This is a genomic window from Roseburia faecis, assembly GCF_001406815.1.
Classification (GTDB): Bacteria; Bacillota; Clostridia; order Lachnospirales; family Lachnospiraceae; genus Roseburia; species Roseburia faecis.
Map to the genome: position 1 here is coordinate 1 of NZ_CVRR01000007.1, position 57,671 is coordinate 57,671.

58 protein-coding genes and 3 pseudogenes (1 of these 61 running past the window's edge) are annotated in these 57,671 nt (G+C 42.5%); 50 read left to right on the forward strand and 11 right to left on the reverse strand.

Going from position 1 to position 57,671, the window contains the following annotated elements:
• Positions 1 to 137: 137 nt before the first annotated feature.
• Positions 138 to 1,172, reverse strand: a complete 1,035-nt coding sequence (locus M72_RS03585; RefSeq protein ID WP_055067220.1) for a polysaccharide deacetylase family protein — start codon at positions 1,170 to 1,172, stop codon at positions 138 to 140.
• Between the two features lie 211 nt (positions 1,173 to 1,383).
• Between M72_RS03585 and M72_RS03590 the strand changes: the two are divergent.
• The 3 genes and pseudogenes from M72_RS03590 to M72_RS03600 all read left to right on the forward strand — a co-directional run.
• Positions 1,384 to 1,650: pseudogene (locus M72_RS03590) on the forward strand (DEAD/DEAH box helicase family protein); the annotation flags it as partial.
• A gap of 254 nt (positions 1,651 to 1,904) precedes the next feature.
• A complete protein-coding gene (locus M72_RS03595) occupies positions 1,905 to 2,174 on the forward strand; it encodes a hypothetical protein (protein WP_055067221.1) in 270 nt (89 codons plus the stop codon).
• The gene (locus M72_RS03600) at positions 2,158 to 2,568 is read left to right on the forward strand and encodes a type II toxin-antitoxin system VapC family toxin (protein ID WP_055067222.1); all 411 of its coding nucleotides are present in this window, start codon (positions 2,158 to 2,160) and stop codon (positions 2,566 to 2,568) included. Before M72_RS03595 ends, M72_RS03600 begins: the two co-directional genes overlap by 17 nt.
• 50 nt (positions 2,569 to 2,618) lie before the next feature.
• Here the strand turns inward: M72_RS03600 and M72_RS03605 are convergent, their stop codons facing one another.
• From M72_RS03605 to M72_RS03620, 3 genes are all read right to left on the reverse strand, one after another.
• Entirely contained in the window at positions 2,619 to 3,326 is a 708-nt protein-coding gene (locus M72_RS03605) for a hypothetical protein (protein WP_055067223.1), read from the reverse strand.
• 204 nt (positions 3,327 to 3,530) lie between these two features.
• Entirely contained in the window at positions 3,531 to 4,052 is a 522-nt protein-coding gene (locus M72_RS03615) for a relaxase/mobilization nuclease domain-containing protein (protein WP_055067224.1), read from the reverse strand.
• Complete coding sequence (locus M72_RS03620) at positions 4,031 to 4,339, reverse strand: plasmid mobilization protein (protein WP_055067225.1); 309 nt, start codon at positions 4,337 to 4,339, stop codon at positions 4,031 to 4,033. Before M72_RS03620 ends, M72_RS03615 begins: the two co-directional genes overlap by 22 nt.
• A 221-nt stretch (positions 4,340 to 4,560) precedes the next feature.
• Between M72_RS03620 and M72_RS17525 the strand changes: the two genes are divergently transcribed.
• From M72_RS17525 to carB, 20 genes are all read left to right on the forward strand, one after another.
• Positions 4,561 to 5,259 carry a helix-turn-helix domain-containing protein gene (locus tag M72_RS17525; protein WP_243248789.1) on the forward strand — a complete coding sequence of 233 codons (699 nt, stop codon included), beginning with the start codon at positions 4,561 to 4,563 and terminating at the stop codon, positions 5,257 to 5,259.
• 217 nt (positions 5,260 to 5,476) lie between these two features.
• On the forward strand, positions 5,477 to 5,857 hold the full coding sequence (locus tag M72_RS03630; RefSeq protein WP_055067226.1) for a TnpV protein: 381 nt from the start codon (positions 5,477 to 5,479) through the stop codon (positions 5,855 to 5,857).
• Positions 5,854 to 6,048, forward strand: a complete 195-nt coding sequence (locus M72_RS03635) for a DUF6809 family protein (protein ID WP_243248791.1) — start codon at positions 5,854 to 5,856, stop codon at positions 6,046 to 6,048. Before M72_RS03630 ends, M72_RS03635 begins: the two co-directional genes overlap by 4 nt.
• A 418-nt stretch (positions 6,049 to 6,466) precedes the next feature.
• A complete protein-coding gene (locus tag M72_RS03640; protein WP_055067227.1) occupies positions 6,467 to 7,774 on the forward strand; it encodes an RNA-binding domain-containing protein in 1,308 nt (435 codons plus the stop codon).
• Positions 7,775 to 7,791: 17 nt separating this feature from the next.
• Entirely contained in the window at positions 7,792 to 8,304 is a 513-nt protein-coding gene (locus M72_RS03645; protein WP_261291784.1) for a DUF6680 family protein, read from the forward strand.
• Positions 8,301 to 9,938 carry a site-specific DNA-methyltransferase gene (locus M72_RS03650; RefSeq protein WP_055067228.1) on the forward strand — a complete coding sequence of 546 codons (1,638 nt, stop codon included), beginning with the start codon at positions 8,301 to 8,303 and terminating at the stop codon, positions 9,936 to 9,938. Before M72_RS03645 ends, M72_RS03650 begins: the two co-directional genes overlap by 4 nt.
• 2 nt (positions 9,939 to 9,940) lie before the next feature.
• The gene (locus M72_RS03655; RefSeq protein WP_055067229.1) at positions 9,941 to 12,136 is read left to right on the forward strand and encodes a DEAD/DEAH box helicase; all 2,196 of its coding nucleotides are present in this window, start codon (positions 9,941 to 9,943) and stop codon (positions 12,134 to 12,136) included.
• Positions 12,137 to 12,147: 11 nt separating this feature from the next.
• Positions 12,148 to 13,065, forward strand: a complete 918-nt coding sequence (locus M72_RS03660) for a hypothetical protein (protein ID WP_055067230.1) — start codon at positions 12,148 to 12,150, stop codon at positions 13,063 to 13,065.
• Between the two features lie 2 nt (positions 13,066 to 13,067).
• Positions 13,068 to 13,604 carry a hypothetical protein gene (locus M72_RS03665; protein ID WP_055067231.1) on the forward strand — a complete coding sequence of 179 codons (537 nt, stop codon included), beginning with the start codon at positions 13,068 to 13,070 and terminating at the stop codon, positions 13,602 to 13,604.
• A gap of 152 nt (positions 13,605 to 13,756) precedes the next feature.
• Positions 13,757 to 14,464, forward strand: coding sequence for a site-specific integrase (locus tag M72_RS03670; protein ID WP_261291785.1), 708 nt, complete (start codon positions 13,757 to 13,759; stop codon positions 14,462 to 14,464).
• Between the two features lie 231 nt (positions 14,465 to 14,695).
• Positions 14,696 to 16,696, forward strand: coding sequence for an excinuclease ABC subunit UvrB (gene uvrB, locus M72_RS03675; protein WP_055067233.1), 2,001 nt, complete (start codon positions 14,696 to 14,698; stop codon positions 16,694 to 16,696).
• 32 nt (positions 16,697 to 16,728) lie between these two features.
• Positions 16,729 to 19,575, forward strand: coding sequence for an excinuclease ABC subunit UvrA (uvrA, locus tag M72_RS03680; protein ID WP_055067234.1), 2,847 nt, complete (start codon positions 16,729 to 16,731; stop codon positions 19,573 to 19,575).
• Between the two features lie 218 nt (positions 19,576 to 19,793).
• Positions 19,794 to 20,789 carry a rod shape-determining protein gene (gene mreB / locus M72_RS03685; RefSeq protein WP_022045901.1) on the forward strand — a complete coding sequence of 332 codons (996 nt, stop codon included), beginning with the start codon at positions 19,794 to 19,796 and terminating at the stop codon, positions 20,787 to 20,789.
• A gap of 103 nt (positions 20,790 to 20,892) precedes the next feature.
• The gene (locus M72_RS03690) at positions 20,893 to 21,693 is read left to right on the forward strand and encodes a flagellar hook-basal body protein (protein WP_055067235.1); all 801 of its coding nucleotides are present in this window, start codon (positions 20,893 to 20,895) and stop codon (positions 21,691 to 21,693) included.
• A 37-nt stretch (positions 21,694 to 21,730) separates the two neighbouring features.
• A complete protein-coding gene (locus tag M72_RS03695; RefSeq protein WP_055067236.1) occupies positions 21,731 to 22,549 on the forward strand; it encodes a flagellar hook-basal body protein in 819 nt (272 codons plus the stop codon).
• 38 nt (positions 22,550 to 22,587) lie between these two features.
• On the forward strand, positions 22,588 to 22,935 hold the full coding sequence (locus M72_RS03700) for a hypothetical protein (protein ID WP_055067237.1): 348 nt from the start codon (positions 22,588 to 22,590) through the stop codon (positions 22,933 to 22,935).
• A gap of 71 nt (positions 22,936 to 23,006) precedes the next feature.
• Positions 23,007 to 25,232 (forward strand): SF1B family DNA helicase RecD2, encoded by a 2,226-nt coding sequence (recD2, locus tag M72_RS03705; RefSeq protein ID WP_055067238.1) that lies wholly within the window; start codon positions 23,007 to 23,009, stop codon positions 25,230 to 25,232.
• On the forward strand, positions 25,233 to 25,817 hold the full coding sequence (locus tag M72_RS03710; RefSeq protein WP_055067239.1) for a GNAT family N-acetyltransferase: 585 nt from the start codon (positions 25,233 to 25,235) through the stop codon (positions 25,815 to 25,817).
• A 167-nt stretch (positions 25,818 to 25,984) separates the two neighbouring features.
• Entirely contained in the window at positions 25,985 to 27,055 is a 1,071-nt protein-coding gene (locus M72_RS03715; protein WP_055067240.1) for a carbamoyl phosphate synthase small subunit, read from the forward strand.
• Positions 27,055 to 30,261, forward strand: a complete 3,207-nt coding sequence (carB, locus tag M72_RS03720) for a carbamoyl-phosphate synthase large subunit (protein ID WP_055067241.1) — start codon at positions 27,055 to 27,057, stop codon at positions 30,259 to 30,261. Before M72_RS03715 ends, carB begins: the two co-directional genes overlap by 1 nt.
• A gap of 95 nt (positions 30,262 to 30,356) precedes the next feature.
• On the opposite strand, the gene M72_RS03725 is transcribed toward carB, so the two are convergent.
• Positions 30,357 to 31,016, reverse strand: coding sequence for a helix-turn-helix domain-containing protein (locus M72_RS03725; RefSeq protein ID WP_055067242.1), 660 nt, complete (start codon positions 31,014 to 31,016; stop codon positions 30,357 to 30,359).
• A 238-nt stretch (positions 31,017 to 31,254) separates the two neighbouring features.
• Between M72_RS03725 and M72_RS03730 the strand changes: the two genes are divergently transcribed.
• Together M72_RS03730 and M72_RS17310 are read left to right on the forward strand one after the other, a co-directional pair.
• Entirely contained in the window at positions 31,255 to 31,677 is a 423-nt protein-coding gene (locus M72_RS03730) for an SseB family protein (RefSeq protein ID WP_055067243.1), read from the forward strand.
• A 25-nt stretch (positions 31,678 to 31,702) separates the two neighbouring features.
• The gene (locus M72_RS17310) at positions 31,703 to 31,897 is read left to right on the forward strand and encodes a hypothetical protein (protein ID WP_206541799.1); all 195 of its coding nucleotides are present in this window, start codon (positions 31,703 to 31,705) and stop codon (positions 31,895 to 31,897) included.
• Between the two features lie 301 nt (positions 31,898 to 32,198).
• Here M72_RS17310 and M72_RS03735 read toward each other — a convergent pair whose 3' ends face one another.
• Positions 32,199 to 32,741, reverse strand: coding sequence for a sensor histidine kinase (locus M72_RS03735; protein WP_055067244.1), 543 nt, complete (start codon positions 32,739 to 32,741; stop codon positions 32,199 to 32,201).
• A 12-nt stretch (positions 32,742 to 32,753) separates the two neighbouring features.
• Between M72_RS03735 and M72_RS03740 the strand changes: the two are divergent.
• From M72_RS03740 to M72_RS03820, 17 genes and pseudogenes are all read left to right on the forward strand, one after another.
• Positions 32,754 to 33,326: pseudogene (locus M72_RS03740) on the forward strand (4Fe-4S binding protein); the annotation flags it as partial.
• A gap of 1 nt (position 33,327) precedes the next feature.
• Positions 33,328 to 34,221: a TlpA disulfide reductase family protein gene (locus tag M72_RS03745; RefSeq protein WP_055067245.1), complete on the forward strand. Its 894-nt coding sequence runs from the start codon at positions 33,328 to 33,330 to the stop codon at positions 34,219 to 34,221.
• 41 nt (positions 34,222 to 34,262) lie between these two features.
• Positions 34,263 to 34,757 (forward strand): DNA-deoxyinosine glycosylase, encoded by a 495-nt coding sequence (locus tag M72_RS03750; RefSeq protein WP_055067246.1) that lies wholly within the window; start codon positions 34,263 to 34,265, stop codon positions 34,755 to 34,757.
• A gap of 230 nt (positions 34,758 to 34,987) precedes the next feature.
• Positions 34,988 to 36,283, forward strand: coding sequence for a substrate-binding domain-containing protein (locus M72_RS03755; RefSeq protein ID WP_022045917.1), 1,296 nt, complete (start codon positions 34,988 to 34,990; stop codon positions 36,281 to 36,283).
• 67 nt (positions 36,284 to 36,350) lie between these two features.
• Entirely contained in the window at positions 36,351 to 37,859 is a 1,509-nt protein-coding gene (locus M72_RS03760) for a sugar ABC transporter ATP-binding protein (RefSeq protein WP_022045918.1), read from the forward strand.
• Between the two features lie 15 nt (positions 37,860 to 37,874).
• Complete coding sequence (locus M72_RS03765; RefSeq protein ID WP_055067247.1) at positions 37,875 to 39,521, forward strand: ABC transporter permease subunit; 1,647 nt, start codon at positions 37,875 to 37,877, stop codon at positions 39,519 to 39,521.
• Between the two features lie 142 nt (positions 39,522 to 39,663).
• Positions 39,664 to 41,268: a response regulator gene (locus M72_RS03770; RefSeq protein ID WP_055067248.1), complete on the forward strand. Its 1,605-nt coding sequence runs from the start codon at positions 39,664 to 39,666 to the stop codon at positions 41,266 to 41,268.
• Positions 41,249 to 43,054, forward strand: coding sequence for a cache domain-containing sensor histidine kinase (locus M72_RS03775; RefSeq protein WP_082413759.1), 1,806 nt, complete (start codon positions 41,249 to 41,251; stop codon positions 43,052 to 43,054). The genes M72_RS03770 and M72_RS03775 overlap by 20 nt, the downstream gene beginning before the upstream one ends.
• Before the next feature lies 1 nt (position 43,055).
• The gene (locus M72_RS03780) at positions 43,056 to 44,024 is read left to right on the forward strand and encodes a sugar ABC transporter substrate-binding protein (protein WP_055067250.1); all 969 of its coding nucleotides are present in this window, start codon (positions 43,056 to 43,058) and stop codon (positions 44,022 to 44,024) included.
• 14 nt (positions 44,025 to 44,038) lie between these two features.
• Positions 44,039 to 45,082 (forward strand): galactose ABC transporter substrate-binding protein, encoded by a 1,044-nt coding sequence (locus tag M72_RS03785; RefSeq protein ID WP_055067251.1) that lies wholly within the window; start codon positions 44,039 to 44,041, stop codon positions 45,080 to 45,082.
• 31 nt (positions 45,083 to 45,113) lie between these two features.
• The gene (locus tag M72_RS17045) at positions 45,114 to 45,293 is read left to right on the forward strand and encodes a maltose acetyltransferase domain-containing protein (RefSeq protein WP_055067252.1); all 180 of its coding nucleotides are present in this window, start codon (positions 45,114 to 45,116) and stop codon (positions 45,291 to 45,293) included.
• A gap of 61 nt (positions 45,294 to 45,354) precedes the next feature.
• Complete coding sequence (locus M72_RS03795; RefSeq protein ID WP_330378121.1) at positions 45,355 to 45,600, forward strand: acyltransferase; 246 nt, start codon at positions 45,355 to 45,357, stop codon at positions 45,598 to 45,600.
• 51 nt (positions 45,601 to 45,651) lie between these two features.
• Positions 45,652 to 45,786, forward strand: a pseudogene (locus tag M72_RS17530) (DUF6061 family protein); the annotation flags it as partial.
• Positions 45,787 to 45,907: 121 nt separating this feature from the next.
• On the forward strand, positions 45,908 to 47,056 hold the full coding sequence (locus M72_RS03805) for a hypothetical protein (RefSeq protein ID WP_055067255.1): 1,149 nt from the start codon (positions 45,908 to 45,910) through the stop codon (positions 47,054 to 47,056).
• An 84-nt stretch (positions 47,057 to 47,140) separates the two neighbouring features.
• On the forward strand, positions 47,141 to 47,389 hold the full coding sequence (locus M72_RS03810) for a DUF3847 domain-containing protein (protein WP_206541800.1): 249 nt from the start codon (positions 47,141 to 47,143) through the stop codon (positions 47,387 to 47,389).
• 14 nt (positions 47,390 to 47,403) lie between these two features.
• Entirely contained in the window at positions 47,404 to 47,769 is a 366-nt protein-coding gene (locus tag M72_RS03815; RefSeq protein WP_261291786.1) for a macro domain-containing protein, read from the forward strand.
• Between the two features lie 48 nt (positions 47,770 to 47,817).
• Positions 47,818 to 48,492, forward strand: coding sequence for an HAD family hydrolase (locus tag M72_RS03820; protein ID WP_022045928.1), 675 nt, complete (start codon positions 47,818 to 47,820; stop codon positions 48,490 to 48,492).
• Positions 48,493 to 48,518: 26 nt separating this feature from the next.
• Here the strand turns inward: M72_RS03820 and M72_RS16255 are convergent, their stop codons facing one another.
• Complete coding sequence (locus M72_RS16255; RefSeq protein ID WP_082413763.1) at positions 48,519 to 48,683, reverse strand: hypothetical protein; 165 nt, start codon at positions 48,681 to 48,683, stop codon at positions 48,519 to 48,521.
• A gap of 47 nt (positions 48,684 to 48,730) precedes the next feature.
• On the opposite strand from M72_RS16255, the gene M72_RS03825 reads away from it, so the two are divergent.
• The 5 genes from M72_RS03825 (at position 48,731) to M72_RS03845 (ending at position 52,250) form a co-directional block, all read left to right on the forward strand.
• Positions 48,731 to 49,390, forward strand: coding sequence for a sugar O-acetyltransferase (locus M72_RS03825; protein WP_055067257.1), 660 nt, complete (start codon positions 48,731 to 48,733; stop codon positions 49,388 to 49,390).
• A gap of 52 nt (positions 49,391 to 49,442) precedes the next feature.
• Positions 49,443 to 49,754, forward strand: coding sequence for an LSm family protein (locus M72_RS03830; protein ID WP_022045930.1), 312 nt, complete (start codon positions 49,443 to 49,445; stop codon positions 49,752 to 49,754).
• Between the two features lie 64 nt (positions 49,755 to 49,818).
• Positions 49,819 to 50,475: a DUF6199 family natural product biosynthesis protein gene (locus M72_RS03835; RefSeq protein WP_022045931.1), complete on the forward strand. Its 657-nt coding sequence runs from the start codon at positions 49,819 to 49,821 to the stop codon at positions 50,473 to 50,475.
• A 44-nt stretch (positions 50,476 to 50,519) separates the two neighbouring features.
• Positions 50,520 to 51,422 carry a hypothetical protein gene (locus M72_RS03840; protein WP_055067258.1) on the forward strand — a complete coding sequence of 301 codons (903 nt, stop codon included), beginning with the start codon at positions 50,520 to 50,522 and terminating at the stop codon, positions 51,420 to 51,422.
• A gap of 51 nt (positions 51,423 to 51,473) precedes the next feature.
• Positions 51,474 to 52,250, forward strand: a complete 777-nt coding sequence (locus tag M72_RS03845; protein ID WP_055067259.1) for a sulfite exporter TauE/SafE family protein — start codon at positions 51,474 to 51,476, stop codon at positions 52,248 to 52,250.
• Between the two features lie 41 nt (positions 52,251 to 52,291).
• Here the strand turns inward: M72_RS03845 and M72_RS03850 are convergent, their stop codons facing one another.
• Genes M72_RS03850 through M72_RS03865 form a run of 4 tightly spaced genes read right to left on the reverse strand, consistent with a single transcriptional unit; the run spans position 52,292 to position 55,213 of the window.
• Positions 52,292 to 52,597, reverse strand: coding sequence for an AzlD domain-containing protein (locus M72_RS03850; protein WP_022045622.1), 306 nt, complete (start codon positions 52,595 to 52,597; stop codon positions 52,292 to 52,294).
• On the reverse strand, positions 52,594 to 53,340 hold the full coding sequence (locus M72_RS03855; protein ID WP_055067260.1) for an AzlC family ABC transporter permease: 747 nt from the start codon (positions 53,338 to 53,340) through the stop codon (positions 52,594 to 52,596). Before M72_RS03855 ends, M72_RS03850 begins: the two co-directional genes overlap by 4 nt.
• Before the next feature lie 20 nt (positions 53,341 to 53,360).
• The gene (locus M72_RS03860) at positions 53,361 to 54,311 is read right to left on the reverse strand and encodes a serine O-acetyltransferase (protein WP_055067261.1); all 951 of its coding nucleotides are present in this window, start codon (positions 54,309 to 54,311) and stop codon (positions 53,361 to 53,363) included.
• Positions 54,308 to 55,213 carry a DMT family transporter gene (locus M72_RS03865; protein ID WP_055067262.1) on the reverse strand — a complete coding sequence of 302 codons (906 nt, stop codon included), beginning with the start codon at positions 55,211 to 55,213 and terminating at the stop codon, positions 54,308 to 54,310. The genes M72_RS03860 and M72_RS03865 overlap by 4 nt, the downstream gene beginning before the upstream one ends.
• 331 nt (positions 55,214 to 55,544) lie before the next feature.
• On the opposite strand from M72_RS03865, the gene M72_RS03870 reads away from it, so the two are divergent.
• The 3 genes in view from M72_RS03870 to M72_RS03880 are tightly spaced (at most 49 nt apart) and all read left to right on the forward strand, a layout consistent with a single transcriptional unit that may run on beyond the window.
• A complete protein-coding gene (locus M72_RS03870) occupies positions 55,545 to 56,552 on the forward strand; it encodes a sulfate ABC transporter substrate-binding protein (protein ID WP_055067288.1) in 1,008 nt (335 codons plus the stop codon).
• Positions 56,530 to 57,381 carry a sulfate ABC transporter permease subunit CysT gene (cysT, locus tag M72_RS03875; RefSeq protein ID WP_055067263.1) on the forward strand — a complete coding sequence of 284 codons (852 nt, stop codon included), beginning with the start codon at positions 56,530 to 56,532 and terminating at the stop codon, positions 57,379 to 57,381. Before M72_RS03870 ends, cysT begins: the two co-directional genes overlap by 23 nt.
• 49 nt (positions 57,382 to 57,430) lie before the next feature.
• On the forward strand, positions 57,431 to 57,671 hold the 5' end (the start) of the coding sequence (locus tag M72_RS03880; RefSeq protein ID WP_022046730.1) for a sulfate ABC transporter permease. The gene runs 602 nt beyond the window's last position; only the first 241 of its 843 coding nucleotides appear in the window; the start codon lies at positions 57,431 to 57,433; its stop codon lies off the right edge, out of view.

The window sequence follows — 57,671 nt, forward strand, 5'->3', positions numbered from 1 at the left end:
AAGTCTTGAAAATACTGACTTTTAGCCTCTTTAATACAGAAAAATCCCCGGCAAAAAGCCGAGGACTTTGTCTACAGTCTGACGTGGAAACCATCATGGTTTCCACGTTTTTTAATGAAATCGTTCACTGCCTGACACTATTTTTGTTTCTTTGGAAATTTAGAATAAGATTTGTTCTGTTTCATGCCGCCCCTGCACTCTGCAAGTTCGCTGATAGTGACGAGCTGATATCCGCGTCTGGTAAGTTCCGGAATGATGGTCCGGGAGGCAGTGGCGGTCGCTTGATACAGATCGTGCATCAGTATGATATCTCCATCCTTTACATGGTTCAATACGGCTTTCTGGGTACTTGCGGAATCCCGCGTTTTCCAGTCTAAGGTATCGATGGACCAGAGGATGGAAGGCATTCCCACCCATGATTTGATGTTGGAACTGGTGGCACCTCCCGGTGGGCGCATTACAATCGGATTTATACCGGTTATTTTTTTGACGGCACGATTGGTTTTGGAAACCTGTTTTTGAACTTCCTTTTTCCCAACCCGGGTCAGAATTTTGTGATCATAAGTGTGATTGCCAATCTGACACCCGTTGTCATAAGCCTTCTGTACGGTTTTGGAGTAAGTCGATACGCGGCTGCCCACCACAAAAAATGTGGCAACGGAATCATTTTTCTTCAGGGTTTTTAAAATAGTTGGGGTATAAACCGATGGTCCGTCGTCGTAAGTGAGGGCAACCATCTTTTTGTTTTTATCGATTTTCCGTGTCAGAACCCCTTTTTTATTAAAGTAACATAAGTAATGGGAAATATTCTTTTTCCCGGTACAGGCTTTTGCGTCTTTTCCAAAATAATAGGTCTTTTTTTTGATTGTTTTCCAGCGGTTTTTCAGTTTTTTCCCATTCTGGTAAAAATACATGTGCCCGTTTTTGCCACGGATAAGCCCCTGCGGAATGGGTTTTGGTTTTTGGGGAAAAACTGTTTCCTGAGGGTTGTCAGGAAGCCCGGAAGGAACTTCTGTCGGGGCTTCGGAAGAAATTTCTGTGGGGACACTGGTGGAAGGTTCGGTATCCAGTACCGATGCCCCAATGGAAAAATGTCCGGAACAGGTTGTCAGTATCAGTGTAAACAGCAGTATTCCTGAAAATAAATACGGCAGGCATTTTCTTTTTTTCATACAAAATCTCCTTATCTTTTGTGGCATGTATTTACTGTTATCATACACACTTTACAGGTAAAAAGAAAGCAGAGAACAAATGTTCTAATCAAGATAGACAAAGTCAGATCTTTGTAGTAAAATTAGCATATATGTGCAGACTATAAAGATATGGATTTTTTTCATGGAATAAAGCAGATTTTACGATAAAACTGAGAAGGGAGAGGGCATTATGGAGTTCAAATTACATGCCCCATATGAGCCAACCGGTGACCAGCCGCAGGCAATTGAAAAATTAGTCAAAGGATTCAAAGAAGGCAACCAGTTTGAAACGCTGCTGGGTGTGACCGGTTCGGGAAAGACCTTTACGATGGCAAATGTTATTCAGGCACTGAATAAGCCGACGCTGATTATTTCCCACAACAAGACACTGGTGGGGCAGCTGTACGGAGAAATGAAAGAATTTTTCCCGGAGAATGCCGTCGAGTATTTTGTCTCCTAGTATCTTGATATTGATTTATGCACTATATATTGATTGGATAATGCGGAATAACACTATATAAAGTAAAATAAACGATAGGTTAAAGGCAAATGGACATGATGGATTGGTTATAACGGTGAACAAAATTCGTCGAAGAAAGTAGTAGAATTGATACATGAAAAATATTGATTGAGAAACAGGTGTAAAGCAGTTATAATTAAAGTAGGAAAATAATGATTTGCATAAAATGATAAGGAAAGGCGGTGTATCATATGACTATGTTACAGGAGCAGGCTGTTCAGATGATTCAGGATATGTCCGATGATAATGTAGGCTTTCTGATTGAAGTGATTCAGCGATTAATACCAAAGAAAACATATACCAGTGTTATTTATCCGTCTCAGAAACCAGATGAAAAAATGCAGGCGTTTAAAGAACTGGTAGCTACCAGAAGTGAAGCAAAAAAATATTTGCCGGATGACTTTGATCCGGATGCAGAGCTGGAAGCAGCAAGAAGGGAAAAATATGGTAGTATTGATTGATACGAATGTAATTATTGATTTTCTTGTTGCAAGAGAACCGTTTTACGATTCTGCGTTGCATGTGATGGAGAAATGTGCATCTGGAGAAGCAGAGGGATATATAGCATTTCACTCTTTGCCTAATCTGTGGTACATTCTCAGAAAAGTCCCAGCAGAGACAAGAAGATCATGGTTAGAAAAGGTCTGCAAGATTCTAAAAGTAGCGTCTGCATCTCAGGAAGCAGTCATGAAAGCTATTAAGATGGATAACTTCAAAGATTTTGAAGATTGTTTGCAGGACAGATGTGCCGAGGAGGTTTCGGCAAATTATATAATTACTCGAAATACCGCAGATTTTGAGGCTTCTGTAGTGTCAGCTATAGAACCTGATGAATGGCTAAAGAAATTAAATTGAAAGAAAAATCCCTCGGAACATTTCTGAGGGATTTTATAAATGTAAGATGTTTAATAAGCACCATTACCATAATTCTTTTCTTTATAATTTTGATATTTTGAAGAAGATAGTATTTGATGTTTTTTCGTTTCTAATGACCAAGATTTTGTTGAATCAACATAATCTTGTAGTTCTGTTATTATTTGATAATAGTCTCTATAATGTGTTCGGTGTGATATAAGTAAATCTAAAATACATTGATGGAATTTATCATATATACAAAAGTATTTTTCGATTTTAACAAAATCTAAGTTAGCCATTAGGGCAGTTGTATCGTGATTTACTTTTGTACATTCATTATTTAAGCAATAGACCCATTGCCCATGTGCAACTTTGTTTCTTATTTGGCTGGGGTCAATAATATATTCTTGTAGAAGTCTGTGTAATGTTTGTTTTTTATTTGCAACTTCTCCCAAATTAGTTGTATTAAGTTTATTAAATGCAAGATCGACACATTTTAACCATTTTTGTTCTAAATTACGTTCAGCCATTATTTGAATGATTTCTGACTCTGTAAATGCCTTGGGCGTATGAATAAGTTTTAAGAAAGAAGTTTCGACATAAGCAGAATAAAGAAGAGCATACATTTTTGTCAGAGAAATTAAATCAGGATCTTGTTTTTCACGAATGGCTCTATTAACTAAAGCACAAATTCTTTTTCGCTGTTTTTTTAAATCTCTTAAATTTTCAGTACTTGCTGTGAATATTTCTTCTGCCATAGTGATATATCAGGAATTTCGAGATGCTAAAAATCACTAAAGATTTAATGAGCTTTAGCATCCCGGAATTGAACCGGGACCTCCCTCCATAAAAGGTGTTCTACCATAATAAACTAATGCTCCGCATTTATAATACTATAAAGAAAATATTTATTCAAGTTAATTGTTTATATAATGATAATCTGGGTATTGCTAGGAATACTTCTATAGGAAAGGCTGCTTATGTAAAAGTAGTGGATGATTTCCATACCATAATCGGTATGATTGCAGAACAAATTTAACATGGTCTCTGACGGCATAGAAATTATGCATATCACAGTTATAGAGCATACCATTAGTCAAATCTATCGTGTTTACAAGGATATGAACGTGAAGATGATTGGTATTTTCATGGACGGAGAAGATAACCTGATACTGTGCGTCCGCAAAGATTTTACATACCTTTTTAGCAATCTGATATGCCTGAAAAGGCGTAATATCGTATTCATAATATGGATCAAAAGACAAGACAAAATGTCTGAGAGGAATATAATTGCTTTTATGGTATAAGTTTCTGACAATGTAGAACTGTTCAGTTACTTCCTGAAGTGTTCCTTTTACGAATCCATAGCCACCCCAGTAGTTGGACAGGATGGCTTCAGGACGAAGAATGTATGCAATTTTTGTAGCCATATAGTCTTCTGCATACGGATTGATTCCTGATTCTACTTGCTTAAAGATTGCCATAATTCAAGAACTCCTTTCTGAATAAGGTTAACAATATCTCTTTGATCTGGAGGCAGGGTGTCACAGTCGAGCAAATCATTAGTAAGACTTGAAATATCTGCAAGTTGAGGGATTATGATATTTGCCTTATCAATAACAGCTACTGGGTTATCATGGAGAACAGACTGACGGATATATTCACTGGCTGTTAATCCACTCTTATTAATTCGTTGGGTAAGCAAGATTTCCTCAGCCTTGTTTATTTTAAATTTTTTTTGAATGTTTCTAACATCTTTACTTTGATTCATAAGAATTCCTCCTGATTTTTAAAATATTAGCGTAATCATATCGTTGGCAAGAATAGAAAAAGGGTACACATTCGTTAAATAACGAAGTGCACCGAACTATTCTTTACCAATATGTTAGTAATGTTATTTAAGATTAACATTGATTATGTATGCACAATGGAGGTCATGTTTGATTAAGAAAGCAACATGATAATAAGAAATAAAGGATTGGAGGATTTAAGATGTTTGAGACATATGAAGACATGGTAACGATAGATGATGTATGTCAAATGTTGAACATTGGAAAAAACAATGCATACCGTTTGTTAAAGGAAGGAAAGCTTCATGCCTTTAAAATCGGGAGGATTTGGAAAATATCCAGGCAATCAGTTATCGAATATGTGAAGCCTGCAATTCTTAAGGCTACAATGACGGAGATATGGATCTGCGATGAGTATAACCGGCTGATCTGCCGTCATCCAAGATCTTACCGTGATTTTCCTCTTTACATTACAGATGACAGTCATATGCCTCCGGAACATCTGTATTACAAAGAGGTAAATGCACATGACGGAGCTTATTACAGACGGTGGGCATCTGTCTATGGAGAATCCATGGTAACTCTTATTGACAGGATACTCCGAAGTTCAAAACATGAGGAACAGGCATACAACAGCTGTGCCGGTGTACTCCATTCCTGTATGTTTGCTGATAATACCTATGCCGATGCGTGCCTTACACGTATCACCGATAAGCACCATACGTATCGTCTGGAGATGAGCGTATTTTTTTCGCAGAATACATCATATAATCGGGAAATACAAATATCTCCAGTTCCGATTTCTGGCTCTGCTATTCCGGTAATGATTCCTTTTGAATATCCACAAATTGGATACTTGAATTTAACAATATCTCCGAATTTATACCGTTCATGGATGTGATCGTAATCTGAAAGCTCATACCGATATTCCCAGCTGTTTTCCCAGGTCATATCTCCATAGATTTCAAATCTTCTTTTGATATCACGGCATTATTTGCAGAAATCTCTAAAATCCCCTGTAATATCAATGTTTTTCAGGCCTGAAGGTAGTGCTACTACACCACTACTACACCAGTGAGTCTCGATGTGACAAAAATTTTGAAATCGAGGTCAAGCTTATGGAAAACAAAAAGAGTATCAACAATATGGAATATGTATTGGTTGGAGATTACTACATCCCGGATCTGAAGCTTCCCAATGAGGAACGCCCTATCGGAAAATATGGGCGGATGCACCGAGAGTATCTGAAAGAGCACAATCCAATGATGTTCAACGATCTGGTTCTGGAGGGGCAGCTCTGGACTTATCTTGCCGATCTGAACGAGCAGGCACAAAGTCACCTGAAATGTATTATCGAGCAGATGAAGGTCGCAGAGGGCGTGACAGAGGATCTGAAAGCCAGTGATCAGATGGCTTGGGTCAGAGCCATGAACAGCATCCATAATCGTGCAGAGGAGATCATTCTCCGGGAGCTGATTTACGGGGAGGGTGCAGTATGAGAATCCTGGAAGAATTCTGGTATTGCAATATCGAGCTAACAGAGTATGCTTCAGCCACCTGGAAGGAGTTGAAAGAAGCCCTCCACTTGATTACCAGAAACGAGGGAAAACTTCTGGCAACCATGACGGAAGAGCAGAAGGAACTTTTTTCCGTTATACGGATGCTGTCCATGAGCATCAGACCATGGTAGAGTGCCTGCTGTTCCAGAGCAGCTTTAAGCTGGGAGCCAAGATGATGGTTGAGGTTATGGAATAACAAAGCATAGAACAAGGCCGGATGCTGCTTCGCAAGAAGTGGTATCCGGCTTTTCTTGATTTTTTGGATGTATCACACAATAATTCATAATTTTGCGATTGCAATCACACTTTTATATATTTTTTGGTAAATATCGAGTGTCGAAATCCAGAATAAAAAATTTCACAAACAGAAATTATAAAATTGTGCGTGAAATTATTCCCTTTCGAGAGATTGTTTAACTTTTTGATGATTCTTAATCCACTGGGCAGATTTTTGCATAATTGAAACAAATCAAATTAGCTCATCTAATCACTTGATAATTACATGATAATTAGATATAATTAAAGTAATAGTGACGGCTAAAGGAGGTAATCTTCTTGATAGAGGGAAAGAATGTGGAGTTCAAGTGTGAATATATGGACGACATTAAGTACGCTGTTATTGCATTTGCAAATACAAATGGTGGGAAGCTTTATATCGGCATCAATGATGACGGAACAATATACGGTGTTGATAATGTAGATGATACTATGCTTCGCCTAACTAATATGATTCGAGATATTGTGCGTCCAGACGTGACTATGTTCACTGATTACTCTGTTGAGAAAATGGAACATAAAGATGTTATTGTTTTAACTGTGCAACGTGGCACAGCTCGTCCTTACTATTTGTATTCGAAAGGTATTCGCCCGGAGGGCGTATATGTACGTCAAGGTGCTTCTTCAGTTCCAGCTTCTAAAACAGCCATTTTGAATATGATTCGAGAAACCAGCGGAGATTGCTATGAAGATGCACGTTCCATTAATCAGCAGCTGACATTTGAAAAAGCGAAAGAATATTTTGCAAAGAAAAAGGTGGAGTTTGGCGATGCTCAGAAGCGCACACTGAATATAATCGGTGAAGATGGCACTTACACAAATCTTGGAATGTTGCTGTCTGATCAGTGCACGCATACCATCAAAATGGCCGTCTTTGAGGGAAGTAAGAAAAGTGTTTTTAAGGATCGCAAGGAACTGACAGGTTCTTTGCTGGAACAGCTTGAGGAGGCGTACACCTATATCGACCAATTCAATCACACTCGTGCAGAATTTAAAGGATTAGATCGAATTGACAAACGAGATTATCCTGCCGAAGCACTACGTGAAGCTCTTTTAAATGCACTTGTGCATCGAGACTATTCCGTGAGCGGTTCCACCCTTATTAGTATTTTTGATGGACGCATAGAATTCGTAACCATTGGTGGATTGGTCCGTGGGATTTCTTATGATGATATAATGCTGGGTGTATCTGCTTTGCGTAACAAAAAATTAGCAAATGTTTTTTATCGTCTTAAGTTAATTGAAGCTTATGGCACCGGCATTATGAAAATTAATGAATGCTATGCGGATCAAGCGGTAAAGCCTATTATTGAAGTGAGCAACAATGCATTTAAGATCACCTTGCCTAACTTAAATTATAATCAAGAAATGCACGAAGTAGGGATTAAAAATGAGCGCATGAAAATGGTTCTCTCATTGTTTGGGAAAAAGGATAGCATTGTAAGAAAAGATGTAGATGATCTGCTGGGCGTATCTCAGTCTACATCCAGTATTCTTCTACGTGAAATGTTGGATAACGGACTGATTGTAAAAGTTGGTAGCGGCAGAAATCTCAAATATAGATTAAAGATAAGGTCTTGATTGTGAGGGAAATTAATATGACTCGTTTTGAAACGATAATGGCAGTTTTAAATTTAGTTGCAATTGTAGGAATTCCAATCTTAGCAGTTGTTATAGGTCAATACCTGCAAAACCGTGCAGAAAAACGGAAAGATAAAATGCAAATTTTTCGCACCCTTATGACATCACGAATTTACGGTTGGACTGTAGACAGTGTTCATGCACTCAATCTTATTGATGTGGTTTTTGTAAAAGATACTGCTGTCAGAGGCGCTTGGAAAAACCTTTTAGATGCATATTCATCTTCGGAAGAATCTGAATTAATGAAGCAAAAACGACAAAATTTAAACTATAAGTTGCTGGAAGAAATGGCGAAGAACCTCGGCTATAAAGACAGAATCACTTGGGAAACTATTCAGAATCCCTATGTACCCAAAGGAATGATCGACCAGTGGGAAGCTCAGGCAAGATCTCAACAAGCATACAATGATTTGCTTCATAGTATGACCAGTATCATGCCGAAAAAAGAAAGCAAAGAGGTAACGAAATGAGTACTAATGTTTCTAAGAAAAAACGTGAGGATTTACTAAGTAAAATTGGACAAATACGAACATTCATTGCCTCTGCGCCACAAGACACGAATACAGGAAATCTTCTTTCTTATTTATCTGAGTTAGAAAAAGATATTAATGGAAAAAAATACGGCCTCATTTTTGAGGAGCACAAAGAGCATATTGATGAGGTTCTTGAATCAAATACACCAGTATTGAATGAAGATAAAGATCTTTTCATCAACAATGGTGAAATAATTAACTTTTTAATCGAGGGAGATAATTTAGCATCGCTTCAAATGTTAGAGAAAACTCATAGAGGAAAAGTTGATTTGATTTACATCGATCCCCCATATAATACATTAAAAGACGGATTCACATATTCGGATACTCTGGTTGATAAGAACGATACCTTTCGGCATTCAAAGTGGTTATCGTTTATGAGACGTCGACTTGTGATAGCCCAAAAACTTTTATCATCCAATGGGACAATATTCATATCTATTGATGACAATGAAGTTGCAGCATTAAGGGTGCTTTGTGATGAACTATTTGGATATCAGAATTTTGTGGCTAACATCATATGGGAAAAGAAATTTTCTCCACAAAATGATGCAAAATGGCTCTCTGATAGCCATGATCATATCCTCCTGTATGCAAAGAACAAAGAAATCTGGCACCCGAAATTGTTGAAACGTACAGTTGAAATGGATAAACGATATACAAACCCAGATAATGATCCTCGGGGGCCATGGACATCAAGTGATTTTACAGTCAAAACAGCATCTGAAGCATATATGTACGATATTGTTACACCTTCAGGAAGAGTTGTACGTCCCACATCAAGCAGGAGCTGGGCTACATCAGAAGAGAACTATTTAGCGTTAAGAGCTGATAATCGGATTTGGTTCGGCGCAAAAGGAAATAATGTGCCAAGGATTAAAACTTTTTTGTCAGAGGTGCAAAAAGGGACTGTATGTAAAACAATATGGTATAGAACAGAAGTTGGAGATACGCAGGAGGGCACTCGTGATTTAAAATCAGTCTTTGGAAAAGCGGGTATGTTTACTAACCCTAAGCCGATTAGGCTCATCAATAGAATTTTAGATATTGCGTCCCAAAATAACAGCATCGTACTCGACTTTTTTGCAGGAAGCGGCACTACAGGTCATGCACTACTCAAGTATAATGCAGAGCATGCTGATAGCAAGCGACAATTTATTCTGTGTACCAATAATGAAAACGATATTTGTAGAAACGTTACGTATGAAAGAATCAAACGAGTTATTGCTAACGAAGGGTACAATGCCAGTTTGAAATATTTCCGTGTTGGATATATTTCAATCACTGACAGAATGTATTATGAGTATGCAGATGAACTTCTGCTTCATGTTCGTGAACTTGTGGAGCTTGAAAATGGAATTAACTTCACAGGAAATGCCGAAATTGCCATTATATTGAGCGAAGAAGAGCTGGAAGGATTTATGGAAAATGCGGTTAATCTCTCTCAGTGTTGTAAGCTGTATATGGCCCATGACATTTTACTTGATGCAGAGCAAGAGCAAAAGCTAAGAGATCAAAAGATTTCCGTGAATATCATTCCTGACTATTATTATAAAGAACTGGAGGGCTAAACATGGAAATTACTCTTGCAAATTTTCAGTTGAAGGCTATCTTTGATTTGATGGAAGCTATGGAAGGGTTACACAATGAGATTGTTTTAAAGAGCTGCACAGGTAGCGGAAAAACAATTATTCTGACTCATTTTATAGACGAATATATTAAAAGCAATAGTAGAACTGTTTTCATCTGGCTGACCCCTGGGAAGGGCGGTTTAGAAGAACAGAGTAAAAACAAGATGGATAAATATATCCACGGCAGCCACACTAAATTATTGCATGATATTATGGCAAGCGGATTTGAAGAAAACGATGTCTGCTTTATCAATTGGGAAAAACTTACTAAGAAAGGCAATACTGCCTTGAGGGATAGTGAACGAACCAATTTTGTTGAGTATATTAAAAACGCATTGGATGCTGGCCTTTCATTCAAAGTCATTGTGGATGAGTCCCATCAAAACGATACCATCAAGGCCGATGATATTATTGAGTTGTTTCATCCAGACAAAATAATCAGATGCTCTGCTACACCTAAAGGATATAAAAACGCAACTGTTATTGACATTCCAGAAGAAGATGTTATTTCCGAAGGCTTGATTAAGAAACTTCTTGTCATCAACGAAAACTTCGAGCAGAATATCAGCGTTGACGATCAGATTTCTTACTTAATCCAAAAAGCAATTGCTAAGCAACAGGAGATTCATGCAGAATTTTTAAGACGTAATGTCAATGTAAACCCTCTGATTGTGGTCCAGATTCCCAATAAGTCTGATGCATTGCTGGATCGAATTGAAGAATACTTTGAATCTCAGGGAATCACTTATGAGAATAGTCAACTGGCAGTTTGGCTTTCTGATAAAAAGCAGAATTTAGAAGGAATTTCCGACCCAGATGCCACACCAATAGCGGTAATTATAAAGCAAGCTGTTGCAACGGGATGGGATTGTCCGAGAGCTCATATCTTAGTCAAACTCCGTGACAACATGAGTGAAACCTTTGAAATTCAGACCATTGGACGTATTCGCCGTATGCCAGAGGCAAAGCATTACGATTGTGATTTGTTGGATTGTTGCTATCTTTTTACGCTGGATGAAAAATTTACGGAAAGCGTCAAGCTGAGTCTTGGTAAAGACGCTTTGGAGGCATACCGGGTATTCCTGAAACCGGAGCACCGTTCCTTTACCTTAATTAGCGAGTACAAAACGAATGTCCCGTTCCCTCGTGATGCCAAACTGGCCCTAAAAGTAATCAGCAAGTTCTTTGAAAAGAAATATCATGCCACGAGTGATATGGATAAAAACAAGACATTGCTTGAAGTCCATGGATATTCGTTTGCTGAAGATATTATTGACTACACCAAATCTGGTGAGGTTTCCATTTTATCTAAAGAGAATATTTCTGGGTTGAATGATGTTGCAATTCATGAACCTTTGAATACTCACAAGCATGGTAAGGCATATCATCATTGCGTAGCAGAAATTGGATTTAAAATAAACCTTGATTACAGCAGTATCAATGCAATTATACGAAAGTTATTTCTGCAGGGTCTGCACTGTGATTGTAAAATCTTAAAAATTGACACTCGTGCACTGTATGCTTTTGTTATCAATAATAAGCATCGTTTGATTGAAGATGTAAGAAGTGCAATGTCCGATGAAGCACTTCAACTTAGTTTGGATATACCGAAAGTCACGGAAAAGCCGATTGGTTTCCCGCAGGAAACACTATTTACATATGATATAACCGGAAAATCTCAGAGTGAAATGACAAAGAACGTATATAAGCGTTACTTGGCTTCTGCAGAAAGGCGTTCTCTTCCAGAGAAACTTTTCGAACGCCATTGCCAAAATAGTTCTAAAGTTTCGTGGTTTTATAAAAACGGAGATAAGGGCATCGAATATTTCTCCATTGTGTATGTGGACAACTTCGGAAAGCAAAAGTCTTTTTATCCAGACTATGTTGTTGGAGCGACCGATGGTTCAGTTTGGATTATTGAGACAAAGGGTGGCTTTACAAAGTCTGGAGATAGTGAAGACATTGATAAATACACGGCTAAAAAATTTGGCGTATTAAAAAAATATGTAGATCGCTACAATCTTAAAGGTGGAATTGTACGCCAAGATAAGCAAAGTGGGGAGCTTTGTATTTGTAGTGACCAGTATTCTGATGACATTGGAAGCGACTGCTGGTCACTGCTTTCTGACGTGCTTTAAGGAGGATAGAAATGGGCACAGAGACCAAAAAGAAAAATGTTCCTATTTATTTTTACTATTTAACCATTGCAAAGCAAAAAAATGCCGAAGATGGTTCCAAGTACAGCATGGATCAAATTGTTGCATCTTTTTCGGCAATGCTGCAGCATGTCCTTTCCCAAAGCTTGAGTGATAGAAAACGGAATCTGACAACTTCAGAGAAAATTGTATGGCTGGATTCTGTTAAAGAATTGACACCGGGCAATTATGATATTATTTTCAAATCTGCCAAATATAATCATGTACGGAAAGAAATTGATACTGAAACGATGGAGGAACTTGGACTTCGGAAACGCCAGCAGGATGGTGACGAAGAAAAAACTCATCTTTGTATTCGGTTAGCGAAAGGACAACATCGGTTTTTAGCTGTACATGAAAGCAATCACTATGGCATTTCGATAAAGTGTATTATTGATTATCTTAATGCAAAATTCAAGCAATACAGTGAGGAATGTAACGACAATTATTTATATACACTTATACATGAGATAATGCCAGGAGATGATTTTTTGACATCTCTCAAGAAAGCTAAAACTACATCTTTTATTACGTTGACCGTTAGCAAAGATGATCTGAATGATGACTTTATGAGATTTGCAAATCGAACTGATATCAATGATGAAGTGCAAATTCTTATAAAAAAACCGAGAAAGGCCAAGAAATTCCCGGAAAATTTGATAAAAGCATATTATGAGGATATGCAAAGCAATAACAAAATTAAGAAAATAGCAGTCAAGGGAACAAATGAATCCGGGACATTTGAAGCTGCCACAGACTTGATTAAGATGAAACACTATCTTACAGTGGAAGCCGAAGGATTAACTAACGAGGTGTGTAGTTCTGAGTTCTTCAATAAGGCTCAAACTTTTATAGATGAAACGAGGCGGTGATAATGAAGTCAATTCTTTTTGTCCCAGTTAAAGACTATATAAAATCCAGAAAAAAACTGTATGTCAAATTTATATTCCCAATGGTGGTTGCAACAACAGCTTTGGCAATTACTCTTTTCTTTAATTTTGGCGATGGTGAAAAGCTCAATGCAGTTTTTTCTGAATTTATTAGCACTCAAATAAATATTATTGCCATTTTAATATCGTTCTCTATTGCGATTATTACGATACTAGTTTCTGCAGATAATCATAATATACAGGAACTTAAAAACACATTGTCGAATGAGAAACACTATCATTCAGTAAACGGAAAGCAACTATCATTATTCCAGATTTTATTATCTAATATAGCATATAATATTATTTGTGAAACGGTTTATCTGATTTTCTTGATTGCTGTTGCTCTGACCAAATCAATTTTCCCGCTTCAATCATTGAAGTATGTTTCGGCAATCTGTATTTTCGTCATACTTCATATTCTTCTTGTACTGCTTGAGTCCGTTGCACAAATGTACCTCACTTTTTGGGATAAAAAATAAATTCATATTTCGCATAAATTGAATTGTGCTGGGCATGTAAGAATCATACCGGGTGTAAGCTTATAGCGGTTAATCCGGCAGAAGGTGTTAATCTGCCTAAAACAGTAAAAAGTAAGCCATATCATGTACAGACTATTGATGCTCAGAAAACATTGACCTTAGAACAAATTTATGTGCTGCTACAAGCGAGTAAGAATACGCCGATTCATATGCAGATACTGTTTAATGTGCTTCTGGGGCTTAGAAGACAGGAAATTAATGGTCTGAAGTACTCAGATGTGGATTATATCAACCGGACAATATCTGTTGAAAGACAGTTAGGTAAAGAACTGAACAGAGAACCATATGCACCTAATGACGGAGGCACTAAGAAGGAGCTTCAGCTGAAGACATTTTCCAGTAAACGTGTTATTCCGCTTCTAGATTTGGTATTTGAAGCAATCATTGAAGAACGTAAACAATATGAAAAGAATCGTCGGCGTAGAGGAAAATACTTTTTCGATGGAGACTACATCTGCTGTTCAACTTATGGAAAACCGAGAAGTAAGGATTTTCACTGGAAACACTACAAACAGTTATTGCAGGAGACCGGACTTCCTGATATTCGGTGGCATGATCTGAGAAGTACATATTGCACTCTGTTGTTAAAGAATAATTTTTCTCCTAAGGCAGTATCCAAGTTGATGGGACATGCAAGAGAGTTGATAACCATGGATGTATATGGAGATAATGGAAATATTATAGCTGAGGAGATTCCACCGGAATTGCTTTTTTATATGGAAGAAGTATTACCGGAAAAGAAGAAGGACAATACAGAAAATGTTCTGGATACGATGATAAATGTAGAAAAATTTTTATAGAACTAATGTTCGCTTCGCATATACAATTCCATATTTCCATGATATAATATCTCTTACATTTGAGTGTTAATTCGTCCACGTCAGTTTTACTACTTTTTATAAGTCTATAAAATGTCAGGTGGTGAACAGAATTCGTCGAGAGGCATATTTGCGCAAAATCAGAGAATGTGCTTCGACGAATTTCTGCCTGATAGACGAACTTTTTTGATATAAAAACCAGGAGGTGTTTTTGTGCAGAATTCACAACAAATCTTCAAACTTCATTCCGAATACAAACCGACCGGTGACCAGCCGCAGGCAATTGAAAAATTAGTCAAAGGATTCAAAGAAGGCAACCAGTTTGAAACGCTGCTGGGTGTGACCGGTTCGGGAAAGACCTTTACGATGGCAAATGTCATTCAGGCACTGAATAAGCCAACGCTGATTATTTCCCACAACAAGACACTGGCGGGGCAGCTGTACGGAGAAATGAAAGAATTTTTCCCGGAGAATGCCGTCGAGTATTTTGTTTCCTACTATGATTATTATCAGCCGGAAGCGTATGTGCCGCAGTCGGACACTTATATTGCGAAAGATTCTGCGGTCAATGATGAAATTGATAAGCTGCGCCTTTCTGCCACGGCAGCACTGGCGGAGCGAAAAGATGTCATCATCGTGGCATCTGTCTCCTGTATCTATGGCATTGGTAGTCCGGATGACTATATGAACATGATGGTTTCCCTGCGTCCCGGAATGGAGATTGACCGTGATGATGTGATCAAGGGACTCATTGACATGCAGTACACGCGCAACGAGATGGATTTTAAGCGTGGTACGTTCCGGGTGCATGGCGATGTACTGGAGATTTTTCCGGCGAATAATACCGACACGGCGATCCGTGTGGAGTTTTTCGGAGATGAGATCGACCGGATTACGGAGGTGGATGTGCTTACCGGAGAGATCAAATGTATATTAAAGCATGCGGCTGTGTTTCCGGCGTCCCATTATGTGGTGCCACAGGAAAAAATGAACGCAGCGTGTGACCGTATCGAGGCAGAACTGGAAGAGAGGGTCAGGTATTTTAAGGGGGAGGATAAGCTGCTGGAAGCGCAGCGTATCGCGGAGCGCACGAATTTTGATATTGAAATGATGAAGGAAACCGGATTTTGTAGCGGCATCGAAAACTATTCCCGCCATCTGGCAGGACGTGCCGAGGGAGAAATGCCGGAGACACTGATGGATTATTTTCCGGACGACTTTCTGATTATTGTGGATGAGTCCCACATTACGATTCCGCAGGTGCGTGGAATGTATGCAGGGGATCGCTCAAGGAAGCAGACACTGGTGGACTATGGATTCCGTCTGCCGTCCGCACTCGATAACCGCCCGCTTAATTTTGAAGAGTTTGAGAGCAAGATTGATCAGATGCTGTTTGTATCAGCTACGCCGAATGTCTATGAGAACGAGCATGAATTGCTGCGTGTGGAGCAGATTATCCGTCCGACCGGACTTCTGGACCCGGAGATTTCCGTGCGACCGGTTGAGGGGCAGATCGATGATCTGATCGGGGAAGTTAACAAAGAGACGAAAAATCACCATAAAGTGCTGATCACGACACTGACCAAGCGAATGGCGGAGGATCTGACACAGTATATGAGCGAACTTGGCATCCGTGTAAAATATCTGCACTCGGATATTGATACCTTAGAGCGTGCAGAGATTATCCGTGACCTGCGTCTGGACGTGTTTGATGTACTTGTCGGTATCAACCTGCTGCGGGAGGGACTGGATATTCCGGAGATTACGCTTGTGGCGATTCTGGATGCGGATAAGGAAGGATTCCTTCGTTCCGAGACTTCACTGATCCAGACCATCGGACGTGCGGCAAGAAACAGTGAGGGACATGTAATCATGTATGCGGATAAGATCACGGATTCCATGCGTGTGGCCATTGATGAGACGGAGCGCCGCCGCAAGCTTCAGCAGGCATACAATGAGGAACATGGAATCACACCGAAGACCATCCAGAAATCGGTGCGTGATCTGATTGCAATCTCCAAAAAAGTGGCAGCAGAGGAGATGGAATTTGATAAAGATCCGGAATCCATGAGCCGCAGGGAATTAGAAAAACTGATCGGGGACATCCAGAAGAAGATGAAGAAAGCTGCCGCAGAACTCAATTTTGAGGCGGCGGCAGAGTATCGTGATAAGATGGTGTCACTGAAAAATATGCTGCGTGATATTGAAAAATAAAAACAGGGACGTTACCGACAGGAGGAAATAAAATGCCGAGAAAACAGAGAAAGTACATTAAAATACGTGGGGCTAATGAGCACAATTTAAAAGCAATTGACGTAGATATTCCGAGAGATGAATTTGTTGTTTTAACGGGATTGTCCGGATCGGGAAAATCATCACTTGCATTTGATACAATTTATGCGGAAGGCCAGCGGCGCTATATGGAGTCTTTGTCTTCCTATGCAAGACAGTTTTTAGGACAGATGGAAAAACCGGATGTAGAGTCAATTGAGGGACTTCCACCGGCAATCTCCATTGATCAGAAATCGACGAACCGAAACCCGCGTTCCACCGTCGGAACCGTGACGGAAATTTATGATTATTTTCGACTGCTGTATGCCCGCATAGGAATTCCACATTGTCCGAAGTGTGGACGTGCCATCGAGAAACAGACGATCGATCAGATGGTAGATGCCGTGATGAAACTGCCGGAACGCACACGCATCCAGATCCTTGCGCCGGTTGTGCGCGGGCGTAAGGGCGAACATCAGAAATTATTCGAGAAAGCAAAAAAAAGCGGTTATGTGCGTGTGATCGTGGACGGAAATATGTATGAACTTTCGGAAGAAATTCCGATGGATAAAAACATCAAACACAATATTGATATTGTGGTAGACCGTCTGGTGGTAAAACCCGGAATTGAAAAACGTCTGACCGATTCCCTGGAAAATGTTTTTGAGCTGACCGAGGGAAATGCGATTGTAGATGTGGTGGACGGGGAACCAATGAATTTTTCCCAGAATTTTGCGTGCCCGGATTGCGGAATCAGTGTGGATGAGGTGGAACCGCGAAGTTTTTCGTTTAATAATCCGTTTGGTGCCTGTCCGGTCTGCTACGGACTCGGTTACAAGATGGAGTTTGATGAAAATCTCATGATTCCGGATAAGACACTGTCTATTTCCGAGGGGGCAATTCAGGTAATGGGCTGGCAGTCCTGCACCGATCCGTCCAGCTATACCTATGCTACCCTAAAAGCGTTGTCGGAAGGATATGGATTTTCTCTCGATACACCATATAAAGATCTGCCAAAAGAAATCCGGCATATGCTCATTCATGGCGGAGATGGCCGGATATTAAAGGTGCATTATAAAGGACAGCGTGGAGAAGGCGTCTATGATCTGAACTGGGAAGGCCTTATTAAAAATGTCGAGCGCCGTTACCGGGAGACGGGATCGGACACGATGAAGCAGGAATATGAGCAGTTTATGCGTATTACACCGTGTGCTGCCTGCCATGGACAGCGTCTGAAGCAGAGTTCTCTTGCGGTTACGGTTGCAGACAAAAATATATATGAGATGACCGATATGTCGGTAAAAGATCTCGTGAAATATCTGGCGGAAATGCAGCTGACGGAACAGCAGCAGTTCATCGGCAATCAGATTTTAAAGGAAATCCGTGCCCGTGTGGGCTTTTTGCAGGAGGTAGGTCTGGATTATCTGACATTGACACGTGCGACCGGAACCTTGTCCGGAGGAGAGGCGCAGCGCATCCGCCTGGCTACCCAGATCGGTTCCGGACTGGTCGGCGTGGCATATATTCTGGATGAGCCGAGTATCGGACTGCATCAGCGGGACAATGACAAGCTGCTGCATGCACTGATGAATCTTAAGAATCTGGGAAATACGCTGATTGTCGTGGAACATGATGAGGATACCATGCGTGCGGCCGACTACATTGTGGATATTGGTCCGGCAGCCGGCGTCCATGGTGGAGAAGTCGTTGCGGCCGGTACTGCGGCGGATATCATGAAATGCAAAAAATCCATTACCGGCGCTTATCTGAGCGGCCGGATGAAGATTCCGGTACCATCGGAACGGCGCAGACCGACCGGATTTCTTACCATCAAAGGAGCGCGGGAAAATAATCTGAAAAATATTGATGTGCAGGTTCCGCTTGGTATCATGACCTGTATCACCGGAGTATCGGGATCGGGAAAGAGTTCCCTGACCAATGAAATTCTGTATAAGCATCTGGCGCGAACTTTAAACCGGGCACGCTGCATCCCCGGAGATCACGATGATATTCTGGGTGTGGAACAACTGGATAAGATTATCGATATTGATCAGTCACCGATCGGACGCACACCGCGTTCGAATCCGGCAACCTATACCGGTGTGTTTGACATGATCCGTGATCTGTTTGCGGCAACTCCGGATGCAAAGGCACGTGGATATAAGAAGGGACGTTTCAGTTTCAACGTCAAAGGCGGACGCTGTGAGGCCTGCAGCGGAGATGGTATCATAAAGATCGAGATGCATTTCCTGCCAGATGTGTATGTGCCGTGTGAAGTCTGCGGAGGCAGACGTTATAACCGTGAGACACTTGAGGTGCGCTATAAAGGAAAGACGATCTATGATGTGCTGGATATGACGGTGGAAGAGGCACTGGAGTTTTTTAAAAATGTACCAACGATCCACCGAAAGATTCAGACACTGTACGATGTCGGACTTTCCTATGTAAAACTGGGACAGCCTTCCACAGAATTATCCGGAGGAGAAGCGCAGCGTATCAAACTTGCCACAGAACTGAGCAAACGAGGAACGGGAAAAACCATTTATGTACTGGATGAGCCAACCACCGGACTGCATTTTGCGGATGTACACAAGCTGGTGGAGATTCTCAGAAAGCTTTCGGACGGCGGAAATACCGTTGTCGTCATCGAGCATAATCTGGACGTTATCAAGACGGCTGACTATATCATTGATATGGGACCGGAAGGCGGTGACGGTGGCGGAACCGTGATTGCACAGGGGACTCCGGAGGAAATCTGCAAAGTTCCGGAATCGTATACCGGTCAGTTTTTAAAACCGTATCTGGAATCGAAGAACGTATAAAATAGCGAAAATGCACAGATTTTTGTCCCGGGAACAGAGAGATTCCTTAAAATTTAATTAAAATGCTTTAACCTATAAAAAAATGTTTGAAAAATGGGATGAATTGTATATAATGTTACTGTATGCATAAAAATATGATTAACTGCAGATTTGCGCCATAAACGCAGATCAGATTTTGATAAAGAAAGATAAAAAGAAAATAGGAAGGGGCATTCGGGATGATCGGATCAGATATCGGAATTGATTTAGGTACTGCGAGTATTTTAGTATATATTAAAGGAAAAGGTGTTGTATTAAAAGAGCCTTCCGTTGTTGCATTTGACAGAGATACCAATAAAATTAAAGCAATCGGTGAGGAAGCAAGACTGATGCTTGGAAGAACACCGGGAAACATTGTGGCAGTCCGTCCTCTTCGCCAGGGTGTGATTTCAGATTATACCGTCACAGAGAAGATGATCAAGTATTTCATCCAGAAAGCACTTGGAAAGAAGAGCTTTCGCAAGCCGCGCATCAGCGTCTGTGTACCGAGTGGTGTTACAGAGGTTGAAAAGAAAGCCGTAGAGGATGCAACTTATCAGGCAGGAGCCCGCGAAGTAGAGATTATTGAGGAACCAATTGCAGCAGCAATCGGTGCCGGTATTGATATTTCCAGACCATGCGGAAACATGATCGTAGATATCGGAGGAGGTACTTCGGATATCGCAGTCATTTCTCTGGGTGGTTCTGTTGTGAGCACTTCCGTGAAAATTGCAGGAGATGATTTTGACGAAGCCCTGGTCCGCTATATGAGAAAGAAACATAATCTTTTGATCGGTGAGCGTACCGCAGAAGATATCAAGATCAAAATTGGTACATGCTACCCACTGGCACAGAATGAGACGATGGATGTCCGTGGCCGTAATCTGGTAACCGGTCTGCCAAGAACCATTACGGTAAGCTCTGAGGAGACAGAGGAAGCTCTGCGTGAGGCAACATTACAGATTGTGGAAGCTGTACATTCCGTACTGGAGAAAACTCCACCGGAACTGGCAGCAGACGTTGCAGACAGGGGAATTGTCCTGACAGGTGGCGGCTCCTTGCTTCGCGGTCTGGAGGAACTGATTGAAGAACGTACCGGAATCAACACGATGACGGCAGAGCATCCTATGACCTGTGTAGCAATCGGAACCGGAAAATATGTAGAATTCCTTGCAGGAAAAAGAGACGAGGATTAATGCATAAAGTGCGCGTTTATGCGCACTTTTTATCGCATGTCTATAAAGCTCGTGAGGGCATTGGCCGATATAAATTAAAACTGTGAAAATTGAGGTGTCATAAATGGTAAAAGGATTGTATACCGCCCATACGGGAATGGTAAACGAAATGAAGCGTCTGGATATTCTGGCAAATAATCTGGCAAACGCAGACACAACAGCATATAAAAAAGAAGGAACGACGAGTCGTACTTTTGCCGATGAGATGTCTTTGCGCATTAAGGATTCTTCTAATATGGGGATTCCGAAAAAGCTTGGAGATATTACATATGGGGTTCACCTTGGGCAGGTATATACGGATTATTCCACGGGAAATTTCAAGGTGACAGATAACACCACAGATTTTGCGATTGAAGGAAATGGTTTTTTTGCCGTGGCATTCACGGACAAGCAGGGAAATACTTCTGTGAAGTATACGCGGGATGGAGCCTTTACCGTAAATAAAGAGGGGTATCTGGTGACGAAGGATGGCGATTATGTTTTAAATGCCACTGGTGCAATGAATGGCGATCCGGGTCAGAATAATTATATACGTCTGGATCCAAATGCTGCGATTACCGTGAATAAACTGGGATACGTCATGCAGAATAACCAGATTGTCGGAACGATCGGCATGGTGGATGTGGATAATTATGACTATCTTGAAAAATACGGTGAGAATCTGTATAACCTTCTTCCGGGAGGAAACCGGATTGCAACAGATGCCAATATAGAGCAGGGCACACTGGAGACTTCCAATGTAAATGTTGTAAATGAGATGGTAAATATGATTACAATTCAGAGAGCCTATGAGGCAGGACAGAAGGTAATCACTTCCATAGATGGAACACTTGACCGGGCAGTTAACAATGTCGGTAAAGTATAATAGTCGCTGAAAGACCGCAAGGAGGAAATAGAAGCGTATGATGAGATCACTTTATACTGCGGCAACCGGAATGATTGCGCAGCAGACAAATCTGGATACAATTTCAAATAACCTGTCCAATGTGAATACGACAGGTTATAAGACGGAACGTACCGAGTTTAAATCTTTACTGTACCAGACACTGCAGACAAAGACAACGACGGCAAATGGTGCCAATAAACCGGTAGGTGCACAGGTAGGACTCGGAACCAGAGTGGCAGCGACCATGTCCAACTATACGCAGGGGGCGCGTGAAGAGACAGAGATTCCGACCGATTTTGCACTGGAAGGAAAGGGATTCTTTGCCGTGCGGGGTGTGGATGGACAGACATATTACACCAGAAACGGTAACTTCTCCTGGAGTCAGGATTCGAATGGAAACACAATTCTGGCAACCTCAGAGGGGCTTCCGGTATTGGATTCCAGAGGAAATACCATTCGTGTGCCGAGAGGCGTATCTTCGGAAAGCATGGTATTTTCGAGCAATGGAACGATTGGCTATAAAGATGCAACCGGCAATGTAGTGTCATTAAACCAGTCTTTTGGAATCTATCAGTTTAACAATCCGGCAGGACTGGAGAAAATGTCAGGAAGCAAACTTGCAGCGACTGCAGCTTCGGGAAATCCGATGCTGGAGGGACAAAATGCAGGATTGACGAAGACCGGTGTATATCAGGGCTACATCGAAGCTTCAAATGTACAGGTTGCTGATGAGATGGTAAATATGATCATTGCACAGCGTGCATATGAATTAAATTCCAAGGCAATCACGACCTCGGATTCCATGCTGGAGACGGCAAATAACCTGAAACGATAGGCAGCGATTCGGAATTACTTACATAAGAGGGATATACTATGGATATTTCATCAATCAGTACAAATTATACGGTTGCAAATGCAGACAAAAGTGCAGAGCAGAGCAATTCTCTTCAGAGTTCATTAAAGAATATTTCATCGGACTCTTCAGAGGAACAATTAAAAGGTGTCATCAAAGATTTTGAATCTTATTTTGTGGAGCAGGTCATCAAACAGATGAAAGATACATTTACCTCGGATGATGACGGGGATTCTACGATGTCACAGTACAAAGATCTGTATATGGATCAGGCAATCGAGACGGTGGCAGATGAAATGGTGGATCAGATCGGAGAAAGCTATACACAGACACTGTATGAGCAGATGAAACGTAATATTGGCCAGTAGTAACATCAGCACAAAGAAAAGAGGAGAGACTGTTTACAACAGTCTCTTTTTTAGAGAATGGGGAACATATTTTGGAAGAGAATCTTGAGAGCATTGAAGGATATGTAGATCACATCATCTATCGAAATGCAGACAACGGATATACCGTACTTGTTCTGGTGTGTAACGAAGAAGAAGAGACTTGTGTGGGGGTATTTTCGGATATTGCCGAGGGAGAAAACATTAAGGCAAAGGGAAGTTATACAGAACATCCGACTTACGGCAGACAGTTTCAGGTAAAGAGTTTCGAAGAAAAGGCACCACAGGATGAGGTGGCAATTGAGCGGTATCTGGGATCAGGGGCGATCAAAGGGATCGGAATTGCCTTAGCGGCAAGGATTGTGCGAAGATTCAAGGCAGATACCTTTCGTATCATTGAAGAAGAACCGGAGCGGCTGGCGGAGATCAAAGGCATTAGCCAGAGAAAGGCTATGGAAATCGCGGATCAGGTGAATCAGAAAAAAGATCTCCGGCAGGCAATGATTTTTTTGCAGCAATACGGGATCAATACCACACTTGCAGTGAAAATATATAAAACATACGGGCAGGAAATATACGGAATACTGAAAGAAAATCCATATCGTATGGCAGATGATGTGGAAGGGGTCGGATTCCGCACGGCAGATGAGATCGCATCTCGTGTGGGAATCCGCACCGATTCCGATTTCCGGATTCGAAGCGGTATCCAGTATGTGCTGCTGCAGGCTGCCGGAGAGGGGCATACCTATCTGCCGATGCAGGAACTGACGCAGCGGGCAAGCCGGCTTCTTGAGGTAGACCCGGAGCACATCGAGCAGCATTACATGAATCTGGCGATGGATCGCAAGATCATTATGCGCCAGGTGGAAGACAGTACGCAGATCTATGCGGCAACCTATTTTTATATGGAGGCAAATACCGCTACCCGTCTGACACAGCTGAATGCTGTGTTTGATGTTCCGGATATCGAAATTGAGGACAGAATCCGAAAGATTGAAAAGAAGACGGGAATGGATCTTGATGAGCATCAGGTAGAAGCGGTAAAGGAAGCCGTAAGAAACGGTGTTCTCGTGATTACCGGAGGTCCCGGAACGGGAAAAACAACGACGATCAATACGATCATCCGGTATTTTGAATTATCCGGAGAAGATATTATGCTGGCGGCACCGACCGGACGGGCAGCAAAGCGCATGAGCGAAACCACCGGGTATGAGGCACGGACGATTCACCGGATGCTCGAACTGAATGGCGGAATGGAAGGAAATGCCGGATTTGAGCGCAATGAACAAAATCCGCTGGAGACCAATCTCATCATTATTGATGAGATGTCGATGGTGGATATTTCCCTGATGAATTCCCTGCTGAAAGCAATTTTGCCGGGCACGCGTCTGATCCTGGTGGGAGATGTGAATCAGCTGCCGAGTGTAGGGGCGGGAAGTGTGCTGAAGGACATTATTGATTCGAAGATGTTTCCTACGGTAATGCTGACAAAAATTTTCCGACAGGCAAGCACCAGTGATATTATTGTCAATGCGCATAAGATTAACCGGGGAGAAAAAGTCAGCCTGGATAACAAGAGCATGGATTTCTTTTTCCTGAAGCGTTATGAGGCAGATAAAATTATCAACGTTACGCTGCAGCTGATCAAGCAGAAACTTCCGAAATTTGTGGGGGCAAGCGAATACGATATCCAGGTGCTTACGCCTATGCGGAAAGGGCTGCTCGGAGTAGAACGTCTCAATACGATTCTGCAGATGTATCTGAATCCGCCATCGGACAGAAAAAAGGAGAAAGAGCATGGGGCGATCGTTTTCCGGGAAGGCGATAAAGTCATGCAGATCAAAAATAATTATCAGCTGGAATGGGAGATCCGCAGCAAATATGGACTCTGCATAGACAAAGGAACCGGGGTGTTTAACGGAGATACCGGAATTATTGAAGAGATCAATGATTTTGCAGAGACCATCACGGTAAATTTTGATGAAGGGCGTATGGTGGAATATTCGTACAAACTGCTGGATGAGCTGGAACTTGCGTATGCTGTGACGATCCATAAATCACAGGGATCGGAGTATCCGGCCGTTGTCATTCCGCTTCTTTCCGGACCCCGCATGCTTATGAACCGGAATTTATTGTACACAGCGGTTACAAGAGCAAAGAAATGTGTTACGATAGTGGGAGATGATACAACATTTGAACAAATGATTGAGAATAATTCCCAACAGAGACGTTACAGCGGTCTGAAGGACCGGCTGTTGGAAAATAAGGAGGAAGCGTAAATGAAAGCACAGATTTTAACGGAAGATCAGATTCCGGAAGCGCTCAGTATTGCAAGGGGTGTCTTTGATTACTGTCTGCGTGCGCGGATCACGGATCTGGAAATGATTCATATATTTCTGCAATATACGGAAAACACAAACATCCGGAACATGATTGCAGAAGGAACTCTCACCATGTGGGGAATTTTTGAACAGGGGCATATGATCGCCATGTCAGGAATGCAGAAAGAGGGACATATTACCATGCTGTATGTGCTTCCGGTATTCCAGCGCAGAGGATGTGGCAGATGTCTGTTGGAAGAAATGAAGGCGTATGCGGCAAATCAATATCAGTTACAGAGGGTGACGTTATCGGCAATGCCGGCATGGACAGCGGATTATTTCACAAAACGCCGGTTTCATCCAATGGAGGTAACACAGCCGTGTTCATTTGTTCCGATGCAGGCAAAAACCGTGGCACGCGCGATATATGAAAAGAAAGAAATTCCATCCGGCGTGATCCTCGGAACCAGCATTGGCGGTCTGGCAGTCTGTGCGGCAGTTGCTGTCGGGTTCATGGTATTGTGGATGCATGGAATTGTATAATATGTATATTTATTCATAAAATATGTCACTTTTTTCTCTTGCAAAAAAGGTTGAAAAAAGTGACGATTTGTGATAAAATTTTTACAATTTAGGTAAAGCTAACTCAAGGTAAAAAAAAGAGATTCTCTCTTTTTTTTTGCCAAGATGCAAGAAAGGCAGGGCAAAGAATGAAAGCTTTTTTGATACTGGAAGACGGAACCGTGTTTACAGGTACAAGCATTGGTTCTACACGCGAAATCATCAGTGAGATCGTATTTAATACCTCAATGACCGGATATTTAGAGGTACTTACAGATCCGTCCTATGCAGGACAGGCGGTTGTGATGACGTATCCGCTGATCGGAAACTACGGAATTACACCGGATATGGAATCCGCCAGACCGTGGCCGGACGGATATATTGTAAGAGAGCTTTCACGTATGCCGAGCAATTTCCGCTGTCAGGGAAGCATTCAGGATTTCCTGACAAAGCATGATATTCCGGGAATTGCAGGAATTGATACCCGTGCGCTTACCAAGATTCTCCGCGAAAAGGGAACCATGAACGGAATGATCACGACAAACGAAAATTATAATCTGGATGAAATTCTTCCAAAACTGAAAGAATATACAACCGGAAATGTTGTGGATAAAGTTACCTGCAGCGAGAAGAACGTATTAAAGGGAAGCGGAAAGAAAGTTGCACTGATGGATTTCGGTGCGAAGAACAACATCGCAAAATCGTTAAATGCCCGTGGCTGTGAGGTGACGATTTATCCGGCACACACATCGGCGGAGGAAATTCTCGGAGCCAATCCGGATGGCATTATGCTCAGCAACGGACCTGGAGATCCGAAAGAGTGCACAGCGATTATTGAAGAATTAAAGAAACTGTATGCAAGTGACGTACCGATCTTTGCCATCTGTCTCGGTCATCAGCTCATGGCACTGGCAAACGGAGCGGATACACACAAGATGAAATACGGACACCGTGGTGGAAACCATCCGGTGAAAGATTTGTCAACCGGTCGTGTTTACATTTCTTCCCAGAACCATGGGTATGTGGTAGATACCGATACCCTTGATCCGAAGGTTGCAAAGCCTGCATTCGTCAATGTCAATGACGGAACCAACGAGGGCTTAGAGTATGTCGGAAAGAATATTTTCACCGTGCAGTTCCATCCGGAAGCATGCCCGGGACCACAGGACTCTTCGTACCTGTTTGACCGCTTTATTCAGATGATGGGAGGGAATCAGTAATGCCAAGAAATAAAGACATCAAAAAAGTATTAGTAATCGGTTCGGGACCAATCGTCATCGGACAGGCAGCCGAGTTTGACTACGCAGGAACACAGGCATGCCGTTCCTTAAAGGAAGAAGGCGTGGAGGTGTGTCTGGTAAACTCCAACCCTGCCACCATCATGACCGACAAGCAGATTGCAGATCAGGTATACATTGAGCCTCTGACACTTCCGGTTCTTGAAAAAATTATTTTAAAGGAAAAACCGGACAGCATACTTCCGACACTCGGTGGACAGGCTGGATTAAATCTGGGTATGGAACTGGCAGAGTCCGGCTTCTTAGAAGAGCACGGAGTAAAACTGATTGGTACGACCGCAGAAACCATCTTTAAGGCAGAGGACCGTCAGGCATTTAAGGATACCATGGAAAAGATTGGTGAGCCTTGTGCAGCTTCCCAGGTTGTAAATACCGTAGAAGACGGTATCAAGTTTACTAATACGATCGGATATCCGGTTGTGCTCCGTCCGGCATTCACCCTCGGCGGAAGTGGCGGCGGTATCGCCCACAATGAGCAGGAGCTGGTCGATATCTTAAGCAATGGACTCCGTTTAAGCCGTGTCGGTGAGGTACTGGTTGAGCGCTGTATCGCAGGATGGAAGGAAGTCGAGTACGAAGTAATGCGTGATGCGAACGGAAACTGCATCACCGTATGTAACATGGAGAATATCGATCCGGTTGGTGTGCATACCGGAGATTCCATTGTAGTGGCACCTTCCCAGACACTCGGGGATAAAGAGTACCAGATGCTTCGTAGTTCTGCATTAAACATCATCAATGAGTTAAAGATCACCGGTGGATGTAACGTGCAGTATGCATTGAATCCGGATTCTTTTGAGTACTGTGTCATCGAGGTAAACCCTCGTGTATCCCGTTCTTCCGCTCTTGCCTCCAAGGCAACCGGATACCCGATCGCAAAGGTTACCGCAAAGATTGCATTAGGCTACACACTTGATGAGATCAAGAACGCCATCACACAGAAGACCTATGCAAGTTTCGAGCCAATGCTTGACTACTGTGTAGTGAAGATCCCGAGACTTCCGTTTGATAAATTCCTTACTGCAAAGAGAACGTTAAGTACACAGATGAAAGCAACCGGAGAGGTTATGAGTATCTGTGATAACTTCGAGGGCGCACTGATGAAAGCCATCCGTTCCCTGGAACAGCATGTGGACAGCCTTATGTCCTATGATTTTACCGGACTGTCCGATGAAGAGTTAGAGGCACAGCTTCATGTGGTCGATGACCGCAGAATCTGGGTGATTGCAGAGGCACTGCGCCGCGGCGTTTCCTATGATCATATTTATGAAATTACCAAGATCGACCGCTGGTTTATCGATAAGCTGGCAATCCTGGTAGAGATGGAGCAGCGCTTAAAGAGTGAGGAGCTGACCGTAGATCTGTTAAAAGAAGCAAAGAGAATCGAGTTCCCGGACAACGTCATCGCAGAGCTTACCGGAAAGACCGAGGAAGAGATTAAACAGATGCGTTATGCAAACGGTATCGTTGCAGCATATAAGATGGTGGATACCTGTGCCGCAGAGTTCGCCGCAGAGACACCGTATTACTACAGTGTTTACGGAAGTGAGAACGAGGCTGCAGAGACCACACCGCAGAAAAAGGTTCTGGTTCTTGGTTCCGGTCCGATCCGTATCGGTCAGGGTATCGAGTTTGATTTCTGTTCCGTACATTGTACCTGGGCATTTGCAAAGGAAGGCTGGGAGACAGTCATTATCAACAACAACCCGGAGACCGTTTCCACCGACTTTGATATTGCAGACAAGCTGTATTTTGAGCCGTTGACCGCAGAGGATGTCGAGTCCATCGTAAATATTGAAAAGCCGGACGGAGCTGTTGTACAGTTCGGTGGACAGACAGCGATCAAACTGACAGAGGCGCTTATGAAGATGGGCGTTCCGATTCTTGGAACCAAGGCAGAGGATGTCGATGCCGCAGAGGATCGTGAGCTTTTTGATGAGATTCTGGAGAAGACTCATATTCCGAGAGCAGCCGGTGGAACCGTATTCACCGCAGAGGAAGCCAAAGAAGTTGCAAACCGTCTTGGTTATCCGGTTCTTGTCCGTCCTTCCTATGTACTCGGTGGACAGGGCATGAAGATTGCATTCAATGATGAGGAGATCGAGGAATTCATCGGAATCATCAACCGTATTGCACAGGATCACCCAATCCTCGTAGATAAGTATTTACAGGGTAAGGAGATCGAGGTCGATGCCGTATGTGACGGAACCGACATTCTCATTCCTGGTATTATGGAACATATCGAGCGTACCGGAGTCCATTCCGGAGACAGTATTTCCGTATATCCGGCTCCAACGATCAGTGATAAGGTAAAGGATACCATCGTAGAGTATACAAAGCGTCTGGCACAGGCACTGCATGTGGTCGGTCTGATCAATATCCAGTTTATCGCCATGAACGAGGAAGTATATGTCATCGAGGTAAATCCGCGTTCCTCAAGAACCGTGCCGTACATCAGTAAGGTTACCGGTATTCCGATCGTAGATCTGGCAACCAAAGTGATCATCGGTAACACGATCCGCGGTCTGGGCTATGAGCCGGGACTTGCACCAGTTGCAGACTATATCGCAATCAAGATGCCGGTATTCTCCTTCGAGAAACTGCGTGGGGCAGAGATCAGTCTGGGACCGGAGATGAAGTCTACCGGTGAGTGTCTGGGTATCGCAAAGACATTCAATGAGGCACTGTACAAGGCATTCCTTGGAGCAGGTGTACAGCTTCCGAAATATAAGCAGATGATCATGACGGTTAAGGATGCGGATAAGCCGGAAGCCGTTGGTGTGGCAAAGCGTTTTGCGGCACTTGGTTACAAGATCTATGCGACAAGAAGCACCGCAAAGTATTTGCAGGAGCATGGTGTGAATGCATTGCGTGTCAATAAGATTTCGCAGGAATCGCCAAATGTCATGGATCTGATTCTTGGTCACAAGATTGATCTGGTCATCGATACACCGACACAGGGTAACGGTGATAAGACAAGAGACGGATTCTTAATCCGCCGTAATGCAATCGAGACCGGTGTGTACTGCATCACCGCTATGGATACCGCAAATGCACTGGCACGTTCTTTAGAGACCGCTCACGGGGAACTGACTCCGGTAGATATTGCAACGGTTAAGAATATGTAAGATAAATAAAAGCAGCCCCTGTGCCTATTGGTGAGGGACTGTTTTTACAGAAGTTTCATCCCGCCGGAAACGGCGGGATTTTTGCATGTGAAAGATTATTTGTCCAGATGCTGTTCGATAAGAACCAGAATCACATAGGCAATCAGGGAATAGAGAACAAATAAGACACATTGGTTTACGAAAAAACCAATATCAGCCGGATCACGGAACTGATGAATAAACTGGTTTATCCCCAACAGAGGACAGATACATCCGACAGGTACCACAATTTTCCGGAGAAAGTGAATGATTTCCTGTTTATGTCGCTTTCCGCTCAATAAAACAAGGGAGCAACAGATTCCGATGTAAATGAGGAGTGTTGGAAAATCCCAAAGATCCAGCATATCCGGTAAAAGCATATGTGTAAATATTGCAAACAGTCCGGTAAGGATCAATAAAATGATACCCGCTGCACAGGGAAGGAGTGCAAAGCGCTGTTGTTTTTGATTGTCTTCCAAAAGGTTCATCATATTTTCCTCCGCTTTCATAGAATAAATTTCCGGTGTTAATTTTTCACCGGAGAGAAGTTCATTGACATTGATATCGAGAGTAGCACAAAGTTCGTTCAGAATCGAAGTGTCAGGAATGCTGTTTCCGTTTTCCCATTTGGATATGGTTTTATCACTGACGCCGATCCGGTCACCGAGATCTTTCTGTGTAAATCCTTTGGCTTTTCTGGATTGTTGTATAAATTCACCAATCTTATTTTGTGACATAGTGGAACCTCCATTTCGTAAGAGACAGTTGCCGCAGTGTCTGTCTGCTTTCAGTATAGAAGAAACGTGCAGAGAATACAATCTATGAGTTGGAGAGTTGGTAGTTCGCAGTCTCAGAGAAAGAGAAGGACGGTTCCGTCAAAAGAATTCTCCCAAAAGGAGAATCTGAAAGAAATGGCTTTCAAAAAGGAATCACTCATTTTATAATAGAATGAACAGACAAGAGAGGATACAAAATATGGACAAGAAAAATGAATATCAGGATGAGGGATTAAGGGGCAACGAAAAAATCGAAGAAGCCATTTTTTTACTTCAAAAAGAACCTTCACAGGAACAGCTTGCGCATACATTGACCGTAATTCGCAGACGGATGCAGGAGGGGGGACAACTGATCGTTGCCGTGGAACCGGACCCGGCACAGGCGCAAATGAAGTTACAGACAGTGAGGACTCCGGACGGTAAAATCTGGTGGTCGGCATTTACCAGTTTTGAGGAAGAATTAAAAGGTGCAGATCAGGTGAAGTCGACATTTTTGTCAGAGATCGGCAGGATGTTTGAAGCAGCACTTACTGTGCCGGAGATTGCAGGGATTATTATCAATCCCTGGAACCGGACAATCATGCTGGATAAACATCTGATCCGGATTATTATGCCGGACTGAAAATTTTCATATTTTTCGTAACTATATGCAATACGATTCGAAAAGAATAGTGATACTATCGGGGAAACAGTATGTTCAGACCAATGAGAAGAAAGAAAAGGGAATCAGCACAGAGACAGCAAAACAATTATTGCTTCATGAGCGGCGTAACAGTCGGATCAATATAGAGCTTACCGATCCGGAGGCGGGTGTGACATTTTCTCGTATGAGACAAAATTAAGGAGGTATACAATGAGGATGATGGTTATGATAATCTATCTATTATTTTTAATATGCATGATCGTTTATTATGGAAAAATGATGTATAGAAATTATCAAAAAGAACTTCCTTTAGGATATGGGCAAAATAAAATCGTGTATTTTATGATCCTGCTATGTATCATAATCGGTCAATACACCATTCCTTCTGCTTGGGGCCGACTGAGTGTAATTTTAATATTCGGAGTTGCATTCTTTTTGATCTATGCAATGATTGGTCTCCATAATAGAAAGAATCATTCCGGAGAATTATTTCGCTTATATCAAAAAGAAGTCACCACAGCAAAGAGGTGTATCATCATAGGCACAGGAGTTGTTGTAGTTGCTTTATTTTTGGTCTGTTTTATAAAAAAATAAACTAAATCGGCCTCCGGATGACAAGCCTCCCCGCTTCTTAAGCGGCATCCATCTGCCCGTGCATCTGCTGCACCAGCGCCCGTGCTATGGAAAGCCCAAGTCCGGTCGGTCATGGTAATGTCCGGCGTGATCCGGTGTCTTTTGAGCACCGCATACATTGCGGCAATGCTTCCCTCTAAAATGCGATTTACCGACACTTCCTGCAAGGATTGTGCCAAAGGCACAGACAGGACAACCGAATACCGGAACAGTTCTTCCGTCAGTTGTGTCATCACCTTTGTGCGTTCCCGGATGATGGCAACATACTGGCGGGAGACAGCAGATAACGGTTCCTTTTCCAAAAGTTCCAGGTAGCCGCAGATGGCAGTCAGCGGTGTGCGTAGATCGTGGGAAATGCTCGTGATGGCAGCCTGCAGCTGGGTGTTTCCCTGTTTAAAACAATGCTGCATGGCACGGAGCTGTTCCAGGGATTGGTTGAGCGTATCCGCCAGAAGACACAAATCTTTATCCCGGCAGGAAAGTGTAATCGGTTTATCAAATATGGAATTCTTTTGGTTTTCGTTATTCTGCTTCCTATATTGGTGACGAACCAGCTGGGAATGGGGGACCCATTTTTTTGCAAATACCTCTGTCCACAGGGAGTATTAGAGGGGGCACTTCCACTTTCGATTGCAAATGCAGGCATCCGTGCGGCATTGGGAAAGCTGTTTACATGGAAGGCCGGAATACTGGTTGCGGTCGTGTTGTTAAGCCTTATGTTTTATCGCCCGTTCTGCAAATGGATCTGTCCGCTTGGCGCAGTCTATGCGCTTTTTAATAAAGTATCTCTTTTACAGATGCATATAGATACCGGTAAATGTGTATCTTGCGGCAAATGTGCCGGTGTCTGTAAAATGGATGTGGATGTGGTCCGGCATCCAAATCATACGGAATGTATACGCTGCGGAGCATGTGTGAAGGAATGTCCGGTAGAAGCAATCAGTTATAAGTATGGATTTGCGGAAAAATCAAAAAAGAAGAAGGAGAATAATTAAAATGAAAAAACTTACAGGAATATTACTGGTTATGACTATGGTATTTGGACTTACTGCTTGTGGCAATGCCTCGAAAAAAGGAAGCAATGTGACGGAAACACAGGCACAGTCTGCGGAAGATACAGGGGCTGGTAATGCAGAACTCAACAAACTGTACGAAAAGGAAAATGCCATTATTGCGAAACATCAGGAATTGTGGAATACGGTTTTTAATAACATTGACAAGGAAAAGGCCGCTGGCTCAGGGGAACAAAATTATGGAACGTTTCTGGAGACACAGCTGGATCATGTGAAGGACCAGTTTTCGGAGGCAGACCTGAAAAAGCTGGATAAGGATATCGAAGAGATTAAGAAAATCGAGGATCAGGTAACGGAACTTACCGCGCAGATGGGAACAGAAAATTCCGGCGCCCAAAGCGCGAATGCAGAAACATCCGTCTTTCCGTCTTTTCAGGCGAAGGATCTGGATGGAAATAAGGTGGACAGCAGCATTTTTTCACAGAATGCGGTAACGGTTGTTAATTTCTGGTTTAATGGATGCACGCCATGTGTGGAGGAACTTCCGGCACTCAACAAATTAAATGAAGAACTGAAGGCAAAGGGCGGTCAGGTCATTGGCGTAAACACGGATTCACTCGATGGTAACAAAGAGGGAATTGCGGAAGCAAAAAGCATCCTGAAAAAACAGGGGGCAGACTATACCAACCTTTCCCTTGATTCGGACAGTGAGGCCGGTAAATACGCAACAAATATTATGGCATTTCCAACGACAGTTCTCGTTGACCGTAATGGCAACATTGTCGGAGATCCGATCATGGGCGGAATCACGAGTGATGAAGTCTACAAAAAGGTGACAGCTGCGATTGACCAGATCTTAGAGAAGGATAAGCAGTAAGATGGATACGGATAGGGTGGTAACTTTAAAAGGAGAATCCAATGGAATATGAACACATTGTCCATTCGTTTGAACCGGTGTACGACAAAGCTTCCGAAATTCTCATATTAGGAACCCTGCCGTCCGTCAAATCAAGGGAAAACAATTTTTATTACGGGCACAAACAGAACCGTTTCTGGAAAGTGCTTGCAACACTTTTAAAGGAGCCGGTTCCAGATACAATTGAGGAGAAAAAAGCAATGCTGCTTGCCCGCCGGATTGCCCTGTGGGATGTGATCCAAAGCTGTGACATCAAAGGCTCAAGTGACAGCAGTATTAAAAATGTACAGCCGACGGATATTGGCATGATTCTGGAAAAAACGAACATAACACGTATTTATGCAAACGGAAACAAGGCAGGACAGCTTTATAAAAGGTACCAGTTTCCGGTCACGGGGATCGAAGCGATGGTGCTTCCATCCACAAGTCCGGCAAATGCCGCGTGGTCGCTGGAACGGCTGTGTGAGGCGTGGCATGTGATTCTGGAACAAGGATAACAGAGCCTTTTATAAAAGATTTAAAAAGCCATCTTTGTAAAGAAAGATGGCTTTTTTTAGTACAAATCAACGGCAAAGTGACGAAATGGCAAAGAAAAAATATGAAAAAATTGAACAAATAACGGAAAAATATGAAAATTTTTAATGTGAACCAAAAAATATTCTATAGTTTATGAGATAAAAATCCCGTATACTAGCATTACAAACAAAACAAGAAGGGGGAAATTCTTATGAAAAAGAAAATTGTTGCAATTATGATGATGGCGGTACTTGCACTTTCAACCGCAGCATGCGGAGCCGATGGGGGAAACAACGGCGGTGGCACACAGGCAGGCAATACAGGGGGAGGCACTTCTACCTCAACTGTCGCAAACAAGGATAAACCTTTGGTATGGTTTAACCGTCAGCCGTCAAACAGTTCTACAGGAGAACTCGATATGACAGCACTCAATTTTAACAAAGATACTTATTATGTAGGGTTTGATGCAAATCAGGGTGCAGAACTTCAGGGTACCATGGTAAAAGATTACATCGAGAAAAATATTGACAAGATTGACCGTAACGGAGATGGCGTGATCGGCTATGTTTTAGCAATCGGTGATATCGGTCACAATGATTCCATTGCCCGTACAAGAGGTGTCAGAAAAGCACTTGGAACAGCAGTGGATAAAAACGGCGAGGCAGACAGTGCACCGGCAGGAACCAATACCGATGGAAAAGCATCACAGGTTCAGGACGGAAGCATTGAAGTAGGTGGAAAAACCTATGTGATCCGTGAACTTGCTTCCCAGGAAATGAAAAACTCAGCAGGTGCTACATGGGATGCAGCAACAGCCGGCAATGCGATTGGTACATGGTCATCTTCTTTCGGGGATTCCATTGATGTCGTTGTATCCAACAATGATGGAATGGGAATGTCAATGTTTAATGCATGGTCAAAGGATAACGGTGTACCGACATTCGGATATGATGCAAACAGCGATGCAGTTGCAGCAATTGCAGAAGGCTACGGTGGAACGATCAGCCAGCATGCAGACGTACAGGCATACCTGACACTGCGTGTTCTTAGAAATGCACTGGATGGTGTAGATGTTGACACGGGTATCGGAACTGCAGACGATGCAGGAAATGTATTAAGCAGTGACGTTTATGTATACAAAGAAGACGAGAGATCTTACTATTCCCTGAACGTGGCAGTAACTGCTGATAATTACAAAGATTTTACAGATTCTACCGTTGTATGGGAACCGGTATCCAAGCAGTTAGATGCATCTGCCCATCCGACAAAGAAGGTATGGCTGAATATTTACAATGCTTCTGATAACTTCTTAAGTTCTACCTATCAGCCGCTGTTACAGAAGTATGATGACCTTTTAAATCTGGATGTTGAGTACATTGGTGGTGACGGACAGACAGAGTCTAATATCACAAACCGTCTGGGCAATCCGGGACAGTACGATGCTTTTGCCATCAACATGGTGAAAACAGATAATGCAGCTTCTTACACAGCTCTTTTAAATCAGTAAAACAACTTAACTTCGGGGGGAGAAATGCGGTTCTCTCCCCGAAAACAAAAGGATAGGAGCGGATAGTATGGGGGATCAGAGCAAAGATATTATCTTATCGATACGTGGCATGAGTAAATCATTTGGCCGCAACAGAGTACTTGATCATATCAACCTTGATGTGAGAAAAGGAACAGTTATGGGACTTATGGGAGAAAATGGTGCCGGTAAGTCAACAATGATGAAATGTCTTTTTGGAACTTATCAGAAAGACGAAGGAACTATATACCTTGACGGAAAAGAAGTGAATTTTTCCGGTCCGAAGGATGCACTTGAAAATGGGATTGCAATGGTGCATCAGGAGTTAAACCAGTGTCTGGAGAGAAATGTTGTGGATAATCTCTTTCTTGGCAGATACCCGGTAAATTCCCTTGGGATGATCGATGAGGGAAGAATGAAAAATGAAGCCTCGGAATTATTCCGGAAACTGGGAATGACGGTAAATCTGGATCAGCCGATGAGAAATATGTCCGTTTCCCAGCGGCAGATGTGTGAAATTGCAAAGGCGATCTCATATAATTCGAAAGTAATCGTATTGGATGAGCCAACATCATCACTTACCGTACAGGAAGTGGATAAACTTTTTGATATGATGCGGATGCTTCGTGACCAGGGCATCTCCCTTATTTATATTTCCCATAAAATGGATGAAATATTTGAGATCTGTGATGATATTTCCGTACTCCGGGATGGAAATCTGGTCATGACAAAAAGTGCAAAAGAAACAAATATGAATGAACTGATTACTGCAATGGTAGGCCGTGTGCTGGAAAACCGTTTTCCACCGGTGGATAATCAGCCGAAAGATGTTATTTTATCAATCCAGCATTTGTCCACAAAATATGAGCCGTATTTACAGGATGTTACATTTGATGTCCGTGAAGGGGAGATTTTTGGCTTATATGGCCTTGTGGGAGCCGGACGGACAGAATTGCTGGAAACCATATTCGGTATCCGCACAAGAGCCGCAGGCCGTGTTTATCTGAACCATAAGCTTATGAATTTCAGCTGTGCAAAAGAGGCAATGGATTATGGATTCGCGCTTATTACGGAAGAACGGAAGGCAAATGGATTATTCCTGAAAGGGAATCTTACATTTAATACAACCATTGCAAATCTTAATGCATATAAAAAAGGCGCGGCACTTTCAGAACCGAAAATGACAAAGGCTACCGCAAATGAAATTAAAGTCATGCATACCAAATGTCTGGGACCAAACGATATGATTTCAAGTCTTTCCGGAGGAAACCAGCAGAAGGTTATTTTTGGAAAGTGGCTCGAGCGTGAACCGAAGGTGTTTATGATGGATGAACCGACAAGAGGAATTGATGTCGGCGCAAAATATGAAATTTATGACCTGATCATACAGATGGCAAAACAGGGAAAGACCATTATCGTGGTTTCTTCTGAGATGCCGGAAATCCTTGGTATTACAAACCGGATCGGTGTCATGTCGAACGGACGGCTTGCGGGCATTGTCAATACAAAGGAAACGAATCAGGAAGAATTACTTCGCCTCAGCGCGAAATATTTATAGGCAGGGGGGACAGATATGGCAAATAGCAAGATTCTTACAGCGGAGCAGGAAAAAACACTGCGTCAGCCGATTGAGGAATATGTCGGAAAAATACAAAAAGAGATTGATGAACTCAGAAAAGATGGTACGGCAAAAGTCATTATGTACCAGAGCAGGATCGAAAACGTAAAAAGAGATAAAACACTTTCCAAAGGGGAAAAAGATTCTGAGATTGCATCCTGCCAGAAGGAGCTTGAACAGGCAAAAGCGGTAGAGGCACAGAACAAAGACCAGATCGCAAAACTGATCGGGAAAGCAGAAAATTATCTCAAAAATAATTTTGACAAGTATTATAATGCAGTTAAGGCAAGTTGTATAGCGGAAAAGGAACAGGCACTGCAGGAGCATCAGCAGAAACTTGCAAAGATTGAAAAGGAACACAAAGAAACTCTGGCAAAGACTTCCGCCCAGGCCGAGGTCAAAGAAGAAAATTATGTATATAAGAACCGTGTTTCCAATGAAAAGATTGAACTGGAAAAAGAGTATCAGAGGATTAAAGACCGGAAGCATGATGCGTACAGTTACAAGTATCATCTGATTGATCTGCTCCGGTTGTCCAAATTCACATTTGCAGAAAATCAGGCACAGAAATGGGAAAATTATAAGTATACATTTAACCGGAGAACATTCCTTTTACAGAATGGACTCTACATCGCGATCATTCTTATTTTTGTTGCGTTATGTATCATAACTCCAATCAAAAAAGGAACGCCGCTTCTTACGTATAATAATATTTTAAATATTCTCCAGCAGGCATCGCCTAGAATGTTTTTAGCACTTGGAGTTGCAGGTCTGATCCTTCTTACAGGAACGGATCTTTCCGTTGGACGAATGGTTGGTATGGGAATGACAACCGCAACCATTATCATGCATCAGGGTGTAAATACAGGTGGTGTGTTCGGACACATCTTTGATTTTACGAAAGTACCGACACCGGCAAGAGTCATTCTTGCACTGGTAGCATGTATTGTATTATGTACGTTCTTTACAAGTATAGCCGGATTTTTTACAGCGAAATTCAAGATGCATCCGTTTATATCGACCATGGCAAACATGCTTGTCATTTTTGGTCTGGTAACTTATGCGACAAAAGGTGTTTCCTTCGGAGCGATCGAGCCGACCATTCCGAATATGGTAATTCCAAAAGTCAATGGATTCCCGACCATCATTCTCTGGGCAGTTGCAGCAATTGTCATTGTATGGTTTATCTGGAACAAAACAACCTTTGGTAAAAATCTTTATGCAGTCGGAGGAAATCCGGAGGCAGCAGCAGTTTCAGGTATCTCTGTATTTGCAGTAACACTTGGTGCATTTATTATGGCCGGTATCCTTTACGGATTCGGTTCCTGGCTTGAATGTACCCGAATGGTTGGATCTGGTTCCGCCGCTTATGGACAGGGCTGGGATATGGATGCCATTGCAGCCTGTGTTGTCGGTGGTGTATCATTTACCGGTGGTATTGGTAAGATTTCCGGTGTTGTTACCGGTGTATGTATCTTTACAGCATTAACATACTCCCTCACAATACTGGGTATTGATACAAACCTCCAGTTCGTATTCTCAGGTATTATCATCCTTGTTGCAGTAACACTGGATTGTCTGAAATACGTTCAGAAAAAATAAAACATATACTCTCCTCTATAATGAAAAAGCAGGGATGCCGGTGATGCATGAAACATGCAGGGCATCTCTGTTTTATGTTGGAAAGGTTTTACTTTATCTGGACAAATTGCTATAATAAATAAAATAACATGGGGGAAGAGGTATGTATACATTATTGCTGGTGGATGATGAAGAAGAAGTCATTGAAGCCATCGTTAAAAAAGTCAAATGGGAGGAACTCGGCTTTCAGGTTACCGGGCATGCAAACAACGGATTTAAAGCAATGGACATGCTTGAAGAAATGCAGCCGGATGTTGTTATGACGGACATCCGGATGCCGTATATGGACGGGCTGGAATTGTGTGCGCATATAAAAGCAAAGTATCCGGCAACAAAAATTCTGCTTTTTACCGGATTTGATGATTTTGAATATGCAAAAGAAGCCGTGCATCTTGAAATCGAGGAATATATTTTAAAGCCGCTCAATGCTGTGGAAATAACAGAAGTGTTTAAGCGTCTGAAAGAGAAACTGGACTATGAGATCAGTGAAAAAAGAAATACGGATCTTTTGAAAAAATATTATGCGGATTCCCTTCCGATGCTGCAGGCGAATTTGTATACAACGCTTATTGAAGGACGTATTCCGGAAGAGGAGATGCCGCATTATTTTAAGGATTACCAGATTGCTTTTACAGGCCCGTGGTATTGCTGCCTGATCATACACACATCGGCAAGTCAGGTTCCGGAGGGCATGGATATACGGCTGCTTTCGGTATCGGTAGACCGGCAGGCAGGGGAGAACCTCGGGGAAAAATGGAACGCGAAGCGTTTTCGCTATCTTGGGGATACCATTATGATTATGCAGTTAAAAAGTGAGGAAGAAATTTCAGAACTGACGGATGCCTGTGACCGTTTCTGTAAATATATCCATCATATTATGGGGGCAAAAGTAACCATAGGGATCGGTCAGGTATGTGGGCACATTGCAAAGATTGCAGCATCGTATCAAAGCGCCAGGGAAGCGGTTTCCTATCGTGTTTTATATGGAAGCAACCGGGCGATAAATTTAAAAGAGATTGTTCCACAGAGAAAAATCCAAAGGGATGCCGGAGAGAAAACAGAACTGTCCAATGTGTTCAAAAAGATCTGCCTTGGAGAAAATGAAGATATTGCAAATGCCATAGAAGTTTACATGCAGCATAATTTCCTTGACCTGAAATCATTGGAAAAATATCATGTGGCAGTTATGGAACTCATTGGCGAACTGTATCATTTTATGGTCAACAATGAAATGGATACCACAAAAATACCGGGAGGTATCGGTTCTTTGTATAATGAACTGTGTAATTTAGAACCGCAGGTTTTGCAGAAATGGCTTTTAAAATTCTGCTGTATGCTGCATGATGACATGGCAGATGCCCGGTATCATTCCAAGAAATCCCTGATCGGGAGGGCAAAAGAATATGTGCACGACAATTATCAGCAGGAAGATTTAGGGCTTGACGATATCTGTAAAGAACTGGGCGTGTCAAATTCTTATTTTTCAAGCATGTTCAAAAAAGAAACAGGGAATTCTTTTGTCGGATACCTGACGGAATACCGTATGGATAAGGCGGCACGCATGCTTGTGGAAACCGCGGAAAAAAGTTATATGATTGCAAAGAGTGTGGGATATTCCGATCCAAATTACTTCAGTTATGTGTTTAAAAGACAGTTTGGGGTATCCCCTTCAAAATACAGGACAGCATATGAAAAAAATGAAAAATAAACCGGGAGATATCCAGTCAACCATCATGGTTGCATTTTCTGTAATATCAACCTTAATTATGATTTGTATGGGCATGATGGTATATTGGAGATTTTCGGGGATCACACAGCAGAATATTGTGGATAATAACCGAAAGATGATGGATCAGACGGTGGATTCCATAGAAAATTATCTTGTGAATATGAGGCAGATATCGGATGCCGCATATTATGATGTTATAAAGGAAAACGATATCCGGGAACAGAACGAATCCATCCACAAAGGGTTAAATCTTTTATATGAGGCAAATAAAGAGAACTTAAGGAGCATTGCTATATATAATGGATACGGAAGCCTTATGGCAGCAGAGCCGGTTGTTGCCCAGAAAGAAGAACCGGATGTGACCAGACAGGGATGGTTTATGCAGGCAAAAACACGTATGGAGAATATCCATTTTTCCACACCCCATGTCCAGAATTTATTTGATGACGGTACCTGTCGGTATTACTGGGTGATTTCTTCCAGCCGTGTCGTGGAACTTACGAATGGGACAGATACACAGTTGGGAGTGCTGCTTGTGGATATGGACTATTCCGGGATTTCACGTATGATGGAACGGATCAATACGTCAGGAAAAGGACAGTATTTTTATCTGTGTGATGGTGAGGGAAATATTATTTATCATCCGCATCAGGCAAGAATTGACAATGGCATGAATACAGAAAGCAGCGTAAAGGCAGCTTCGTCCAAAGAAAAAATTTACGATGAATATTTGGGAAAAAACCACAGAAAAGTTATGGTGGGTGCAATCAGTTATACAGGATGGCGCCTGGTCTGTGTTATGCCGTATGAAATATTCACAAATAAGATGGCCGATGTAAAGCAGTTTGTCCTGCTTATTTTACTGCTTATGGCAATGATGCTTGTATTTGTAAACCGCATCATTTCCGTGCGGATATCGCGGCCGATTATGAAACTGGATCACTCGGTGCGTGAATATCAGGAAGGAAAAGAAGAAAAGATTGCAATCGGAGGCTCAACAGAGATCCGGCATCTGGGACAATCCATTCAGGAATCCTACCGGCAGAATTCCGAACTGATGAAAAAAGTCATATGGGAACAGAATGAAAGAAGAAAAAGCGAATTTGATGTGCTGCAAAGCCAGATCAACCCGCATTTTTTATACAATACATTAGACTCCATCACCTGGATGATAGAGAGCGGTAAAAATGAGGAAGCTGCCTTTATGATCACGCAGCTGGCAAAGCTTTTCCGGATCAGCCTTTCAAAAGGACATACGGTTATCCGCATAAGGGATGAACTGCAGCACGCGCAAAGTTATGTTAATATACAAAAAGTGCGGTATAAAAACAAGTTTGAAGTTGTATTTGATATCCGTCCGGATATTCTGGATGATTGTATCGTGAAACTTGTGCTGCAGCCGATCCTTGAAAATGCGATCAATTACGGCGTAAGGGAGATGGATGACTGCGGAAAAATCCTCATTCGCGGATGGAAAGAGCAAGAAAATATCTTTATGCAGGTATCGGATAACGGAATGGGGATTCCGGAAGAGGAGATTGACCTGTTATTAAAGGATACAAACCGTGTACATAAAAAGGGCTCCGGAGTCGGGCTTGTAAATGTAAATAACCGGCTCCGGTTATTGTTTGGAGAACCATACGGACTTCAGATAGAAAGTGAACTGGATGAGGGAACGACAGTGACAGTTATCATCCCAGAGATTGTTTACAGTGAGGAAAACTGCAGGAAATTTGAGGAACACCATATGCCGGAGGATTCTTAAAATGAAACATGGGAAAAAAACATTTGTGATAATAGAGGCAGTTCTGGGAATTCTCGTGATTCTGGTTCTCGGCTTTATCATCTATAAGCAAAACGGCCATGAACCGGAAACAATTGCGGTGATCATACCGGATGTGGATGAGAGCGAGTGGTCAGCGTTTAAATACGGACTGAAAATGGCAGCACGGGAATATGATACAGATGTTGTGATCATCAGTAAGGACAATATGGAAACCGCCAATGAGGAGATTGAGATTATGAATCAGGAAATTGCAAAAGGAGCAGATGCGGTGATCGTAAAACCGATTGCAAACCGGGATGGGCAGCAAAAGCTAAAACAGCTGGAAAAAAGTGTTCCTATAATGGCCGTGGGAGATACATTTCCCGAAGAACCGTCCGGATTGCATACAATAGAACCTGATCATTACCATATGGGTGCGGATCTTGCCCAAAAGCTTCTGGAAAATTACCGTGGAAATCTGATCGGGAAGAAGATTGGGATCTATTCGCAGTATGCCACTTCAGAAGCAGTGATAAAAAGAAAGAAGGGGATTTGTGATACATTAAAGGGGAGTGGCGCAGAAATTTTATGGTCTGTATCAAAAGAAAATGATTCGAAAGAGAAAATCAATTTACAGACGCAAAGAAGGGTGGATATCGTGATGGCTTTGGATAATGCAAGCTTTGTGGAAGCCGGGGAGGCGGCAAAGGATAATGACCTGTATGGGGCGGTACTCTATGGAATTGGAAATTCAACGGAGGCAGTTTATTATCTGGATGCAGGATGGGCACAATGTCTGGTTGCTCCGGATGAGTTTGACGCAGGCTATGAAAGTGTTGCAGAGCTTATTAAAAAACGACGTAATTTTTTCTATAAAATGAAAGACCGGCAGATTACGTATACCGTTCTCACACGGGAGAATCTTTTTTCGGAGGAGAACCGGAATCTGCTGTTTACAATCAGCCGGTAAAATCAGAGGTTATCATGGATAAAAGAAAAATAAAAAACGCTATGGCATTAATTGGTCTGATGGGAATTCTTTTGTATGGTGCATGTGGAAACGAAAAAAAGGAAATACCGAAACAGATTTATATTGGTGTCGCATGTTATGACCAGAGAGATACCTTCCTGGGGGAACTTCTGGAAAATTTTAAAAGGGAATGCAGGACACTGGAAAAAAGGGGATATGATATCAGTCTGACTATTATGGATGCTGCAAATTCGCAAAGAACGCAGGACGATCAGGTGCAGGAAATGATCGGTAATGGCTGTGATATTTTGTGCGTCAATCTGGCAGACCGGACGGACCCGTCGCAGATCATTACAGCCGCACAGGAGCACGATATCCCCATTATATTTTTTAATCGGGAACCTGTGGAAGAAGATCTGATGCAGTGGGATCAGTTATATTATGTCGGAGCAGAAGCAAAACAGTCCGGACAGATGCAGGGACAGCTTGCAGCAGCTTACATCAAAGAACATCCGGATGTGGACCGCAATCATGATGGGAAAATCCAGTATGTGATACTTGAGGGGGAAATGGGGCATCAGGATGCCATTATTAGAACGGAAAGCGTTGCGGAGAGCCTGAAAGAACAGGGGATTGCACTGGAAAAACTGAGTTATCAGATTGCAAACTGGAACCGTGTGCAGGCGCAGAACCGTATGATACAGCTGATCGGACAATATAACAACCGGATGGAAGTTGTTCTTGCTAATAATGATGCAATGGCACTCGGTGCTATGGATGCTTATGAAAAGCTCGGGTATACGGAAACAAACCGGCCGGTATTTTTTGGAATAGATGGGACAAAAGAAGGGCTTGAAGCGGTAAAAGACGGAACACTTGCAGCAACCGTATATAATGATAAAGAAGGGCAGGCAGCAGCAATGGCAAACCTTGCATTTTCGATTGCTACAGAGGATGAAAATAATCCAAATCCGTTTAAAAATTATAAATATATATATCGCGCATATCAGAAAGTTACAAAAGAAAATGTGCAGACATTTCTGGAGAAAGAAGAATAAGGTACGCGATCCCAAAAAAGGAGAAACAGACATGAATAACTGGGAAAGAATGAAAGCCGGCAGACTCTACAATGCCGACAGCAAAGATCTGGAAAAATACCATTCGTTTGGGATGGAAACCTGTGATAAATTCAACCGCACACCGCTGTGGATGAAGAAAAGAAAGCAGCGTCTGCTGGAAAAAATGATTCCATCCGTTCCTCTCCGATGAGCGTCTGCCGCAGCAGTATCCGGACGGTTTCCATGACCTTGAGTATGCAAAGCCGATCCGCATCGGAAGCGGAAGCTGGATCTGTTCGAGCGCGACGATCTGTGGCGGAGTGACCATCGGAAAAAACTGTATTGTAGCGGCAGGGGCAGTCGTAAACCGTGATGTTCCGGATAACTGCATCGTGGCAGGTGTTCCGGCGAAGGTATTGCGAAAGCTGGATGAGCAGGATCGGATGCAGGTGTGGGATACTTACATGAAAAACGAAGTGCCGTTGTCGGAGCGGGAAAGTGGGAGAAGTAGATCATGAATTCGTGGATGGATCTTGCAATGCGCGTACAGAGTATTGCGCAGGCAGGGATTGATGACCACACCTAATTCTCAGTGTGCATTAAATGCTCTTGCCATTGACAACCCTATTGAGTATGCCAGGTTGGCTTTGACGGGTGAGATGCAAGATTGGGTGAATGCGGAAGATAATCTAGAAGTATGGTAATTTTATGGGTGGATTGCTATGTATGGCAGTCCACCCATAAAATCTTTAGAAAAACATAAGTGGAATATAAGAATTGTGCGTGCTAAAATAAATAGTGAGAAAATTGAATTGGAGACCAGCTATGAGAAATCTAATGAAATTTAATAGATTCGTGATGCCCTTACTACTAATTATATTTTCTGCTTTGCTACATGGATGCACTTTGAATGAAAATGTTTCTTATAAAAGTGCTTATGCAGATAATAATTTAAGTGTAAAGAATGAGAACATTAACGGTGCCATTGTGAAAGTAAATGATAAATACATTTATCACGATGAAATTTTTCTGCAACAGTTTGGAAAAGTAGGTGTATCATATTCGGATATTGTTGAAAATAGCATAGATGAAATAGTGGCAACATCATATGCAGAAAAATTAGGAGTTTTTGTTTCTGAATCCGAAATTGATAATGCTATTTGCGAGTATGAAGCCATTAACAAAGAAGTCTATGATAAAGCTCTTAAAATCTATGGGGAAACGACTCTGAAACAAAAATTAAAAGATAGATTGTTGTTTGTAAGTACAAAAAACAAAGTGTTAGAACAAGAAGTGAAAATAGACGCCAATCTTATCGAATCTTTTAAAAGCCAGAAAGAGCTTCATGGAGAATTAGACAAATATTCAGACTCTGAGCTAATGAAACGGATGAACAAAGAGATAAAAGATTATGCATTTGGGTTATGGGTCAAGGAAAAGAGAAAGGAATCGAAAATTGAATACTTAAAGCTATATGATAAGTATAAAAAAGATTGTTTAGTATTTAATGATAATCAAATGTCGATGCCTAAAATAGATGCTAAAGAAGTAGCATTAGATGGAGATGAAGGGAAAGAAATTTTAGCATCCTTGTCAATATTTGAAAAATATAATCCAGTTTCTGTGTATGAAATTTTAGTAAAACCAAATAATAAAGACGATTATACAGAGCGTGCATATATAAAAGTCCATTTAGTAAATGAAGATAATAACGATAAGATTCTTGATGTTATTATCGCTGACAAGAACGAAACCGGCATTGATTATGGGTTAAAGGATTCAAAAATGTCGACATTATGTGGTGTTAATGTGAAATTATCTAAGTCTGAAAATTTAAATGTTGATGACAAGATAATAACAAGAGCTGTTTTTAAGCTTAACAAACATACTTATGTAATGGATGGCATCAATATTGAGCCTTTTGAATTTACAGAAATGGTTTCAGAATTACTCTCTAAATTAACTAATAAATAGAATATATAACTGAAAATTGAAATGAAAAGGCTATTTATCTGAAAAGGTATTTAGCCTTTTTCTTTGCCAAAAATATGAAAGGAGATGATTTTTATGAACAATAAAACAGAATTAGAAAAGGTAAAAGCAGAGATTGAAAGCAAGAAAGAAGAAAAAGAAAAATATGAAAAGCAATTATCTCAGCTTAAAAATCAAGAGAAGAAATTAAAGAAAATGGCAAGCCTTGAAGAAAGAAAAAAGCGAACCCACAGACTGATAGAACGAGGAGCAATATTAGAAAGTTTTATCGAGGGGGGGTTATCCACACATATGCAGGGATGGAACTTCGCCTGAAAATGTATGAAATTATGAAAAAGCAGGGACATGAAGAAGAAACCGGAAAGACAAAGATTACGTCCGGTTATAATCTTCCGGCAACATATATTCTTCACACCGTAGGACCGATCATACAGTGGGAGGTTACAGGAAAAGAGGAAGAATTGCTGGCAAGCTGCTACAGAGAATGTCTCAAGCTGGCGGCGGACACGGGAGCAGAGTCCGTAGCTTTTTGTTGTCTGTCAACGGGGGTGTTTCGTTTTCCACAGCAAAGGGCGGCAGAAATCGCTACCGAGACGGTAAAGAATTATATCAATGAGGACAGCAGAATAAAAAAAGTCATATTTAACGTATTCAAGGACGATGATCTGAGAATCTATCATGCACTAATTGGATAAATCGTGTTAGAATAAAATTGTCACGTAAGACAGAAAGGAAATTATTCTATGGAAAAGAAAACCGGTTACGATGCAGTTGTATTTGATATGGACGGTGTGATTTTTGATTCTGAGCGGGCTGTGATGCAGTGCTGGAAGGAGCTTGCAGATAAATACCAGATTCCAGATATTGAGAAAGCGGTGCTTTCCTGTACGGGGACGACGATGAAACGGACGCGGGAGATTATGCTGGAAATTTATGGGGAGGATTTTCCGTATGATATTTATGCGAAAGAGTCCTCTGCTATCTATCACAGCAGATACGATGGCGGCAGGCTCCCGATGAAGCCGGGGGTTGTGGAACTGCTCACCTTTTTAAAAGAAGATGGAAAGAAAATTGCGCTGGCATCTTCGACACGCAGACAGACCGTGACAAACCAATTAAAGGATGCTGGAATTTTGAATTTTTTTGACAATGTGATCTGCGGGGATATGGTGGAGCACAGCAAACCGGCACCGGACATTTTCTTAAAGGCCTGTGCAGAACTTGGGGTTGCACCGGAGCGCGCGTATGCGATTGAGGATTCCTACAATGGGATTCGTGCGGCACATGCAGGACATTTGCTTCCGATCATGGTTCCGGATCTGCTGCCTGCAAATGAAGAAATGCAGGAAAAAGCAGAGGTGGTGTTACCGGATCTATTCGAAGTGATCGCCTATTTGAAGGGAGAGGGAGCATGTTAACCGAGCAGTTTGATACATTTTTTTAGCTAGTCAATCATCATTTCCTCGCGCATAATAGCACCTAAGAGAACCAGATAGTCACCAAATTCATCGGAGGAACTGTCCGGTATCGCAGTAAATTTGGTCTGGCTGTTCTGCAAATGCTTTAAACGGGAAGTATGCCGGTGCAGCTGTTCTTCAGTTTCCTGTATTGCAAAAGTTTGTTATACTAAAGGAAATAAAAAAGAGGGAGATAAACATGAATAACTGGGAACGAATGAAAGCCGGCAGACTTTACAATGCCGACAGCAAAGATCTGGAACAATATCATAAATTTGGCATGGAAACCTGTGATAAATTCAACCGCACTCCGCTGTGGAGGAAAAAAAGAAAACAGCGTTTGTTAGAAAAACTGATTCCATCTGCAAAGGATGGAGGAGCAGCCATTTTTGCCCCATTTTACTGTGAATATGGTGTCAATATCCATTTTGGAAAAGGCTGTTTTGTCAACTATAAATGTACATTTCTGGACTGTGCGCCGATTACGCTGGAGGATGGTGTGTGGGTAGGCGCAAACGTGACGATTGCAACCCCGTGTCATCCGTTTCTTTCCGATGAGCGGCTGCCGCAGCAGTATCCGGATGGTTTTCATGACCTGGAGTATGCAAAGCCCATCCATATCGGAAGCGGAAGCTGGATTTGTTCGAGTGCAACGATCTGTGGCGGAGTGACCATCGGAAAGAACTGTATTGTGGCGGCAGGGGCAGTCGTAACCCGCGATGTTCCGGATAACTGTATTGTGGCAGGTGTTCCGGCAAAAGTTTTGCGCAAACTGGATGAGCAGGATCGGATGCAGGTGTGGGATACTTACATGAAAAATGAAGTTCCGATGTCGGAGAGGGAAAGAGGGAGAAAGTAATTGCAAGTGTGCACAAAGAATGCTACACTGATATCTATGAGGTGATGAAGGTATGGATATCGCAACAACAATGGCAGCAGTCAATTATTTCAATATGGTAAATACATGGAATATGCTGGCAATGCAGGATACTGAGCTGTTTACAGTGACAGAAAATGGGAAGGAAGACGAAATGATGAGTGGTTCAATTTTAGATACTTATATAGGAAAAGATTGTGCGGTAAGTTTATTTAATGATATGGGTGGTATCAAAGGAAAACTGATGGACGTGGATGCGCAGTGGGTGAAGATCGAGACACCGAAAAAGGGAACACAGTTTATCAACCGTAACATGATCCGCAGTGTTAATTTTGAAAATAAGTAGTAGTATTTCAGAAGCCATTTTCGCAGGAGAGAATGGCTTTTTTTTAAAGAGAAGGAGGACGGAAATGAAGAAAATCCAAGAGCATTTGGGACTTGTTTTTTTGATTATAATTGCCATTTTTGCAGTTGCAATCGGTGGATATTTTACGCTGCGAAAAGGCGTTTTTATTGGGGATGATTTTTATTACAAAGTCCGTGCAGATAAGTTTGTGCACAACACAGTCAACTATGTTGAACGAACAAAAGATGATACTTTTTTACTTGTGGCAGATGGAAAAAAACAGAATGTTTCCTATACCATGAAAGGGGATCAGGTCACGTTTTCATTTGCGGATGATACGATAAACGGCACATGGACGGGGGATCAGTTGCTCGCGGCAGATGGAAGCCCTGTGGGCTGGGATGAAATGCAGATTATAGCAGGGAATGAAAAGCCTGTCATCAGTGATGAAACATACAGCAATGCATTGGGACACATCCTTTACGGCAATCTGGAGTCGATTTCATTTTGGGGATTTACGGTATTGGGAGTCCTTATTTATGTGCTTGGAATCGTACAGATTTATTATCCGGATAAGGTATACTTTTTTCTGCGCAGATGGCAGTTTCAGAATGCGGAATTATCGGATGAAGGAAGAACTGTGACGGTCATTGGAGGTATGATTATCTGTATTATTGGAATCGGGGTGATGTCCGGGTTGATTTTGTATTTAATAAAGTAACTATTCTGAGGTGGTCTGAACCGTTATGATAAAAAATGAGAGGAATGTACAGAATGGTAAAAGCGTATTATCACCTTCCGGGCTTGTTTGAATTTTATGAACTATACCGCGTGTTTCTTCCGTTATATCGGGAGCACAGGGACTGGTTTTATGACTGGTGTGAAATCGGTTCGATCTATGGAGCTCCGGCAGATTGTATCTGGGGCGGCGGACGTGCCGGTTTTGGAGAGAATGATCCGAAAGAAGTTCTGGCACTGATGCAGGAGTATGGAATATCCGCGCGGCTGACCTTCAGCAACTCTCTTTTAAAAGAGAAGCATCTTTCTGACCGGAAATGCAATGCGCTCTGTGCTTTACTGGAAGAAAATAAAGATGTGCAAAACGGTGTGATTGTCCATTCGGATCTGCTGTTGGAATATCTGAAAAAACATTATCCGCACCTTTATTTTGTTTCGTCCACCACAAAAGTAATCACGGATTTTAAGCAGCTGGTAGAGGAAATACGACGTGAAGATTTCCGGTATGTTGTTCCTGATTTTCGCTTAAATAAAGCCTATGACCGATGGAAGACACTGTCTTGGCAAGAAAAAGACAAGGTGGAGTTTTTGTGCAATGAATGCTGCTGGTTTGGCTGTAAGGACAGGAAAGCCTGTTATGAAGCGGTCAGCCGCAAGAATCTTGGAGAAAATAGGGAACATCACTGTACGGCACCGGAATCTGAGCAGGGATATTGCTTTTCCAAAGCCATGCAAAATCCGGGATTTATTGGAATAGAGGCAATCCAAAATGTTTACTTTCCAATGGGATTTTCTAATTTTAAGATCGAGGGACGGGGACTTGGAAGTGCACTGATTTTAGAGTTTCTGCTATATTACATGACAAAGCCACAATATCAGCTGCATGTCCGGGAAGAAATTTATCTGGATAACATGCTGGATTTGTTTTGAAAAATGTGCTAAAATTACTTGTTATCTGGAACAAAGGAGAGATACAGGAGAATGAAAGTATTATTTACGATTCTAGTAACATTTTTTGCAGGTATGGGAGCCGGACTTGGAACCGGTTTTGCCGGGATGAGTGCGGCAGCGGTTATCAGCCCGATGCTTATCACATTTCTTGGGATGGAGCCGTATATGGCGGTCGGGATTGCGCTGTCTTCTGATGTACTTGCCAGTGCAGTGTCCGCGTATACATATGGTAAAAACAAAAATCTGGACATCCGGAATGGATTGATTATGATGGTGAGTGTTCTTGCATTTACGGTGGTAGGAAGTTATGTTTCAAGTCTGGTACCATCTGCCGCCATGGGAAATTTTTCCGTCTTTATGACGTTTCTGCTGGGAATTAAATTTATTGTCCGTCCTGTCATGACAACCAAAGAAGCAATGCAGGGGGTGTCGGCAAAAAAACGCGCCATACAGTCTGTGATCAGTGGCATCTGTATCGGATTTATCTGTGGATTTATCGGTGCCGGCGGAGGCATGATGATGCTTCTTATACTTACCACAGTGCTTGGATATGAACTAAAAATGGCTGTGGGAACCAGCGTATTTATTATGGCATTTACTGCATTTACAGGTGCAGTTTCACATTTTGCCATAGGTGGACAGCCGGATTGGATGGTATTTATTTTATGTGTGATATTTACCCTGATCTGGGCGAGAATTGCTGCGGTATTTGCAAATAAAGCCACACCGAAAACACTGAACCGTGTGACGGGTGTGATTCTTGTTATTCTTGGAATCGTAGTATTTTTATTTTCACTTTGGGGATAGAAGAAATGCCTGGATCAAAAAATGATGCAGGCACTTTTTTATTAAAAAATCAGTCCACCAAGGTAAGCAATGATGCAGCAGGCGATCGCAACCGGGAAAAGTCCGAGTCCTTTCCATGCCATAAAGATGCCGGCAATTAGAGCAAGTGCTCCTGCAAGCGGTGTGGCTGTGGCATCAATGATTGCCGGAAAGGTCATAACCGCAAGTGTGACATAAGGTACATAATACAGGAAAGAACGGATAAACCGGTTTTTGATCGGCTTGCGGATCAGCGTCAGCGGAAGCACGCGGATCAGATAACTAGTGATCGCTACGATTGCAATGTAGATATAAATATTTCCACTCATACATCTGCCCCCTGTTCTTTTTGTGCGTCAGCATTTTCCGGAGTGATCTCCGTCTGCGGAGGGAAACGCCATGCGGCGATTCCTGCGATGATCAGTGTCAGGATGATCGTGCGCGTTCCGCTGGAAATGTCACGGATAACCGGGAGACGGCTGCACAGGTAACTTGCTGCAAAACTGATGATGATCAACACCAGCACGACTTTGTCTTTTCTGGCAGGCGGGATGATGATTGCCAGAAACATACCAAACAAAGAAACGCTGAGTGCTTTTACGATATCGCCCGGCAGCAGATTGCCGGCGATGACACCGGCGGCAGTTCCGATAGACCAGCCCGGAAGTGCGACAAGAAACGCACCGTAACTGTAGTAGGGATTGAGATATCCGGGACGCCCGATGGCAATGCCGAACAGCTCGTCCGTCAGGTCAAATGCGACAAGAAACCGGTGGATCATAGGGGTATCCGGTGAAAACCGCTGGCTCATGGCACAACTCATCAGAAGATAGCGTGCATTGGCGATGATTGTCATCAGACACAGTTCAATATATGTGGCACCGGCACCGATCAGAGTAAATGCGATGTATTCGCCGGCCGATGCATTTTCCAGAAAGCTGGTCACGAACCCCTGAAGCGGAGTCAGACCAGCCTGTTTTGCAGAAATACCTAAAGAGAAAGAAACAGCGAGGTATCCAAGTCCGATGGGAATGCCATCGCGAAATCCTTCCCGGAAAGCTTTTGTATCCATAAAATCCCCTTTTGTAACTATCAGATAATGTAAAACCAGGATTCATCCTGTTCTTTGTGGTGAAGTGATTCATCATCACTGTGGTAGATCAGTTCCTGGTTGCGGACACTGACCTTGGTGCCTTTTTTAATGGACTGGGTAATAAATGAGTTACCACCTATTACAACCCCCTCCTCAATGACAGTTTCCCCACCGAGGATGGAAGCACCGGAGTAAATCGTTACATTGTCACCGATGGTCGGATGACGACGCACATCGCGCAGTTTCTGACCGCCTTTGGTGGAAAGGGCACCAAGTGTAACACCCTGATACAGTTTGACATGGCAGCCGATGATGGTTGTTTCACCGATTACGATGCCGGTTCCGTGGTCAATAAAGAAATATTTGCCGATGGTTGCACCCGGATGGATGTCGATACCGGTTTTGCTGTGTGCCTGTTCCGTCATCATACGCGGGATAAGCGGAACACCAAGCAGAAACAGCTCATGCGCCAGACGGTATACCGTGATGGCATAAAGTCCCGGATAAGAAAATACGATCTCGTCTTTGCTGCGTGCAGCAGGATCGCCATCGTAAGCGGCCTGCAGATCTGTCTCTAAGTATTCACGGACCTTTGGAATCCGCCGCATGAAAGAAACGGTTGCTTTCTGTGCAAACTGTTCCAGTTTTTCTTCCTCATTGTCCCCGAATTCTTTCGTATATTTTAAGACAACACAGATCTGTTTGTTCAGGTGGAACATTACATCTTCAATCATGGTAGACACACTGTGTTCAATATTGTAGATTTTGTGGGTTTTATCGCGGAAAAATCCCGGATAAACAATGGAAAACAGACTGTCAAGAATGTCCATAATTTCGGTTTTATCCGGCTGGTTGTAGATATCCATCTTATCAACTGCGCGTCCTTTTTTATAATCGTCAAGGATATCTGTCAGGATGGCCCCGACTTCGTTTTCAATGATATTTTTCATGAATTAATCGACTCCTTTTCTTTTCCTTTTATTTGTACAAGAATAATGGCGGCAAACATCAGTGCACATCCGGCAAGCTCACGACCGTTCAGCATCTGGTGCAGGATGAGAAAACCCGCCAGAAGCGAGAACACGGATTCCGTGCTCATTAGCAGAGAGGCTGTAGAGGCAGGAAGTCCCCGCTGTGCAAAAAACTGCAGAGTGTAGGCCACACCGTTGGAGAGTATGCCTGCATACAGGATCGGCAGCCATGCGGCAAGAATCAGGTGCATCCGTGGCTGTTCCAGTAAAAACATCGGGATCAGGGAACAGATGCCACAGGTGAAAAATTCGATGCATGCCAGTATGGCATTATCCGCGATCGGTGCATAGTGATCCACGGCAAGAATCTGCAGGGAAAATATGAGCGCACAGCAGAGTGTATACAGATCTCCGCGCTGCAGACGAAAGGAACCTTCGGTCATACATAAAAGATACAGTCCGCATACAGCAAGTGCTACAGAGATCCACACGCGGATACCGGTTTTCTTGTGAAAAAGTATACCGAGTACCGGAACAAGCACGATGTACATTGCTGTGATAAACCCGCTTTTTCCAACGGTCGTATACTGGATGCCGATCTGCTGCAGGTTGGAGGCGATACACAGCAGAACACCGCAGATGATGCCTCCGGGCAGTGCCTGTTTCCAGGAAGCGGATTTTTCCTCAGAAGTTCGGCCGGTTTTCTGCGCCCGGATAAAAATAAACGGAAGCAGTACGATCCCCCCGATCAGTGAGCGGGCAGCAGTAAAGGTAAAAGGCTGCACATAGTCCATTCCCACACTCTGTGCAACAAAGGCAAATCCCCAGATAGCTGCAGTCAGAAGCAGCAGAAGGGAATGCCGCAGGGTATTTTTTTTCATAAAATTTCCTCGTAATGTGTAATAAAAAGCCAGATGCGATTGGGATACATCAAAAATGTACCGCAGGGCACAGGTTTTCTACTTATTATAGAGTATTCAACGTATTTGTTCAAGTGCCAATAAATCCGGAAAACTTTTTGAAAATTTATTACCATGTCATTATGTAAGAGAAAAATCCCGGCATTGAGATTCAAGTAAAATTCAATCTTTCCATGGTACCGTAGAAAGAAAGGAAAATTATTCCTACAATACCTATTGACATGATAGGAATTAAGGGGTATGATAAACGAAAGTCAAGGGAGGCGGAAACATGAAGCGAAAATCATTTTCAATGGTAAAGAAAATAGCGGTACTGTCCATGGCGGCAATTCTGTTGATTGGATGTACCGGATGCGGAAGCAAAAAAAGTCATGTACGGACAATCACCAACGTCTCCTACGATCCGACAAGAGAATTTTATGAAGCATATAATCCGCTGTTTGAGAAATATTATAAGGAAAAAACGGGAAAAGAAGTGGATATTATTCAATCCCACGGAGGTTCCGGTGCACAGGCACGCTCTGTTGTGGAAGGATGCAATGCTGATGTTGTTACACTGGCACTGGAGCATGATATCACACTGATCGAGCAGACCGGACTGATTGAAAAAGGCTGGGAACAGGAATTTGCCGATGACAGTTCCCCATACACTTCGACGATTGTTTTCCTCGTCCGGAAAGGCAATCCGAAACAGATCAAAGACTGGGACGATCTGGTAAATAAAAAGGTCGAGATCATCACCCCGGACCCGAAGAGCAGTGGTGGTGCCTGCTGGAACTTTTTAGCGGCACTTTCCTATATAAAGGAGCAGACCGATGATGAGAAGGAACAGAAAGCATTTCTGCAGAAACTTTACTCGCAGGTTTCCGTCATGGATTCAGGAGCGCGCGGTTCCACAACCACGTTTGTGGAAAACCAGAAAGGGGATGTGCTGATCGCGTGGGAAAATGAGGCAATTACCACGATGAAAAGTTATCCGGATGAATATGAGATGATTACGCCGAGTGTCAGTATTCTGGCACAGCCGAGTGTGGCGATTGTGGATGACAATGCGGATGCCAACGGCACGCAGGAAGTCAGCAGGGAATATTTGAATTATCTGTACACCGATGATGCGCAGCGGCTGGCGGCAGAGTATGGTTACCGTCCGAGCAATGAATCAATTCTGAAGGAATTTTCCGACCGTTTTGACCTGAATGTGAAATTATATACGATCAAAGATTACGGCGGCTGGAAAGAAGCATATAAGAACTATTTTGACGATGGAGCAATGTTTGATGAAATCTACGGCAACGAATAAGACAAAAAAAGTACGTGTGATACCGGGGTATCACCTCACATTGGGAATTACAGTGACAATGCTTTCCCTGATTGTGCTGATCCCGCTGGCATCTGTGATGGTTTCCGCATTAAAACTGCGTCCGGCAGAGTTCTGGTCCCTGATCACGAAGTCGACCGTGCGGCATGCATTTGCGACCAGCATCGGATGTTCGTTTATTGCGGCACTTATAAACAGTGTGTTCGGTGTGATCATTGCCTGGGTGCTTGTAAGATATGAGTTTCCGGGAAAACGTATCCTCGATGGCTGTATTGAGCTTCCGTTTGCACTGCCGACTTCGGTAGCAGGTATCACACTTTCTAAAATGTATTCCGAAAACGGAATCCTCGGGGCTCCGCTTGCAAAACTTGGCATCAAAGTATCCTACACACATCTGGGACTGGTCATTGCACTGGTGTTTGTCGGAATTCCGTTTGTCATCCGTGCCGTGCAGCCGGTGCTTGAAAAACTCGACGGACAGTATGAGGAAGCGGCATTTATGCTTGGAGCCAACCGGTTTCAGACCTTCCGCAGAGTGCTTCTGCCGGAGATGATGCCCCCGGTTTTAACCGGATTTGGGCTTGCCTTTGCCAGAGGGATTGGTGAGTACGGAAGTGTCATTTACATATCCGGAAACAGTGCAAGGGAACATACGCAGGTGATCTCCTATGTGATCATGCAGAAGCTTGGGTATATTGATTATGCGAGTGCCACGGCAATCGCGCTGGTAATGTTGATTTTATCGTTTGTTTTACTGCTTGCTGTGAATATCGTACAGATGAAACAGGCAGCCAGAACCAACAATGTGTAAGTACAACGGGAAACCAGCCAGTTTGTTTTAAGAAAGGAAGTTCGTTTTTATGGAACAAAAGAAAAGTACGAAATACATCTTAATAGCCATCAGCGTTCTTTTCATATTTGTTATGCTGATTCTTCCCCTGTTTTCGATTCTCTTCAGTGCATTGAAAGAAGGATTTGCTTTTTATCTGCAGGCGGTCACAACCGAATATGTGCGTTCGGCTCTTTTGGTTACATTGCTTGCAACTGTGATCGCGGTAGTTGTCAATACGTTTTTCGGAATCATGGCGGCATGGCTTCTGA

Excerpts from the sequence above, each read along its gene's own strand:
- M72_RS03585 (WP_055067220.1), bottom strand. The coding sequence starts at position 1,172 with ATGAAAAAAAGAAAATGCCTGCCGTATTTATTTTCAGGAATACTGCTG.
- M72_RS03595 (WP_055067221.1), top strand. The coding sequence starts at position 1,905 with ATGACTATGTTACAGGAGCAGGCTGTTCAGATGATTCAGGATATGTCC.
- M72_RS03600 (WP_055067222.1), top strand. The coding sequence starts at position 2,158 with ATGGTAGTATTGATTGATACGAATGTAATTATTGATTTTCTTGTTGCA.
- M72_RS03605 (WP_055067223.1), bottom strand. The coding sequence starts at position 3,326 with ATGGCAGAAGAAATATTCACAGCAAGTACTGAAAATTTAAGAGATTTA.
- M72_RS03615 (WP_055067224.1), bottom strand. The coding sequence starts at position 4,052 with ATGGCAATCTTTAAGCAAGTAGAATCAGGAATCAATCCGTATGCAGAA.
- M72_RS03620 (WP_055067225.1), bottom strand. The coding sequence starts at position 4,339 with ATGAATCAAAGTAAAGATGTTAGAAACATTCAAAAAAAATTTAAAATA.
- M72_RS17525 (WP_243248789.1), top strand. The coding sequence starts at position 4,561 with ATGTTTGAGACATATGAAGACATGGTAACGATAGATGATGTATGTCAA.
- M72_RS03630 (WP_055067226.1), top strand. The coding sequence starts at position 5,477 with ATGGAAAACAAAAAGAGTATCAACAATATGGAATATGTATTGGTTGGA.
- M72_RS03635 (WP_243248791.1), top strand. The coding sequence starts at position 5,854 with ATGAGAATCCTGGAAGAATTCTGGTATTGCAATATCGAGCTAACAGAG.
- M72_RS03645 (WP_261291784.1), top strand. The coding sequence starts at position 7,792 with ATGACTCGTTTTGAAACGATAATGGCAGTTTTAAATTTAGTTGCAATT.
- M72_RS03650 (WP_055067228.1), top strand. The coding sequence starts at position 8,301 with ATGAGTACTAATGTTTCTAAGAAAAAACGTGAGGATTTACTAAGTAAA.
- M72_RS03655 (WP_055067229.1), top strand. The coding sequence starts at position 9,941 with ATGGAAATTACTCTTGCAAATTTTCAGTTGAAGGCTATCTTTGATTTG.
- M72_RS03660 (WP_055067230.1), top strand. The coding sequence starts at position 12,148 with ATGGGCACAGAGACCAAAAAGAAAAATGTTCCTATTTATTTTTACTAT.
- M72_RS03665 (WP_055067231.1), top strand. The coding sequence starts at position 13,068 with ATGAAGTCAATTCTTTTTGTCCCAGTTAAAGACTATATAAAATCCAGA.
- uvrA (WP_055067234.1), top strand. The coding sequence starts at position 16,729 with ATGCCGAGAAAACAGAGAAAGTACATTAAAATACGTGGGGCTAATGAG.
- mreB (WP_022045901.1), top strand. The coding sequence starts at position 19,794 with ATGATCGGATCAGATATCGGAATTGATTTAGGTACTGCGAGTATTTTA.
- M72_RS03690 (WP_055067235.1), top strand. The coding sequence starts at position 20,893 with ATGGTAAAAGGATTGTATACCGCCCATACGGGAATGGTAAACGAAATG.
- M72_RS03695 (WP_055067236.1), top strand. The coding sequence starts at position 21,731 with ATGATGAGATCACTTTATACTGCGGCAACCGGAATGATTGCGCAGCAG.
- M72_RS03700 (WP_055067237.1), top strand. The coding sequence starts at position 22,588 with ATGGATATTTCATCAATCAGTACAAATTATACGGTTGCAAATGCAGAC.
- M72_RS03710 (WP_055067239.1), top strand. The coding sequence starts at position 25,233 with ATGAAAGCACAGATTTTAACGGAAGATCAGATTCCGGAAGCGCTCAGT.
- M72_RS03715 (WP_055067240.1), top strand. The coding sequence starts at position 25,985 with ATGAAAGCTTTTTTGATACTGGAAGACGGAACCGTGTTTACAGGTACA.
- carB (WP_055067241.1), top strand. The coding sequence starts at position 27,055 with ATGCCAAGAAATAAAGACATCAAAAAAGTATTAGTAATCGGTTCGGGA.
- M72_RS03725 (WP_055067242.1), bottom strand. The coding sequence starts at position 31,016 with ATGTCACAAAATAAGATTGGTGAATTTATACAACAATCCAGAAAAGCC.
- M72_RS03730 (WP_055067243.1), top strand. The coding sequence starts at position 31,255 with ATGGACAAGAAAAATGAATATCAGGATGAGGGATTAAGGGGCAACGAA.
- M72_RS17310 (WP_206541799.1), top strand. The coding sequence starts at position 31,703 with ATGCAATACGATTCGAAAAGAATAGTGATACTATCGGGGAAACAGTAT.
- M72_RS03735 (WP_055067244.1), bottom strand. The coding sequence starts at position 32,741 with ATGCAGCATTGTTTTAAACAGGGAAACACCCAGCTGCAGGCTGCCATC.
- M72_RS03745 (WP_055067245.1), top strand. The coding sequence starts at position 33,328 with ATGAAAAAACTTACAGGAATATTACTGGTTATGACTATGGTATTTGGA.
- M72_RS03750 (WP_055067246.1), top strand. The coding sequence starts at position 34,263 with ATGGAATATGAACACATTGTCCATTCGTTTGAACCGGTGTACGACAAA.
- M72_RS03755 (WP_022045917.1), top strand. The coding sequence starts at position 34,988 with ATGAAAAAGAAAATTGTTGCAATTATGATGATGGCGGTACTTGCACTT.
- M72_RS03760 (WP_022045918.1), top strand. The coding sequence starts at position 36,351 with ATGGGGGATCAGAGCAAAGATATTATCTTATCGATACGTGGCATGAGT.
- M72_RS03765 (WP_055067247.1), top strand. The coding sequence starts at position 37,875 with ATGGCAAATAGCAAGATTCTTACAGCGGAGCAGGAAAAAACACTGCGT.
- M72_RS03770 (WP_055067248.1), top strand. The coding sequence starts at position 39,664 with ATGTATACATTATTGCTGGTGGATGATGAAGAAGAAGTCATTGAAGCC.
- M72_RS03775 (WP_082413759.1), top strand. The coding sequence starts at position 41,249 with ATGAAAAAAATGAAAAATAAACCGGGAGATATCCAGTCAACCATCATG.
- M72_RS03780 (WP_055067250.1), top strand. The coding sequence starts at position 43,056 with ATGAAACATGGGAAAAAAACATTTGTGATAATAGAGGCAGTTCTGGGA.
- M72_RS03785 (WP_055067251.1), top strand. The coding sequence starts at position 44,039 with ATGGATAAAAGAAAAATAAAAAACGCTATGGCATTAATTGGTCTGATG.
- M72_RS17045 (WP_055067252.1), top strand. The coding sequence starts at position 45,114 with ATGAATAACTGGGAAAGAATGAAAGCCGGCAGACTCTACAATGCCGAC.
- M72_RS03805 (WP_055067255.1), top strand. The coding sequence starts at position 45,908 with ATGAGAAATCTAATGAAATTTAATAGATTCGTGATGCCCTTACTACTA.
- M72_RS03810 (WP_206541800.1), top strand. The coding sequence starts at position 47,141 with ATGATTTTTATGAACAATAAAACAGAATTAGAAAAGGTAAAAGCAGAG.
- M72_RS03815 (WP_261291786.1), top strand. The coding sequence starts at position 47,404 with ATGAAAAAGCAGGGACATGAAGAAGAAACCGGAAAGACAAAGATTACG.
- M72_RS03820 (WP_022045928.1), top strand. The coding sequence starts at position 47,818 with ATGGAAAAGAAAACCGGTTACGATGCAGTTGTATTTGATATGGACGGT.
- M72_RS03825 (WP_055067257.1), top strand. The coding sequence starts at position 48,731 with ATGAATAACTGGGAACGAATGAAAGCCGGCAGACTTTACAATGCCGAC.
- M72_RS03830 (WP_022045930.1), top strand. The coding sequence starts at position 49,443 with ATGGATATCGCAACAACAATGGCAGCAGTCAATTATTTCAATATGGTA.
- M72_RS03835 (WP_022045931.1), top strand. The coding sequence starts at position 49,819 with ATGAAGAAAATCCAAGAGCATTTGGGACTTGTTTTTTTGATTATAATT.
- M72_RS03840 (WP_055067258.1), top strand. The coding sequence starts at position 50,520 with ATGTACAGAATGGTAAAAGCGTATTATCACCTTCCGGGCTTGTTTGAA.
- M72_RS03845 (WP_055067259.1), top strand. The coding sequence starts at position 51,474 with ATGAAAGTATTATTTACGATTCTAGTAACATTTTTTGCAGGTATGGGA.
- M72_RS03850 (WP_022045622.1), bottom strand. The coding sequence starts at position 52,597 with ATGAGTGGAAATATTTATATCTACATTGCAATCGTAGCGATCACTAGT.
- M72_RS03855 (WP_055067260.1), bottom strand. The coding sequence starts at position 53,340 with ATGGATACAAAAGCTTTCCGGGAAGGATTTCGCGATGGCATTCCCATC.
- M72_RS03860 (WP_055067261.1), bottom strand. The coding sequence starts at position 54,311 with ATGAAAAATATCATTGAAAACGAAGTCGGGGCCATCCTGACAGATATC.
- M72_RS03865 (WP_055067262.1), bottom strand. The coding sequence starts at position 55,213 with ATGAAAAAAAATACCCTGCGGCATTCCCTTCTGCTGCTTCTGACTGCA.
- M72_RS03870 (WP_055067288.1), top strand. The coding sequence starts at position 55,545 with ATGGTAAAGAAAATAGCGGTACTGTCCATGGCGGCAATTCTGTTGATT.
- cysT (WP_055067263.1), top strand. The coding sequence starts at position 56,530 with ATGAAATCTACGGCAACGAATAAGACAAAAAAAGTACGTGTGATACCG.